49 protein-coding genes (2 of these 49 running past the window's edge) are annotated in these 56,911 nt (G+C 68.4%); 25 read left to right on the top strand and 24 right to left on the bottom strand.

All coding sequences use genetic code 11. The annotated features are described in order from the left end of the window. Both IQ292_RS03015 and IQ292_RS03010 read right to left on the bottom strand, forming a co-directional pair. On the bottom strand, nt 1–87 hold the start of the coding sequence (locus tag IQ292_RS03015; protein WP_338057573.1) for a Rossmann-fold NAD(P)-binding domain-containing protein. 747 nt of this gene lie to the left of the window's left edge; only the first 87 of its 834 coding nucleotides appear in the window; the start codon lies at nt 85–87; its stop codon lies off the left edge, out of view. A 1-nt stretch (nt 88) separates the two neighbouring features. Then, nucleotides 89–1,795, bottom strand: coding sequence for a M28 family metallopeptidase (locus tag IQ292_RS03010; RefSeq protein WP_203308799.1), 1,707 nt, complete (start codon nt 1,793–1,795; stop codon nt 89–91). Between the two features lie 154 nt (nt 1,796–1,949). Between IQ292_RS03010 and pepN the strand changes: the two genes are divergently transcribed. Continuing rightward, a complete protein-coding gene (pepN, locus tag IQ292_RS03005; protein ID WP_203308798.1) occupies nt 1,950–4,547 on the top strand; it encodes an aminopeptidase N in 2,598 nt (865 codons plus the stop codon). A 121-nt stretch (nt 4,548–4,668) separates the two neighbouring features. On the opposite strand, the gene IQ292_RS03000 is transcribed toward pepN, so the two are convergent. Continuing rightward, nucleotides 4,669–6,519, bottom strand: a complete 1,851-nt coding sequence (locus tag IQ292_RS03000; protein WP_203308797.1) for an AcrB/AcrD/AcrF family protein — start codon at nt 6,517–6,519, stop codon at nt 4,669–4,671. Between the two features lie 60 nt (nt 6,520–6,579). On the opposite strand from IQ292_RS03000, the gene IQ292_RS02995 reads away from it, so the two are divergent. Next, the gene (locus tag IQ292_RS02995) at nt 6,580–7,011 is read left to right on the top strand and encodes a GtrA family protein (RefSeq protein WP_203308796.1); all 432 of its coding nucleotides are present in this window, start codon (nt 6,580–6,582) and stop codon (nt 7,009–7,011) included. Then, nucleotides 7,011–7,739, top strand: coding sequence for a class I SAM-dependent methyltransferase (locus IQ292_RS02990; RefSeq protein WP_203308795.1), 729 nt, complete (start codon nt 7,011–7,013; stop codon nt 7,737–7,739). Before IQ292_RS02995 ends, IQ292_RS02990 begins: the two co-directional genes overlap by 1 nt. Before the next feature lie 19 nt (nt 7,740–7,758). Here IQ292_RS02990 and IQ292_RS02985 read toward each other — a convergent pair whose 3' ends face one another. Beyond that, nucleotides 7,759–8,778 carry a glycosyltransferase family 2 protein gene (locus IQ292_RS02985; protein WP_203308794.1) on the bottom strand — a complete coding sequence of 340 codons (1,020 nt, stop codon included), beginning with the start codon at nt 8,776–8,778 and terminating at the stop codon, nt 7,759–7,761. 237 nt (nt 8,779–9,015) lie between these two features. Here IQ292_RS02985 and IQ292_RS02980 point away from each other — a divergent pair, with 237 nt between their 5' ends. Continuing rightward, on the top strand, nt 9,016–9,993 hold the full coding sequence (locus IQ292_RS02980; RefSeq protein WP_203308883.1) for a phosphatase PAP2 family protein: 978 nt from the start codon (nt 9,016–9,018) through the stop codon (nt 9,991–9,993). Between the two features lie 22 nt (nt 9,994–10,015). Here IQ292_RS02980 and IQ292_RS02975 read toward each other — a convergent pair whose 3' ends face one another. Further along, nucleotides 10,016–12,118 (bottom strand): RelA/SpoT family protein, encoded by a 2,103-nt coding sequence (locus IQ292_RS02975; RefSeq protein WP_203308793.1) that lies wholly within the window; start codon nt 12,116–12,118, stop codon nt 10,016–10,018. Between the two features lie 123 nt (nt 12,119–12,241). Here IQ292_RS02975 and IQ292_RS02970 point away from each other — a divergent pair, with 123 nt between their 5' ends. Beyond that, nucleotides 12,242–12,694, top strand: coding sequence for a winged helix-turn-helix transcriptional regulator (locus tag IQ292_RS02970; protein ID WP_203308792.1), 453 nt, complete (start codon nt 12,242–12,244; stop codon nt 12,692–12,694). A 4-nt stretch (nt 12,695–12,698) separates the two neighbouring features. On the opposite strand, the gene IQ292_RS02965 is transcribed toward IQ292_RS02970, so the two are convergent. The 3 genes from IQ292_RS02965 to IQ292_RS02955 form a co-directional block, all read right to left on the bottom strand. Continuing rightward, nucleotides 12,699–13,475, bottom strand: a complete 777-nt coding sequence (locus IQ292_RS02965; RefSeq protein WP_203308791.1) for a sulfite exporter TauE/SafE family protein — start codon at nt 13,473–13,475, stop codon at nt 12,699–12,701. Between the two features lie 103 nt (nt 13,476–13,578). Further along, nucleotides 13,579–14,787 carry an LL-diaminopimelate aminotransferase gene (locus tag IQ292_RS02960; protein ID WP_203308790.1) on the bottom strand — a complete coding sequence of 403 codons (1,209 nt, stop codon included), beginning with the start codon at nt 14,785–14,787 and terminating at the stop codon, nt 13,579–13,581. Nucleotides 14,788–14,970: 183 nt separating this feature from the next. Then, entirely contained in the window at nt 14,971–16,782 is a 1,812-nt protein-coding gene (locus IQ292_RS02955) for a DUF885 domain-containing protein (protein ID WP_420853640.1), read from the bottom strand. 139 nt (nt 16,783–16,921) lie between these two features. On the opposite strand from IQ292_RS02955, the gene IQ292_RS02950 reads away from it, so the two are divergent. The 3 genes from IQ292_RS02950 (at nt 16,922) to clpS (ending at nt 19,938) form a co-directional block, all read left to right on the top strand. After that, complete coding sequence (locus tag IQ292_RS02950; protein ID WP_203308789.1) at nt 16,922–18,661, top strand: PHA/PHB synthase family protein; 1,740 nt, start codon at nt 16,922–16,924, stop codon at nt 18,659–18,661. Nucleotides 18,662–18,766: 105 nt separating this feature from the next. After that, nucleotides 18,767–19,435 carry a phasin family protein gene (locus IQ292_RS02945; protein WP_238940727.1) on the top strand — a complete coding sequence of 223 codons (669 nt, stop codon included), beginning with the start codon at nt 18,767–18,769 and terminating at the stop codon, nt 19,433–19,435. 173 nt (nt 19,436–19,608) lie between these two features. Beyond that, nucleotides 19,609–19,938, top strand: coding sequence for an ATP-dependent Clp protease adapter ClpS (gene clpS / locus IQ292_RS02940; RefSeq protein WP_203308881.1), 330 nt, complete (start codon nt 19,609–19,611; stop codon nt 19,936–19,938). Nucleotides 19,939–20,058: 120 nt separating this feature from the next. Here the strand turns inward: clpS and IQ292_RS02935 are convergent, their stop codons facing one another. Continuing rightward, nucleotides 20,059–20,790 (bottom strand): Crp/Fnr family transcriptional regulator, encoded by a 732-nt coding sequence (locus tag IQ292_RS02935; RefSeq protein WP_203308787.1) that lies wholly within the window; start codon nt 20,788–20,790, stop codon nt 20,059–20,061. 132 nt (nt 20,791–20,922) lie between these two features. On the opposite strand from IQ292_RS02935, the gene murA reads away from it, so the two are divergent. Continuing rightward, nucleotides 20,923–22,206: a UDP-N-acetylglucosamine 1-carboxyvinyltransferase gene (murA, locus tag IQ292_RS02930; RefSeq protein WP_203308880.1), complete on the top strand. Its 1,284-nt coding sequence runs from the start codon at nt 20,923–20,925 to the stop codon at nt 22,204–22,206. 33 nt (nt 22,207–22,239) lie between these two features. Here the strand turns inward: murA and IQ292_RS02925 are convergent, their stop codons facing one another. The 6 genes from IQ292_RS02925 to lgt all read right to left on the bottom strand — a co-directional run bounded on the left by IQ292_RS02925 (nt 22,240) and on the right by lgt (nt 27,550). Further along, the gene (locus IQ292_RS02925; RefSeq protein ID WP_203308786.1) at nt 22,240–22,758 is read right to left on the bottom strand and encodes a phosphoribosyltransferase; all 519 of its coding nucleotides are present in this window, start codon (nt 22,756–22,758) and stop codon (nt 22,240–22,242) included. A gap of 7 nt (nt 22,759–22,765) precedes the next feature. Next, a complete protein-coding gene (locus IQ292_RS02920; RefSeq protein ID WP_203308785.1) occupies nt 22,766–24,079 on the bottom strand; it encodes a cystathionine gamma-synthase family protein in 1,314 nt (437 codons plus the stop codon). Nucleotides 24,080–24,184: 105 nt separating this feature from the next. Then, on the bottom strand, nt 24,185–24,961 hold the full coding sequence (gene pgeF, locus IQ292_RS02915) for a peptidoglycan editing factor PgeF (RefSeq protein ID WP_203308784.1): 777 nt from the start codon (nt 24,959–24,961) through the stop codon (nt 24,185–24,187). Then, a complete protein-coding gene (locus tag IQ292_RS02910; RefSeq protein ID WP_203308783.1) occupies nt 24,958–25,467 on the bottom strand; it encodes a GNAT family N-acetyltransferase in 510 nt (169 codons plus the stop codon). The genes pgeF and IQ292_RS02910 overlap by 4 nt, the downstream gene beginning before the upstream one ends. Then, on the bottom strand, nt 25,464–26,450 hold the full coding sequence (locus tag IQ292_RS02905) for a class I SAM-dependent methyltransferase (RefSeq protein ID WP_238940775.1): 987 nt from the start codon (nt 26,448–26,450) through the stop codon (nt 25,464–25,466). The genes IQ292_RS02910 and IQ292_RS02905 overlap by 4 nt, the downstream gene beginning before the upstream one ends. Before the next feature lie 206 nt (nt 26,451–26,656). Next, entirely contained in the window at nt 26,657–27,550 is an 894-nt protein-coding gene (gene lgt / locus IQ292_RS02900; RefSeq protein ID WP_338057572.1) for a prolipoprotein diacylglyceryl transferase, read from the bottom strand. Nucleotides 27,551–27,616: 66 nt separating this feature from the next. Here lgt and IQ292_RS02895 point away from each other — a divergent pair, with 66 nt between their 5' ends. Continuing rightward, nucleotides 27,617–29,314 (top strand): class I adenylate-forming enzyme family protein, encoded by a 1,698-nt coding sequence (locus IQ292_RS02895; RefSeq protein WP_203308780.1) that lies wholly within the window; start codon nt 27,617–27,619, stop codon nt 29,312–29,314. A 17-nt stretch (nt 29,315–29,331) separates the two neighbouring features. Here the strand turns inward: IQ292_RS02895 and IQ292_RS02890 are convergent, their stop codons facing one another. Then, complete coding sequence (locus tag IQ292_RS02890; RefSeq protein WP_203308779.1) at nt 29,332–29,523, bottom strand: hypothetical protein; 192 nt, start codon at nt 29,521–29,523, stop codon at nt 29,332–29,334. Between the two features lie 260 nt (nt 29,524–29,783). On the opposite strand from IQ292_RS02890, the gene IQ292_RS02885 reads away from it, so the two are divergent. The 3 genes from IQ292_RS02885 to phbB all read left to right on the top strand — a co-directional run bounded on the left by IQ292_RS02885 (nt 29,784) and on the right by phbB (nt 33,864). Further along, the gene (locus IQ292_RS02885) at nt 29,784–31,988 is read left to right on the top strand and encodes a molybdopterin cofactor-binding domain-containing protein (protein WP_203308778.1); all 2,205 of its coding nucleotides are present in this window, start codon (nt 29,784–29,786) and stop codon (nt 31,986–31,988) included. A 42-nt stretch (nt 31,989–32,030) separates the two neighbouring features. Continuing rightward, nucleotides 32,031–33,029, top strand: a complete 999-nt coding sequence (gene hemH, locus IQ292_RS02880) for a ferrochelatase (RefSeq protein WP_203308777.1) — start codon at nt 32,031–32,033, stop codon at nt 33,027–33,029. 112 nt (nt 33,030–33,141) lie between these two features. After that, nucleotides 33,142–33,864: an acetoacetyl-CoA reductase gene (gene phbB / locus IQ292_RS02875; protein WP_203308879.1), complete on the top strand. Its 723-nt coding sequence runs from the start codon at nt 33,142–33,144 to the stop codon at nt 33,862–33,864. Between the two features lie 164 nt (nt 33,865–34,028). Here the strand turns inward: phbB and IQ292_RS02870 are convergent, their stop codons facing one another. Next, nucleotides 34,029–34,391: a glycine zipper 2TM domain-containing protein gene (locus IQ292_RS02870; RefSeq protein WP_203308776.1), complete on the bottom strand. Its 363-nt coding sequence runs from the start codon at nt 34,389–34,391 to the stop codon at nt 34,029–34,031. Nucleotides 34,392–34,558: 167 nt separating this feature from the next. On the opposite strand from IQ292_RS02870, the gene IQ292_RS02865 reads away from it, so the two are divergent. Then, a complete protein-coding gene (locus IQ292_RS02865; protein WP_238940726.1) occupies nt 34,559–35,584 on the top strand; it encodes an esterase-like activity of phytase family protein in 1,026 nt (341 codons plus the stop codon). 126 nt (nt 35,585–35,710) lie between these two features. Here IQ292_RS02865 and rpmB read toward each other — a convergent pair whose 3' ends face one another. Next, the gene (rpmB, locus tag IQ292_RS02860) at nt 35,711–36,010 is read right to left on the bottom strand and encodes a 50S ribosomal protein L28 (RefSeq protein ID WP_203308775.1); all 300 of its coding nucleotides are present in this window, start codon (nt 36,008–36,010) and stop codon (nt 35,711–35,713) included. A 170-nt stretch (nt 36,011–36,180) separates the two neighbouring features. Here rpmB and IQ292_RS02855 point away from each other — a divergent pair, with 170 nt between their 5' ends. Together IQ292_RS02855 and IQ292_RS02850 are read left to right on the top strand one after the other, a co-directional pair. Then, nucleotides 36,181–36,390 carry a hypothetical protein gene (locus IQ292_RS02855; protein WP_203308774.1) on the top strand — a complete coding sequence of 70 codons (210 nt, stop codon included), beginning with the start codon at nt 36,181–36,183 and terminating at the stop codon, nt 36,388–36,390. Nucleotides 36,391–36,466: 76 nt separating this feature from the next. Next, on the top strand, nt 36,467–36,895 hold the full coding sequence (locus IQ292_RS02850; protein ID WP_203308877.1) for a nucleoside deaminase: 429 nt from the start codon (nt 36,467–36,469) through the stop codon (nt 36,893–36,895). Between the two features lie 47 nt (nt 36,896–36,942). Here IQ292_RS02850 and IQ292_RS02845 read toward each other — a convergent pair whose 3' ends face one another. Then, nucleotides 36,943–37,617 carry a YiaD family glycine zipper/OmpA-like lipoprotein gene (locus IQ292_RS02845; protein WP_203308773.1) on the bottom strand — a complete coding sequence of 225 codons (675 nt, stop codon included), beginning with the start codon at nt 37,615–37,617 and terminating at the stop codon, nt 36,943–36,945. Nucleotides 37,618–37,773: 156 nt separating this feature from the next. Between IQ292_RS02845 and IQ292_RS02840 the strand changes: the two genes are divergently transcribed. Further along, nucleotides 37,774–39,075, top strand: a complete 1,302-nt coding sequence (locus IQ292_RS02840; RefSeq protein ID WP_203308772.1) for a hemolysin family protein — start codon at nt 37,774–37,776, stop codon at nt 39,073–39,075. 24 nt (nt 39,076–39,099) lie between these two features. Here IQ292_RS02840 and map read toward each other — a convergent pair whose 3' ends face one another. Genes map through purD form a run of 3 tightly spaced genes read right to left on the bottom strand, consistent with a single transcriptional unit; the run spans nt 39,100 to nt 41,929 of the window. Further along, entirely contained in the window at nt 39,100–39,870 is a 771-nt protein-coding gene (gene map, locus IQ292_RS02835; protein WP_203308771.1) for a type I methionyl aminopeptidase, read from the bottom strand. A gap of 20 nt (nt 39,871–39,890) precedes the next feature. Next, on the bottom strand, nt 39,891–40,610 hold the full coding sequence (locus IQ292_RS02830; protein WP_203308770.1) for a hypothetical protein: 720 nt from the start codon (nt 40,608–40,610) through the stop codon (nt 39,891–39,893). A gap of 59 nt (nt 40,611–40,669) precedes the next feature. After that, nucleotides 40,670–41,929 carry a phosphoribosylamine--glycine ligase gene (gene purD, locus IQ292_RS02825; RefSeq protein ID WP_203308769.1) on the bottom strand — a complete coding sequence of 420 codons (1,260 nt, stop codon included), beginning with the start codon at nt 41,927–41,929 and terminating at the stop codon, nt 40,670–40,672. On the opposite strand from purD, the gene xseA reads away from it, so the two are divergent. From xseA to IQ292_RS02805, 4 genes are all read left to right on the top strand, one after another. Continuing rightward, nucleotides 41,928–43,349: an exodeoxyribonuclease VII large subunit gene (xseA, locus tag IQ292_RS02820; protein WP_203308768.1), complete on the top strand. Its 1,422-nt coding sequence runs from the start codon at nt 41,928–41,930 to the stop codon at nt 43,347–43,349. The two genes, purD and xseA, sit on opposite strands and share 2 nt — an antisense overlap. Before the next feature lie 13 nt (nt 43,350–43,362). Continuing rightward, nucleotides 43,363–43,563 carry a DUF2093 domain-containing protein gene (locus tag IQ292_RS02815; RefSeq protein ID WP_203308767.1) on the top strand — a complete coding sequence of 67 codons (201 nt, stop codon included), beginning with the start codon at nt 43,363–43,365 and terminating at the stop codon, nt 43,561–43,563. A 20-nt stretch (nt 43,564–43,583) separates the two neighbouring features. Further along, nucleotides 43,584–44,426 (top strand): M23 family metallopeptidase, encoded by an 843-nt coding sequence (locus IQ292_RS02810; protein ID WP_238940725.1) that lies wholly within the window; start codon nt 43,584–43,586, stop codon nt 44,424–44,426. Nucleotides 44,427–44,707: 281 nt separating this feature from the next. Beyond that, a complete protein-coding gene (locus IQ292_RS02805; protein ID WP_203308765.1) occupies nt 44,708–47,767 on the top strand; it encodes a TonB-dependent receptor in 3,060 nt (1,019 codons plus the stop codon). 52 nt (nt 47,768–47,819) lie between these two features. Here the strand turns inward: IQ292_RS02805 and clpB are convergent, their stop codons facing one another. Beyond that, entirely contained in the window at nt 47,820–50,399 is a 2,580-nt protein-coding gene (clpB, locus tag IQ292_RS02800; RefSeq protein ID WP_203308764.1) for an ATP-dependent chaperone ClpB, read from the bottom strand. 165 nt (nt 50,400–50,564) lie between these two features. On the opposite strand from clpB, the gene IQ292_RS02795 reads away from it, so the two are divergent. The 4 genes from IQ292_RS02795 to IQ292_RS02780 all read left to right on the top strand — a co-directional run bounded on the left by IQ292_RS02795 (nt 50,565) and on the right by IQ292_RS02780 (nt 56,564). Beyond that, nucleotides 50,565–53,411: a M16 family metallopeptidase gene (locus IQ292_RS02795; protein ID WP_203308763.1), complete on the top strand. Its 2,847-nt coding sequence runs from the start codon at nt 50,565–50,567 to the stop codon at nt 53,409–53,411. An 11-nt stretch (nt 53,412–53,422) separates the two neighbouring features. Beyond that, on the top strand, nt 53,423–53,722 hold the full coding sequence (locus IQ292_RS02790; RefSeq protein WP_203308762.1) for a hypothetical protein: 300 nt from the start codon (nt 53,423–53,425) through the stop codon (nt 53,720–53,722). Nucleotides 53,723–53,824: 102 nt separating this feature from the next. After that, complete coding sequence (locus IQ292_RS02785) at nt 53,825–55,762, top strand: CocE/NonD family hydrolase (RefSeq protein WP_203308761.1); 1,938 nt, start codon at nt 53,825–53,827, stop codon at nt 55,760–55,762. Nucleotides 55,763–55,829: 67 nt separating this feature from the next. Continuing rightward, nucleotides 55,830–56,564: an energy transducer TonB gene (locus tag IQ292_RS02780; protein ID WP_203308760.1), complete on the top strand. Its 735-nt coding sequence runs from the start codon at nt 55,830–55,832 to the stop codon at nt 56,562–56,564. 117 nt (nt 56,565–56,681) lie between these two features. Here the strand turns inward: IQ292_RS02780 and IQ292_RS02775 are convergent, their stop codons facing one another. After that, nucleotides 56,682–56,911, bottom strand: the 3' portion of a protein-coding gene (locus IQ292_RS02775) for a 5-(carboxyamino)imidazole ribonucleotide synthase (protein ID WP_203308759.1). Its footprint extends 826 nt past the window's final position; the window shows 230 of its 1,056 coding nt (coding positions 827–1,056); its start codon lies off the right edge, out of view; its stop codon occupies nt 56,682–56,684.

The following is a 56,911-nucleotide window of genomic DNA, read 5'->3' as shown; positions in this document are numbered from 1 at the left end:
ACCGACGACGGACCCCGGCCCCCGCTCTGCCCGCCACGCCGCCGCGAGGCGCGCGGCGGTATAGCCGAGGCCGAAGATCAGCAGCACGTCACTTGGCCATCGCGCCCTTGTAGGTGGTGCCGAAATAGTCGCCCTTGTTCCACATCGGCCGCGCCGGCGCGTCCGCGATCTGGCGCGCGATCGCGTAATTGGTCGCGACGAAGCGCACGCCCTGGTCCCACAGGATCGGCTGCGTCAGGTCGTCGCCCGGCCGGTGATAGCGGTGCGACAGGAAATCCTCGAACTTCGCGCGTCCCTCGCCCTTCATGCCGGGCCATAGGAAGACGCTGGGGATGCCCTTCTTGACGAAGTTGAAATGGTCGGAGCGGACGAAGAATCCCTGTTCGGGCATCGGGTCGGGCGACAGGTCGACGCCCTGCGCGTTGACCGCCGCCTTCACGATCGGCCCGAGCGTCGAGCGGTCGGCACCGAACACGATCATGTCCTCGAACTTGTAGAGCAGGACCGGCATGTCGAGGTTCACGTCCGCGACGATGTCCTTCAGCGGCACGGTCGGATGGTTGGCGAAGAAGTCGGATCCGACCAGCCCCTTCTCCTCGCCGGTCACCGCGAGGAACATCACGGTGCGCTTCGGCGGCGTGCCGCTTGCGGTGAATTTTTTCGCTTCCTCGATCAGGCTGGCGATGCCGATCGCATTGTCGAGGGCGCCGTTGTTGATCCGGTCCGCCCCCGCCGGCTGTCCGGGCCGCTCCGGGCTGACGCCGATATGGTCGAGGTGCGCGGACAGGATCACCACCTCCTTGCCCAGAACCGGATCGGCGCCGGGGATCACGCCGATGACGTTGCTGCTCGCGCCGGGGGTGAAGGCGGTGCGCGTGCTCGCCGTCAGCGTGCCGTCGAGCGCGACCGGGCGGTAGGTCGGATTGTCGCCGGCCGCCTGCGCCGCGATCGTCGTCCAGGGCGTTTTCGCGCCGGCGAACAGCTTTTCCGCCCCCGCCTGGCTGATCGTGCCGAGATACGGCGCGGAGGGCGCGGGGCTGGTACCGGTGCCGTCGGGGTTGGCCCAGGTCATACGGGGCGAATCATAATATTGCGCCAGCGCGGAGAAGGGCCGCGCCCGTGGGCCGGCACGCGGCGTGTCGAGGGTGACGATGCCGATCGCGCCATGCTGCGCCGCGATCCAGGCCTTGGTCGCGGGGCTGCTGAAGTAGGCGCGCTCCTCTCCGCCGAACGTTTCGGGCGCGCCGGCGAAGATCGCGACGATCTTGCCGCGTACGTCCACGCCCTTGTAATCGTCGATCGCATATTGCGGCGCGACGATACCGCGGCCGACGAAGACGACGGGCGCGGAGACGTTGGTCGTTGCCGCCGCCGGATTGGCGCTCGGCACGAAATCCTCGCCGAAGACGAGCGGCTGCGGGCTGCCGCGCCGGGCGGTCCACACCATGTCGCCCTTGGCGGCGGCCTTGTAGGTGACGAGCGGGACGGTCTGGAGATAGCCGCCCTTGTCCCCCGCGGGGCGCAGGCCCGCGGCGTAGAATTGCGCGGCGACATATTGGGCGGCGATGTCGAATTCGGGGCTGCCCGCCTCGCGTCCCTTCATCGCGTCAGACGCCAGGAACAGCACATGCGCCTTCATCGCGGCCTGGTCCGCGGGAAGGGGCGCGTTGATCGCCGCCGTGTCGAGCATCGGGGTCGGTGCGGGCGTGGCGGCGGCGGCCGGCGGAGCATCGGTCTGGGCCAACGCGGACGTGGAAAGCGCGAGCAGCGCGAGCGCGCTCAAGGTACGGACCATCGGCAGAGTCTCCCCGGAAGCCCTATCACGGGCCTTAAGTGTGCCGTTCGGGTAGCACAGCATGGCGGGCGCGCAAGCCCGGCCGATTGCCGCGTCGGTGCGAAGCGACGGGGAACATGATGGAACTCCCGCGCCCGCCGCGTATACGTACCGCATGCTCGACGTCCAGACCGCGCCCGCCCAGCCCGCCGTGATCCGCCGCGGCGACTATCGTCGTCCCGACTGGCTGGTGCCGGAGACGCACCTGGATTTCGCGCTCGATCCCGCCGCGACCCGCGTGCGGGCGCGACTGTCGGTGACGCGCAACGGCGCGCACGACCGGCCGCTGCGGCTCGACGGGGCGGGCCAGAGCCTCGTCTCCGTCGCCGTCGACGGCCGCGCGGTCAACGACTGGCGGATCGAGGGCGAGGAGCTCGTCGTCCCGCTCGCCGGCGATGCGCATGTCGTCGAGACGGAGGTGGAGATCGCCCCCGAAAGCAACACGCAGCTGATGGGGCTATATGCCTCCGGCGGCATTTTGTGCACGCAATGCGAGGCGGAGGGCTTTCGCCGCATCACCTATTTCCCCGATCGCCCCGACGTGCTCAGCCGCTACAGCGTGCGCATGACCGCCGACAAGGCGCGCTATCCCGTGCTGCTCGCCAACGGCGATCCCGTCGCGGAAGGGGATTGCGGCGACGGCCGGCACTGGGCGGAATGGAACGACCCCTTCCCCAAGCCGTCCTATCTGTTCGCCCTGGTGGCGGGCGACCTGGCCGTGAACGCCGGCACCTTCACCACGCGATCGGGGCGGGAGGTGCGGCTGGGCATCTGGGTTCGCGCCGCCGATATCGCGAAGACGGAGCATGCGCTCCACGCGCTCAAGACGTCGATGGCGTGGGACGAGCGCGTCTATGGCCGCGAATACGATCTCGACGTGTTCAACATCGTCGCGGTCGACGACTTCAACTTCGGCGCGATGGAGAACAAGGGGCTGAACATCTTCAACAGCCGCTATATCCTCGCCGATCCCGACACCGCGACCGACTATGATTACGACGCGATCGCGGCAGTGGTCGCGCACGAATATTTCCACAACTGGTCGGGCAACCGGATCACCTGCCGCGACTGGTTCCAGCTCAGCCTCAAGGAAGGCTTCACCGTCTATCGCGACCAGGGGTTTTCGGCGGACCAGGGATCGGCGGCGGTCAAGCGTATCGAGGACGTGCGCGGCCTGCGCGCGGCGCAGTTTCCGGAGGATTCGGGGCCGCTCGCGCATCCGGTGCGGCCCGAAAGCTATCTGGAGATCAGCAACTTCTACACGGCCACCATCTACAACAAGGGCGCCGAGCTGATCCGGATGATGGCGACCATCCTCGGCCCGGTGACGTTCCGCGCCGCGACCGACCTCTATTTCCAGCGCTTCGACGGCACCGCCGCGACGTGCGAGGATTTCGTCCTGTGCATGGAGGAGGCGGGGGGCATCGACCTGTCGCAATTCCGCCTCTGGTACAGCCAGGCCGGCACGCCGCGCGTGTCCGCCAGCCTGTCGCATGCGCCGGGCAGCGGCCGCGCCACGCTGCGCCTCGCGCAACAGGTTCCCGCGACGCCCGGCCAGCCCGACAAGGCGCCGATGCTGCTGCCGCTCCGCCTGCGCCTGTTCGGCGGCGAGACCGGCCGCCCGCTCGGCGACGAGCAGCTCGTGCTGCTCAGGGATCCGGCGGAGACGATCGTGTTCGAGGGGATCGGCGAGCGGCCCGTGCTGTCGATCAACCGCGGCTTCTCCGCCCCCGTCGTGATCGAGAGCGACCGCAGCCCGGCCGAGCTCGCCTTCCTCTCCGCGCATGACGACGATCCCTTCGCCCGGTACGAGGCGATGCAGCAGCTGATGCTCGACACGCTGGTCGCGGGCGCGGTCGAAGGTGCGCGCACGGATCACGAGGCGGTGGTGCGGGCGGTGGCGAACACGCTCGACAATCCCGACCTCGATCCCGCCTTCGTCGCCGAGGCTGTCCTGCTTCCGTCGGAAAGCTTCATCGGCGACCAGCTGGCCATCGTTGACCCGGAGGCGGTCTTCCGCGCCCGCGAGGCGCTGCGCCGCGACCTCGGCCGGCGCCTCGCCGAGCGGTGGCGCCTCGCCTATGCGCAGGCGCCGGACGGGCCCTATGTCTACACGCCCGATGCGAAGGGGCGCCGCCGCCTTGCCAACGTCGCGCTCGGCTATATTGCGGCGGGCGGCGCCGCGGATGCGGACACGCTCGCCTTCCGCCAGTTCGAATCGGCCGACAACATGACCGACCGGCAGGGCGCGCTGACCGTGCTCGCCGCCAGCGGCTCCGATGCGCGCGAGGCGGCGCTCGACATCTTCTACAACCGTTATGCCGACAACCCGCTGGTCATCGACAAATGGTTCCAGACGCAGGCGCTGTCGCCACGCGACGATACGGGCGAACAGGTCGCGGCGCTGGCGCGCCATCCCGATTTCACGCTCGCAAACCCCAATCGCGCGCGTGCGCTGCTCGGGGCTTTCGGCGTCAACCAGCGGGCATTCAACACGCCCGACGGTGCGGGCTATCGCTTCCTCGCCGATCAGCTGATCGCGCTCGACAAGCTCAATCCGCAGACCGCAGCGAAGCTGCTGCCACCACTCGGCCGCTGGCGGCGCTTCGACGCCGAGCGCGCGAGCCGGATGCGTGCGGAGCTGGAGCGTATCGTCGCGACGCCGGGCCTGTCGAAGGACCTGTTCGAACAGGCGTCGAAGAGCCTGGGATAAGCTAGCCCCGTCAAGCCGCTCCCGTTCGGCCGTGGGGTTGGGGGAGGGGCGCCGCCACGAAGGCCTCGCCCGCGGGGCGGCTTCCGCACGCGCGCCCTCATGCCGCGTCCGGACGCCGCCGTCAGGCCCCGCGCGCCGGCACCGCCTGCCTGGGCGCATCGATCGCGAACAGGCGCAGCGGCGAACCCTTGGGCAGCGGCAGCGGCGTCAGCCAGTCCGGTACCCATCCTTGCGCCATATGGTCGTAGAAGCCGCCCGGGTTGCGTACGCGGTAATTGGTCGATTCCGCCATGTTCGGGCAGAGCAGCAGCAGCGTCGCGCCGTGCCGTCGCATGATCGCATGCGCCTGAGCTTCGGTGCCGCCGAACGCATGCTGCACGTCGAGGATCGCATCGCCGTTGCGATGATAGGGGCCGGCGATGGCGCTATGGTGCGTCAGCGTGATCAGCCGCGGCCCGAGGTCGACGAAGGTGAAGATCGTCTGCGCGGGATAATGGTCGAGCGGGCGCAGCACGGTATAGCGGATGCAATTTCCCGTCGCGCCGTTGACCCGCCGCTGATAGGCGTTCGGCCGGTCGGGCGGCGTATAGGCAACCTTCTTGCCGAACAGCTTCATGTCGAACGGCTTGAAGATCAGCGGCGCCGCGACGCCGGAGATGACGAGGAAGGCGAGCGCGCTGCCGGCGACGCGCACCGCCATGCTGCGGTGGTTGAGCAGCCGCGGCAGCACGATCCAGCCGAGCAGCGTCGCTCCCGGTACCGCCATCAGCTGCGCCGCCGGGCCCGCGCGGACCTGCCAGAGCAGCATCAGCCCAGCGAAGGTGACGAACAGCGCGACCGCGACCCAGCCGACCAGCATCGGGCTGCGCCGCGCGCGCCACGCGCCGACGATCACGCCGATGACGCCGATCACCGGCAGCGCGGCGATCGGCACGCCCAAGCGCAGCGGATGCTTGTAGATCGGCTTGGCCTCGCGGACGTTGTCGAGCCAGTTCTTCTGCAGTTCGGGTGACACGCCCTCGGGCCGGCCGAGGCATTGCGGGAAGAAATGGACGAAGCCCGCGGCGATCACCACGCCGGCCAGTATCGCCAGGCCGAGGCGGATGTTGCGGCTTTCCGGGTTCAGGCGGGCCATCGCGAACAGCAGCGCGCCCGCGACGACCATCACCGACAGCCATACCGGGGTCAGCGCGTCGCAGCGCATCGCGGCGTTGGCGTAGGAGGCGAAGGCCGCATAGCCGATCGCGCTGCCGCCGCCCAGGCTGAGCGCATAGGGTATCAGCCGCGCCGCCTCGCGCCGGTCCCATACCCAGGCGAGCGCCAGGATCGCGCCCGCCATCGCGCAATAGGGCAGCATCTCCAGACCGATCGACAGGCTGACCGCGCTGGCGAGCCCGACCATGATGCCGCCGCGCGCGGGCTGCCGGTCGCAGAGCCCCGCGACGGTCAGGCTCAGCATCGCCAGCTGCCAGCCGTGATGGTCGATGCGTTCCGGCAGGAACATCAGCATCGTCGCCGAGGTCATCAGCAGGAAGACGATGGCGAGCGGCCAGCTGAGCGGATGGACCAGGCGGCGTACCGTCGCGCCCAGCCCCAGCATGGTGATCGACAGCGGGATCAGCGGTGCGATCCCGCACGCCAGCCGTTCCGCCCAGGCGTTGCTGGTGAACAGGCGGAAGAACAGGATCAGCCCCGCGATCGGCAGATCGACCATGCGGCTCCAGTGGATGTCGAAGCCCTGCGGCGGGTTCAGCCGATATTGGCGCAGGTCGTACCAGCCCTGGCCGTTCAGCCAGGCGCGGACCTGCATCAGGCGCATGTTGTCGTCGGTGTCGCCCAGCGACAGCCAGCGCACCATGTTCCAGTCGTGCCAGACATACCAGGCGGTCACGGCGAGCCACGCGACGAGCGTCAGCGCGATCCAGTTGCGGTCCAGCTCGGCGTCCAGCCGGCCGCGCGGGGGAGTGTTCAAGCGATGAGGCCCTTCGAATTGCCGTTCCGTTCCCGGTCCATGTCCTTTAGGGCGCGTCCCATGGCGAGGGAAGCGTTCGCGAGACTGGAAGAGATGCGGCGCAGCGGGCTGCTGGCGCAGATCGTGCGCTTCGGCATCGCGGGCGGCATCTCCACGATCATCTATTCGGCGGTCTACCTGCCGCTGACCGCATGGGTGCTGCCGCGCGAGCATGCGGTCTACGCGGTCCCGCCCAGTTTCCTCGTCGCGGTGACCTGCGGCTTCTTCCTGCACAGCCGCTGGAGCTTCAAGGGCCACGGCACGCGCTCGCCGGGCATGACGCAGCAGCTCAAGTTCGTCGGGGTGCAGGCGAGCGGCATGGCGCTCAACGCGGCCGTCACCTGGATCGGCACCGCCGGCTTCGGCCTCGCGCCCTGGGTGCCGCTGGTCCCCGCCATTCTCCTCGCGACGATGGTCACCTTCGTCCTCAACCGATATCTGGTTTTCGCATAATGGATCGCATCGTCTACGACCGCATGGCCGCGCATGATTCCACCCATTGGTGGTATCGCGCCCGCCGCGACATCCTCAGCGACTATCTGTCGCGCTACGGCGGTCTGCCCAAGGACGCCCGCATCCTGGAGATCGGCTGCGGCACCGGGCACAATCTGCCGATGCTCGCGCGCTTCGGCGCGGTCGACGCGATCGAGATCGACCCCGCCGCGCGCGCGATCGCCAGCGAGCGGCTCGGCAAGCCGGTCGGCGACGCGCCGTTGCCCGCGCTGCCTGGCGTGGACCGCGGCGCCTACGACCTGGTCGCGGTGCTCGACGTCGTCGAGCATATCGAGGACGATGTCGCCGCGCTCGCCGCGATGAAGTCGCTCCTCAGGCCGGGCGGCAAGATCCTCGTCGCCGTGCCTGCGCACCAGTGGATGTGGAGCGCGCACGACGTCGTGAACCATCACCATCGCCGCTATTCCAAGGCGACCCTGGTCAGGGCGATCGAGGCGGCCGGCCTTGCGCCGCGCAAGCTCACCTATTTCAATTCGCTGCTCTTTCCGCTCGCCGCGGCGGCACGCATCGCCGGCCGGCTGACGGGTCGCGACGACAGCGACGATTCACCGCCCGCCAAGCCGCTCAACACCGTGTTCGAGACCATCTTCCGGCTGGAGCGCCATGCGGTCGGCCGTGTGCCGCTGACCCCTGGCGTGTCGATCGTGACGCTGGCGGAGCCCCGCTGATCGCTTGCGCGCGCGGCGGCTATTCCGCCGCGCGCTGTGTCTCCGGCATATCGAATTCCGGGGAGGGTTCTGCGGCGTTGAAGCCGAGGCTCGAATGGCCCTTCACCGGCCCGGCGATGTCGGCGACGAGGTAGAGCGGCCGCCGCTTGGACTCGATGTAGAGCCGGCCGAGATATTCGCCGATCATGCCGAGCACGAACATCTGCACCGCGGAGAGGACGGTGACGACGAGCATGGTCGAGGTCCAGCCCTGAACCGGCGAGCCTTCGAAGAAGCCCCACAGGATGTAGAAGAGCAGCAGCAGCGACGCGCCCGCCAGGATCACCGACGCATGGCTGGCGAAGCGCAGCGGTGCGGTCGAGAAGCCGGTGACCGCGTCGAACGCGAGCCGCACCATCTTGCCGAGCGGATAGTTGGTCTCGCCGGCATGCCGCTCCGCCCGATCATAGGGAAAGGGCACCTGGCGGAAACCGACCCACGCCACCATGCCGCGGATGAAGCGCGCCTGTTCGGGCAGCGACAGCAGGGCGTCGAGCGCACGCCGGCTCATCAGGCGGAAATCGCCGGTGTCCAGGGGGATGGGCGTATCGGTGACGCGGTCGAGAACGCGATAGAAGGCGGCGGCGGTGGCCTTCTTGAAGATCGTCTCGCCTTCGCGCTTGCGGCGCACGGCATAGACGACGTCGGCCTGCTCCTCGGCCATCGTCCGGCGCATGTCGGCGAGCAGTTCCGGCGGGTCCTGCAAATCGGCGTCGATGATCAGGATCTGCGCGCCGCTGCACAGGTCGAGCCCGGCGGTCAGCGCCAGCTGGTGCCCGTGGTTGCGCGACAGATTGATCGCCACCAGCCGCGGATCGGCCGCGGACAGGCGCTGCATGACGGGCCAGCTATCGTCACGGGACCCGTCGTTGATCAGGACGATCTCGTAATTGTCGCCCACTGCCGTGCGCGCCGCGGCCGAGACGCGCGCGTGCAGCAGCTCCAGGCATGCCGCTTCGTTGAAGCAGGGGATGACGACGGAAAGGGCGGGGCGATGCATGATGCCGCGCCTTGTAGCGGGTCGAAACGTCGGCGTCATGCCCCGGTTCGACCGGTATGGTCCCGGGGAGGCTCGCGCGTCCCCACCGGCCCTCCGCCAGCGACGCGTCATGCTCTCGCCATTGCGCTCCGTGGCCGGCGCGGCCGTCCACCGCATCCGTCCACCGCCCGGCAGGTTCGTTCATCCCGCCGCAAGGTCCCATCGCGAAGTCAGGTGTTTTGTGACATTCCCGTGACCATGCTCCCGTCCCATTCCTCCTTTCTCGCCGCCGACCCCGGGCTGATCACCCCGGATGCCAGCGCGCACCGCGATGCGCGCGTGCGGCCGGGCGCTGCCGATGGCTCGACCCGACCGCTCTGGCTGGGGGTCGCGCTGGGGCTGTTCGCGACCGGTCTGCTCATGCGGATGGCGGGATTGGCGATCGAACCCGCGAGTGGCGGCAACCTGCCGTATCTGGTCTGCGGCGCGGCGGCCTTGCTCACGAGGGTCTATGCCGGCCGCATGCCGGGTCGGCTGGGACGAGCCCTCGCCGATGGCGCCGAATATTATGCGTTGTTCACGCTGATCGCGCTCGCCGGCGCGGTGACGAGCTATCCGATCGCCGGATTGACCCGCGGTTTCCACGATTCGGGCCTGCAGCGGATCGATCATGCGCTCGGGTTCGACTGGCTCGCCTGGTACCGGACCGTCGCGGCGCATCCCTGGCTACAGACATGGGGACTGGCGGCCTATCGGAGCATCTATCTGTCGCCGGCGATCCTGCTCGGCCATGCCGCCTGGACAGGGGACCGAACGGCCGCGCGGCGCTTTCTCGCCGTCTTCGGCATGACCGCGGCCGCGACGCTCGCGCTCTATGCCTTCATGCCCGCGGTGGGGCCGTTTTCCTATCTGTGGCACGGGCCGATCCCCTATATGCCCGAAAGCGAGCAATGGCAGCAGGGCCTGATCCCCGCGCTGCGCGACCACGAGGTGCGGATGATCGACCTCGCGCACCTGCGCGGCCTGGTGTCCGCCCCCAGCTTCCATACCGCGGCCGCGCTGCTCTACATCCGTGCCGCCTGGCCGATCCCGCGCCTGCGCTGGCCGCTGCTCGCGCTCAATGTCGCCATGCTGCTGTCGACGCCCGTCGAGGGCACGCACTATCTTGCCGACATGCTGATCGGCGCGGCGGTGACGGGTATCGTCGTCGGGATCATGGGGCGGCGGCGCGCCTGAGCCGGCGCCCCCGGATCGCCCGCTAGACCCGCTCGACCGCGTTCACCGCCTCCGCCGCGCGCAGCGCGGCGATCACGCGCATCAGCTGGTGGAGGTCGTGCACCTCGACGTCGATGACGTTGGTGTGGAACACGGTATCGCGCGTATCGAGGCGCAGCGCGATGATGTTCGCCTTGTGCGCGCCGATGATCGTCGAGACGATGCCGAGCGCGCCCGGCTCGTTCTTCACCTGCACGCTGATCCGCGCGACCGCGCCGTCGGACTTGTCGCCCCAGTCGACGTCGACCCAGTCCGTCTCGTCCGCGCCGCGTTCGGCGAGCTCGGCGAGCACCGGGCAGTCGATCGCATGCACCTCGATCCCCGCGTCCGGCCGGCGCAGGCCGACGATCCGGTCGCCGGGCACCGGGTGGCAGCATTCGGCCAGGTCGAAGGCGACGCCCGGCGTCAGTCCCTTGATCGAGATGGCGGTGGATTGCGGCGCCAGCCGCGCGGCGTCGGTGCCCGCGGACCCTGGCATCAGCGCCTCCATCACCTGCACGTCCGAGACGTGGCGGCGCGCGATCGCCATCATCAGCGCGGGCTCGTCCGGCAGTTTCAGCCGCTGCACCGCATGGTCGAGCGCACCAGGAGCGAGTGTCGCGGGGAGGCGGCGGACGATGTCGTCGTAGAGCGTGCGTCCCAACGCGATCTGCTCGGCCCGTTCGGTATGGCGCAGGTGGCGGCGGATCGCGGCGGAGGCCTTGCCGGTGATGGCGAAATTGAGCCAGCCGGGCTGCGGCACCTGTCCCTTGGACCGGAGCACCTGCACCTGGTCGCCGTTCTCGATGACGGTCGACAGCGGCACGACGCGGCCGTTGATCTTCGCGCCGACCGCCTGGTCCCCCAGGTCGGTGTGGACGGCATAGGCGAAGTCGATCGGCGTCGCGCCCTTCGGCAGCTGGATCAGCTCGCCCTTGGGCGTGAAGGCGAAGATGCGATCCTGGTACATCGCCATGCGGGTATGTTCGAGCAGCTCCTCGGGACTGCCCGCGGTATCGAGGATCTCGACCAGATCCGCGATCCAGCTGTGCTGGCTGTCCGCGCGGACCTGCTTTTCCTTATAGGCCCAGTGCGCCGCCAGGCCGAACTCGGCCTCGGCGTGCATCTCGGGCGTGCGGATCTGGATCTCGATGCGCGCATTGTCGGCGTGGATGACGCTGGTATGCAGCGAACGGTACCCGTTGCGCTTGGGCGTCGAGATATAATCCTTGAACCGCCCCGGCACCATCGGCCAGCGGCGATGGATGATGCCGAGCGTGCGGTAGCAATCCTCCACCGTCGGGACGATCGCGCGAAACGCCATGATGTCGGAAAGCTGCTCGAAGCTGATGTGACGCTCGCTCATCTTGCGCCAGATCGAATAGGGGTGCTTTTCCCGGCCCGTCACCTCCGCCTCGACGCCGGCGCGGGCAAGCAGCAGCTTGAGGCCCGAACCGATCTTCGCGATCCGGTCGCCGCCGCCGGCCTTGAGCTGGTCCAGCCGCTTGCTGATCGACTGATAGGCCTCCGGCTCGAGCTGTTCGAAGGCGAGCGTCTGCATCTCCTTCATGAACTCGTACATACCCACCCGCTCGGCGAGGGGGGCATAGATGTCCATCGTCTCCTTCGCGATCCGCCGCCGCTTCTCGGGCTTCGGAATGTGATGGAGCGTGCGCATGTTGTGGAGGCGGTCGGCAAGCTTGACCAGCAGCACGCGGATGTCGTCGGACATGGCGAGCAGGAACTTGCGCAGATTCTCCGCCGCCCGCTCGTTCTCGGTTTGTGCCTCGATCTTCGACAGCTTGGTGACGCCGTCCACCAGACGCGCGACGTTGGTGCCGAAGACGCGCTCGATTTCCTCCGACGTCGCGACCGTATCCTCGACGGTGTCGTGAAGGATGGCGGTCGCGATCGTCTCGTCGTCGAGCCTCAGGTCGGTGAGGATGCCCGCCACCTCGATCGGATGGCTGAAATACGGGTCGCCGCTCGCCCGCTTCTGGCTGCCATGGGCATGCATCGAGAAGACGTAGGCGCGGTTTAGCAGCGCCTCATCCGCATCGGGGTCATATTCGAGCACCCGGTCGACCAGTTCATATTGCCGCAGCACAGCATCAACATGGGGCGGGCCGCCACGCTTTGGCAATGGCTTGTTGCCGATGAGCGTGATCGTTTTTGCCGCATCGGCGTATTTGCGCTAGCTTGGCCGGCTAGCCGCGGCCACGAGGTGACGATGGAACAACTGCGCGAGACCCTGAAGGAATGCAGCCTGCCCGCTGCCCTGGAGGCGATGGGGGAGCGATGGGCGTTTCTCATCCTGCGCGCGGCGTTCAACGGTCTCCATCATTTCGAAGAGTTCCAGTCCGAGCTGGGGATCGCGCGCAATATCCTCGCGAACCGCCTGGGGCGACTGGTCGAGCACGGCATCCTGAAGCGCGAGGCGATGGCCGATGACCGGCGCAAGGTGCGCTATTCGCTGACCGAGAAGGGCTTCGCGTTGATGCCGACCATGGTCGCGCTGCGTCAGTGGGGCGAACGGTGGGAAACCTGCCAGCCCGCCTTTCCCGTGCTGGTCGACGCGCGCGATCGACGGCCGATCGCGCCCATGGCGGTACGGGCGCATGACGGGCGCGTGCTGGGGAAGGGCGAGATGATCTGGGCCCGACCCGAGGAATTGGGCAAATAAGCCGCTACATCAAGAGCTTGATGCCGACGATCGCGAGGACTGCGGCGAGGATCGGCCGCAGCGCGCCCTCGCGCATCATGCCCGCGAGCAGGCTGCCGACGACGATCCCGGGGACGGAGCCGACCAGCAACGAGCCGAGGAGCGCGAGGTCGACCGAGCCGAGCAGCCAGTGGCCGGCGCCGGCGAGCAGGGTCAGCGGCACCGCATGCGCGATGTCGGCGCCGACGAGGCTCTTCAGCGGCCGCCGGGGGTAGAGGACGAGCAATGCCGTCATGCCGAGCGCGCCTGCCCCCACCGAGGTCAGCGAGACGAGCGTGCCCAGGATGGCGCCCAGCCCGACGGTCAGGAACACTGGCTCGCGCCCAGGGGCTTCGCCCAGCCGCGGCGTCAGCGCCGCGACGATGCGGTGCCGCAGCAGGGTCGCCACCGCGGACGCGACGAGCACGACGCCGAGCAGGCTGGCGAGCAGATGCTCCGTCGCCGGCGAATGTTCGCTCGCCTGGCCGAGCAGCAGCAACGTGACGATGGTCGCGGGAACGCTGCCCGTCGCGAGGCGCCCCACGATCCGCCAGTCGAGCGTACCGCGCCAGCCGTGGACGGTGGTGCCGACGGTCTTGGTCGCAGCCGCATAGAGCAGGTCGGTGCCGACCGCCGTCGCCGGGTGGAAGCCGAAGGCGAGGACCAGGATCGGCGTCATCAGCGACCCGCCGCCGACGCCGGTCAGGCCGACGAGCAGACCGACCAGCACGCCGGCGAGCGAATAGAGCGGCTCGATCGTCATCGCGGCCGCGGTCCGCGATCGCGCAACGGTGCTGGCGCGTGAGCGGGAACACGACCCAAGACCCCGGCCTCGCCGAACCCCGCCGTCACGCTGATACGATCGCTCAACCCGCGTTCCGGCTCGGCGTGTTGACGCCCATGCTGGAAAGGTAGCGCTTCACGTTGCGCGCGGCCTGACGCAGCCGTTGTTCGTTTTCCACCATCGCGATGCGCACGTAGCCTTCCCCGTTCTCGCCGTAGCCGACTCCTGGCGCAACCGCGACATGGGCGTGAGTCAGCAATTGTTTGCTGAACTCAAGGCTGCCTAGGTGGCGCAAGGCCGGCGGCAGCGGTGCCCAGGCGAACATCGAGGCAGGCGGCGCGGGGATGTCCCAGCCGGCGCGGCCGAAGCTTTCGACCAGCACGTCGCGGCGCTTGTGATAGAGCTGGCGGTTCGCCTCGACGATGTCCTGCGGGCCGTTGAGCGCGGCGCAGGCCGCCGCCTGGATCGGCGTGAAGGCGCCATAGTCGAGATAGCTCTTCACCCGCGTCATCGCTGCGATCAGCTTATTGTTGCCGACCGCGAAGCCGATCCGCCACCCCGCCATCGAATAGGTTTTCGACAGGCTGGTGAACTCGATCGCGACGTCCTTGGCGCCCGGCACCTGCAGGATCGAGACGGTCGGCTTTCCGTCGTAATAGAGTTCCGAATAGGCGAGGTCGGAGATGATCCAGACCTGGTTCTCCTTCGCCCAGGCCACCAGCCGCTCGTAGAAGGCGAGGTCGACCGTCTCCGCCGTCGGGTTGGACGGATAGTTGACGACGAGCACGCTGGGGCGCGGGATGGTGAATTCCATCGCGCGCTGCAGGCTGGCGAAATAGGCCTCGTCGGGCGTCGTCGGCACGGCGCGGATCGTCGCGCCGGCGATGATGAAGCCGAAGGTGTGGATCGGATAGGACGGGTTGGGCGCGAGGATGACGTCGCCCGGTGCGGTGATCGCGGTGGCGAGACTGGCGAGCCCCTCCTTCGACCCCATGGTCACGACGACCTCCGTCTCGGGATCGACATCGACGCCGAAGCGGCGGCCGTAATAATTGGCCTGGGCGCGGCGCAGGCCGGGGATCCCCTTCGACTGCGAGTAGCCGTGTGCCGACGGCTTCTGCGCGACCTCGACCAGCTTTTCGATGACGTGCGGTGGTGGCGGCAGATCGGGGTTGCCCATGCCCAGATCGATGATGTCCTCGCCCCCGCTGCGCGCCGCCGCCCGCATCGCGTTGACTTCGGCGATGATGTAGGGCGGCAGGCGTTTGATGCGGTAGAAGTCGTCGGACATGGGGCACCATATGGTTGCAGGTGCCGTCTACCTACGCCGCGCGAGGGGGAGTGGCCACCCCGCGGCGATGGAATGTGTTCGTGCGGAGATGCAGGGACGCAAAGATGTTGCGGCGCGTGCCGCCCTCACCCGTCCAACCGCGTGCGACAGCGCCGGCCGGGTGAGGGGAGAGCGCGTCGGCTCCTACCGCACTCCCGCCACCCAGGCGTCGACCTGTTCCTCCAGCACGCCCAGCGGCAAGGCGCCGTTGGCGAGCACCACCTCGTGGAAGTCGGGCAGCTGGAACTTCGCGCCGAGCGCGCCCTCCGCCTTCCTCCGCAGGCCGGCGATGCGGAGCTGGCCGACCATGTAGCTCGTCGCCTGGCCCGGATTGTTGATGTAGCGGTCGACTTCCTTGACCACGTCGCGTTGCGACAGCGGCGCGTTGTCGGTGAAATAGGCGATGGCCTTGTCGCGGCTCCAGCGCTTGGCATGCATGCCGGTATCGAGGACCAGGCGGCAGGCACGCCACACCTGCAGCGACAGCATGCCGAGTTCGGCATAGGGGTCGGTATACGCCCCCATCTCCTTGGCGAGCCGTTCGGAATAGAGGCCCCAGCCCTCCGTATAGGCGCCGTAATAGCCGAAGCGGCGGAACTTGGGCAGCGTCCCGAGTTCCTGCGCGCGCGCGATCTGGAAATGATGGCCCGGTGCGCCCTCGTGATGGGCAATGCCCTCCACCTGCGGCTTCTGGACCTGGTTCATATCCGCGAGATTGACGTAGAAGATGCCCGGCCGCGATCCGTCCGGCGCGGGCGGGTTGTAGAAGGCCACCGACGCGGTTTCCTGCCGCCACGGTTCGACCGCTCGCACCTCGAGCGCCGCCTTGGGCAGGCGGCGGAAGAAGCGTGGCGCGGCCGCCATCGTCTGGGCGATCGCGGCGCGGGCATCCGCCAGATACTGCTGCCGGCCGGCCTGCGTATTGGAATATTTGAACTTCGGGTCGGTGCGCAGCGCGGCGAACAGCTGCTGCAGCGTGCCGGCATAGCCGATCCGCGTCATCACCCCCTGCATCTCCGCATGGATCGCCGCCACCTGGTCGAGTCCGAGCTGGTGGATCTGGTCCGCGGTCAGGTCGGTCGTCGTGTAATAGGCCAGGCGCGCCTGGTAATAGGCGTCGCCGCCCGGCAGGCTCCACGCGCCGTCATTGCCCTTTGACAGGGGCTCGATCGTGTCGAGCGCGGCGAACAGAATGTCGAACCCCTGGCGGAACGGACCCTTCAGCGCCGCGGTCGCGTCGGCGATCAGCTGCGCCTTGGTAGCGGCAGGGGCGGAAAGCTTGCCGACCTTCGTCTTGAAGTCGGCAAGCAGGGTGCTGTCCGCGCCGGTGTCGAACGGCGCACCCGTGATCACCTGCTTCGCATCGCCGCGGGCGGGGGCGAAGACCATCTTGGGCGGGACGATGCCCTTCGCCGCGGCGGCGCGCATGCGGTCGGCGACCTCCTGCATCACGCGGCGGCTGTCGACGATCCGGGCGATATAGGCGCGTGCGTCGGCGACGGTGTCGACGCGGTGCTGGTTGATCAGGAAGACGGGAATGTCGCCCGCGGGGCTGCCGTTGGTCGACACGGGGAAGGCATAGTCGCGATATTGCGCCTGGCGCGCGTCGGTCGCCACCTGTTCCTCGAACAGGCGATAGCTCAGCCGCGCCTGCGGCCCCAGCCGGTCGGGACTGAACCGGCGCTTCATCTCGGCAAGCTGGCTTTGGGACAGCGCGAGGCTGCGGCGCGTGGCGGCGTCCGTATAGTCGTCGAGCCGGTCGTAGTTCGTCTTGAGGCCAAGCCCGGTCTGCGTCTCCGGGCTCAGCGCCACCTGCGCATCGAACGCTGCGTCAAGGAACGCGAGCAGCGCGGCATCGTCGCGCCCGGCCTGCGCGTGCAGCGCAGCCGGCATCATCGCCGACGCGGCGGCGCCCGCCATCATCGCCACGTACGTGCGCCTGTCGATCCGCATCATTCCTGCTCTCCCCGAGATTTCGCGAGAGCTATGCCGGTTCGCGGCGCGCGGGCAAAGCCATTTCCGATCCCGCGTCGGGGGCGTTAAGCGGTTCCCCCGTCTGTGCTTACCCGCTATGCCGATCCGCGGAGAGGAAGCCATGGCCGACCCGAACCCGACATCCCCCAAGACGCCTGATCTCAGCGAACTCCAGCACTGGACCTGGGTGATGGGGCGTGCGCAGCAGATGATGATGGAGCAGGGGCTCGACTGGTTCGACGCCGCCCGGCTTCCGGGCATCACCGACACGCCGGCGGCCGCGCAGGCCCGCGATTTCTGGTCGGACAGCCTCAGCCTGTGGCAGCGGTTCCTCGATCCCGCCGCCGCGCCGCCGCCGCCGCCCGCGTCGGAGGGCGATGCGCGCGACAAGCGGTTCAAGGATCCGGCCTGGCGCGACGATCCCTATTTCGACTGGGTCCGGCGCAGCTACAATCTGATCGCCGACCATATGTTGCGCGGCGTCGACCAGCTGGACGGACTGGACGAAAAGCAGAAGCAGCAGGTGCGCTTTGCCGCCAAGGGCTTCGTCGATGCGATGAGCCCGTCGAACTTTCCGGCCACCAATCCCGAGGTGGTGCAGCGGACGATCGAGACCAAGGGGCAGAACCTGCTCGACGGGCTGCAGCACATGCTCGCCGACATCGGCAAGGGGCAGATGACGCACAGCCCCGCCGACGCCTTCGAGATCGGGCGCGATCTGGCAACGACGCCGGGCAAGGTGGTGAAGCGCACGCCGCTCTACGAGCTGATCCAGTACGCGCCGACGACGGAGTCGGTGCTGGCGACGCCGCTGGTCATCTTCCCGCCCTGGATCAACCGCTTTTACATCCTCGACCTGACGCCGGAAAAGAGCTTCATCCGCTGGGCGGTGGAGCGCGGCATCACGGTGTTCATGGTGTCGTGGAAGTCGGCGGACGCGTCGATGAAGGACGTGATCTGGGACGATTACGTCGGCGCGCAGATCGATGCGATCGACACGGTGCGCGACCTGCTCGACGTGCCGTCGGTCCACACGATCGGCTATTGCGTCGCGGGGACGACGCTGGCGGCGACGCTGGCGCTGCTCGCCGCGTGCGGCGCGGCGGACAAGGTCGCGTCCGCCACCTTCCTGACCGCGCAGGTCGATTTCGCCGCGGCGGGCGACCTGACCCATTTCGTCGACGACGAGCAACTGGCGCTGATCGGCGCCCTGTCGCCGCAGGGGTTCCTCGACGGGCGCTACCTGGCGGCGACCTTCAACCTGCTGCGCGGGCGCGACCTGATCTGGAATTACGTCACCAGCAACTATCTGCTGGGCAAGGATCACATGCCGTTCGACCTGCTCCACTGGAACGGCGACGTCACCAACCTGCCAGCCAAATGGCATCTTTCGTACCTGACGGACCTGTATCGCGACAATCTGCTGGTACGGCCGGGCGCCCTGTCCGTCGCGGGCGTGCCGCTCGACCTGACCAGGGTCGCGACGCCGGCCTATGTCCAGGCGGGGCGGGAGGATCATATCGCCCCGCCCGAAAGCGTGTGGAAGATCACGCGTCTCTTCACCGGGCCCCTCCGCTTCGTGCTCGCCGGCTCGGGCCATATCGCGGGCGTCGTCAATCCACCGGCGGCGGGCAAGTATCAATATTGGACCAACGACGCCCCGCCCGGCGCGTCACCCGAATCGCTCGCCGACTTCCTCGCCGGCGCGACCGAGACGCGGGGCAGCTGGTGGCCCGACTGGGAAACATGGCTGCGCGACCGGGGCGGCGACATGGTGGCCGCGATTGGCGCGCGCGTCCCGGGCGAGGGGACGCTGCCCGCGCTCTGCGACGCGCCGGGGGACTATGTCCGGGCGCGGTGACGCTACGGAAAGGGTGCCTCGAGCGTTGGTGCAGTGCACAAAACCTCTTGATAATGCCCGAATCATTCATTATTGTGCGCTGCAGCAAAACACTGGAGCAGGATGATGGTGGACAAGACCTCCAAGCCCGTCCGCAAGGCCGCGAAACCGTCGGTCGCGACGACCGCCGTTCCGTTCGCCGACGCCGTACCCGTGTCTGCGTCAGCCAAACCGACCGGCGTGAAGCCGGCTCCGCGCGTGCCGGAACCGCCCGCGCTCCCGCAACCCGATGCCGCAGCGCCCGTCGCGACTCCGGCTCCCGCAGTGAAGGAAGTGACCATGGACACGATCGATACCGCGAAGACCGCCGCAGAGACCGCCACCGCCAAGGCGCAGGGTTTCATGAACGAGGCGGGCGACCGCGCCAAGGGCGCGATGGAAAAGGGACAGAAGATCATGGAAGAGGCCGCGGACTTCGGTCGCGGCAACGTCGAGGCGCTGGTCGAATCGTCGCGCATCGCGGCGCGCGGCTTCGAATCGCTCAGCCATGACGGCCTCGCTTATGCCAAGAAGGCGTTCGAGGAAGCGACCGCCGCCGCCAAGCAGATGGCCGGCGTCAAGTCGCCGACCGAGCTGATGAAGCTGCAGGCCGATTATGCCCGCAACGCGTTCGACGCGCTGGTCGCGGAGAGCTCGGCACGTGCCGAGACGATGCTGAAGCTCGCCGGCGAGGTCGCCCAGCCGATCTCGAACCGCGTCGCGCTTGCTGCCGAAAAGATGAAGGTCAGCGCGTAAGCGTCCCGGTGAAAGCACGCTTCCCGCGTGTTTTGCCAACAGACATGCCCGGGAACGGGACGAACGGGGCGGGCGCAGCGATGCGGCCGCCCTTTTTGCTGCCGCAAGCCCTTGCCCCCACGCCCTCCGATGCCATATTTCGGCGCTTCACCATGACAATCGCACCGATCCACATGGCCGAGCGCCGCGACGATGGGCAGGATGACGGGACCGGAACCGGCCTCGCCACCAAGACCCGCGCGCGCACGAAGCAGCCGACGCCCTATCGCGTATTGATGCTCAACGACGACTATACGCCGATGGAGTTCGTCGTCCTGTGCCTGCAGCGCTTCTTCCGGATGAACATGGAGGAGGCGACGCGGGTCATGCTGCACGTCCATCAAAAGGGGGTCGGCGTCTGCGGCGTCTTCTCCTACGAGGTGGCGGAAACGAAGGTCGGGCAGGTCATCGACTTCGCCCGCCAGAACCAGCATCCGCTGCAGTGTACGCTGGAAAAGGCGTAAGCGGCCCGGCCTGACGGGGGCGATCGCCACCCTCGTCGCTGCCCCCTAGGCGTCCTTGCCGAGATCGGAGCGGTGAGCGCTTCCCGGCGCCGCCACGATCGAGCCTCGCTGAACCGCGAACTAGCGCCCTTGCGGCAGCCAGGCGAGGTCGATGCCGCCGCCGCGCTCGACATGGTTGGCGGCGCGCATCAGCCCCTGCTCGTCCAGGAAGGTAAAGCGCCCGCCTTCGCGCGCGATCAGCCCCTCGTCCTCGAGCTGGCGCAGCATGCGGTTGACGTGCACGGCGGTCAGCCCGGTGGCATCGCCAATCTCTTCCTGGGTCAGGCCGAGCACGAAGGAGCGTTCGGTGGGTGCGCGCCGCTCGCGCAGCCGGTCCCGGATCTCGATCAGCAGCGCCGCGACGCGCGCCTTCGCCGACGTGCGGCCCAGCCCCGCCAGGCGGTCGGTCAGCGCGACGCGCTCCATCTGATCGAGCGCGAGCAGCATCGCGGCCAGCCGGGGATGAGCGACGATCGTCGCGGCGAACAGGCTGCGCTCGACGGGCGCGACCGCGCATTCGGTCAGCGCCATCACCGTTTCGGTGGCCCCCCGATAGATCAACCCGGACATCGCGGCCATGTCGCCGGGGAAGAGAAATCGAAGGATCTGGCGGCTGCCGTCGGGCAGGATGACGTAGCTCATCATCGTCCCGCGTTTGATCACGAACAGCTCGCCCAGCCGGTCGTTCTCGCGCAGCAGCACCGCGCCCCGCCGCAGCTGCCGCTCGCGCTGCTCCAGCGCGTCCAGCGCCGCCGTCTCGCTTTGCGACAAGTCGATGAGTTCGCCGACGCGCGCGGCGAGACAGCTGGCCACCCTGTAAAGACCCCCGGAAAGCTTGAAGCGGGCACAAAGCAAAGCATCAGGATTGCTGCATTAAAATCGATCAAGGGTCGTTACGGATGCAGCCATTGCCGATCACCGGATATGATCCTAGACGCTCGCGTCATGGACCGTATCCTGATCCGCGGCGGCCACCGCCTGTCCGGCCGCCTGCCCATTTCCGGCGCCAAGAACGCCGCGCTGACCCTCATGCCCTGCGCGTTGCTGACCGACGAGCCGGTGACGTTGCGCAACCTGCCGCGATTGGCGGACGTCGACGGCTTCGGCCATCTGCTCAACCAGCTCGGCGCGTCCACCGCGATCCAGGGGACGCGGCCCGAGGATTTCGGCCGCGTCATGACGATTCGTGCCGGCATGCTGACCAGCACGGAGGCGCCCTACGACATCGTGCGCAAGATGCGCGCGTCGATCCTCGTGCTCGGGCCGGTGCTGGCGCGGGCGGGCCAGGCGCGCGTGTCGCTGCCCGGCGGCTGCGCGATCGGCAACCGTCCGATCGATCTGCACCTGAAGGCGCTGGAGGCGATCGGCGCGGAGCTGGAGATGGCGGCGGGCTATGTCACCGCGACCGCCCCCGGCGGCCGGCTGTCGGGTGGTCGTTATCGATTCCCCGTCGTCTCGGTCGGCGCGACCGAGAACGTGCTGATGGCGGCGGCCACGGCGCGCGGCACCAGCGTGATCGAGAATGCGGCGCGCGAGCCCGAGATCGTCGACCTGTGCAACCTGCTCGTCGCCATGGGGGCGCGGATCGACGGGATCGGTACGGAGACGCTGGAGATCGAGGGCGTCGATCGCCTGCACGGCGCCACCTATGCGGTCATGCCCGACCGGATCGAGGCGGGCAGCTATGCCTGCGCAGCGGCGATCACCGGCGGCGAACTGGAACTGGTCGGCGCGCGCGCGGCGGACATGCAGGCGACGATCGACGCGCTGCGCGAGGCGGGCGTGACGGTGACGGAGACGCGCGACGGGCTCAAGGTCGCCGCCGACGCGCCGCTTGGCCCCGTGACGCTGTCGACCGCGCCCTTCCCGGGCTTCGCGACGGACATGCAGGCGCAGTTCATGGCGATGCTGACGCAGGCCGAAGGCGCCAGCGTGCTGACCGAGACGATCTTCGAGAACCGCTACATGCACGTGCCCGAGCTCGCGCGGATGGGGGCCGACATCCAAGTCCATGGCCGTACCGCGGTGGTGAAGGGCAGGACGCGCCTGGCCGGCGCGCCGGTGATGGCGACCGACCTGCGCGCGTCGATGAGCCTGATCCTGGCCGGCCTCGTCGCGGAAGGCGAGACGGCCGTCGCCCGCGTCTATCACCTCGATCGCGGCTACGAGCGGCTGGAAGAGAAACTGTCGGCCGTCGGTGCCGACATCGAGCGCGTCAGCGACGGCTGAGGGAGCGACCGCCGCCTGCCGCGTCGACCCCGATCAGGCGATCCGGTCCGGCACCTCGGCGGCATCCTCCTCGATCGCGGCCTGCGGTGCGACGGCTTCCCACGGGAAGACGAACCAGTCCTTCGTCACCCGCCGGTCGATCGTCCGCGCGCGATAGTCGACGTGCTCCGCCGATCTCTCGTTGTCGATCAGCGTGGCGAAGCGGAACAGGTCGTCCGGCGCGCCCGCGTCCGAGAGCGCGCCGCGCAGCTGTGCGATCGTCCGTCCGGAATCGTTGATGTCGTCGACGAACAGCAGGCGTTTGCCCGCCGCCGCCCATTGCGCGAGCCGGGCCAGCGTCGCGCCTACAAGGTCGATCGCGCCGCTCGACTGGTCGCACGATACCATCGGCACCCCGGTGGCGTGGCTCAGATAGACCGCCGGCACCAGGCCGCCGCGGCCGATGCCGACCAGATAGTCGGGCCGCCACCCCGCATCCGCCGCGATCGCGCCGGCCAGCGCGTGGACATCGGCGACGAAGGCGTCGTGCGGGATGGCGGTGAAGATCGGCATCGGCGGATCAGATCGCCGCGAGCGCCTGGTCGAAATCGGCGATCAGATCGTCCGCGTCCTCGACGCCGATCGAGATGCGCACCAGATTGTCGGTGATGCCGAGCGCCTTCTTGCGTGCCTCGGGCACCGACAGGTGCGTCATCGCCGCCGGATGGCTCGCCAGCGTCTCTGTGCCGCCCAGGCTGACCGCCAGCTTGGCGATCTTCAGCGCGTCGAGGAAGCGGAACGCTTCCGCCTCGCCGCCCTTGACCAGCAGTGAGAAGGTCGACCCCGCGCCCGTGCAGTGGCGATCGTAGATGTCCTTCTGCCGCGCATCGTCGATGAAGCCCAGATAGCCCATGCTCTCCACCTTGGGATGTTCGCGCAGGAAGGCGCAAACCTTGGCGGCATTCTCGCCTGCCCGGCTCATCCGCAGCTCCAGTGTCTCGAGGCTGCGCAGCAGCATCCAGGCGGTGTTGGGGTCGCAGATCGTGCCGATCGTGTTGCGCATCGCGCGGATCGTGTTGATGTGCTCCTTCGTGCCCAGGACGCCGCCCGCGACGAGGTCGGAATGTCCACCGGCATATTTGGTCAGGCTGTAGACGACGATGTCCGCGCCATGCTGCAGCGGCTTCGACCAGAGCGGGCCGAGGAAGGTGTTGTCGATCGCGATCGGCGGCTTGGACGGGCTGTTCGCGAAGATCGCGTCGCGGCTCGCGCGTACCGCCTCGACGTCGACCAGGGCGTTCGTCGGGTTGGCCGGGCTTTCCAGATAGATGAGCGCGACGTTGCCGCTCGCCGCCTTGGACAGCACCGCGTCGATCTCCGCGCGGGTCGCACCGGCGGGGAAATCGAGCCAGTGGACGCCGAAGCGGCCGAGAATGCGCGCGATCAGCGTCTCGGTCGCAGCGTAGAGCGGACCCGAATGGACGATCGTATCGCCGGGCTTGACCATCGACAGGAACAGCGTCGCGATCGCCGACATGCCGCTGGAGAAGGCGAGCGCGTCCTCCGCCTCCTCCCACACCGACAGGCGATCCTCGAGGATCTCCTGGTTGGGGCCGTTGAAGCGCGAGTAGACGAGGCCCTCCGCGCCGCCCGGCCGCTTGCCCGTCACGCCCTCGAAATGGCGCTTGCCCGCAGCGGCGTTGGGGAAGACGAAGGTCGAGGTAAGGAAGATCGGCGGCTTCAGCGATCCCTCCGACAGGGCCGGGTCGAAGCCATGACCCATCATCAGCGTCGACGGCTTCAGCTTGCGCCCGGCGATCGTCTTGGGCGTGCTCGTGCCGGTGTCGGGTGCGGGAACGCCGGTCAGTTCGGCTTCGGTCTCGCGGTCGGGCATCGTGGTCTCCTGGTTATGCGCTGGGCATAGCGCCGGATCGTAACCGGGGATACCAGTTTGCGGCTGACGCGCGGATGGGCGCGACCGCCGGCATGCCGCGGCGTCTTAGCGTGCCAAGCCTATCAGGCTGATCTGCCGCCCGTAATCCGCCTCGCGCCGATGGGTCGCCCGGCGATAGCTGAAGAATTGGTCCGCGTCGGCATAGGTGTCGAGTCCCAGCGCCGTGACGCGCGCGATGCCCGCTTCGGCGAGCCGATGCGCGACATAGGCTTCGAGATCGAACTGGTAATGGCCCGCGCGGCCGTCGGCGAAGAAGCGCTCGTTTGCCGGATCGGCGGCCGCGAACCGTGCCACGAAGCCGCCGTCGACCTCGTAGCTCACGCGCGCGATACACGGTCCGATCGCTGCGACGATGCGCGACCGGGCCGCACCCAGCGCCTCCATCGCCGCCAGCGTCGCGTCGGTGACCCCCGCCAGCGCGCCCTTCCATCCGGCATGCGCCGCGCCGACGACGCCGGCCTCTGCATCCGCGAACAGCACGGGCGCGCAATCGGCGGTGAGGATGCCGAGCAGCAGGCCCGGCCGGTCGGTGACGAGCGCGTCGGCGTGCGGCCGTGCCTCATCGGTCCAGGGCGTCGTGACCGTCACGACATCGGCCGAGTGGATCTGATACGGGGTGACGAGCGCGGCGTCGGACAGGACCGCCGCGGCCGCGCGCCGCCGGTTCTCCGCGACCGCCGCGGGATCGTCCGCCGAACCGAGGCCGACGTTCAGCCCCGCCACGAGCCCGTGCGACACGCCACCGCGCCGACCGAGGAAGCCGTGCGGCAGACTGCCGAACGTGCCCGCGCGGATCACCTCTGGGCGTGCGTCGAGGTTCATAGGGCCAGTCGCATCAGATCGTCCTCGTCGCGGTGATTGCCGACCATGAAGTCGTAGCGGCCGATCCGCTCGAAGCCGTGGCGTTCATAGAAGCGGCGCGCGCGATGGTTGTCGACATAGACGGACAGGAACAGTTCGGCCGCGCCCCGCTGGCGCGCGGTGGCGATCACCCAGTCCATCATCGCCTGCGCCAGACCGCTGCCATGCTGGTCGGCGGCGAGATACAGCTGCCGCAGTTCGATCATCGGCCCGGCCGGGTCGACCGGCAGCGATCGGGGGCCGAGCTTGGCGAAGCCGACCAGCCTGTCGCCTTCACAGGCGAGCAGGAACGCGAAATCGGGGTCGGCGATCTCGGCGCGCCAGCGATCCAGCGTCAGCCCGTCGAGGAAGGTCGCCAGATCCTCCGGCGCATAGAGATGACCGAACGTTGCCGTGAAGCTCTCGCGCATCAGCGTCGCGATCGCCAGCGCGTCGCGCTCGGTCGCGGGGCGGAGCGTCGCGGTCATGCGCCGAACCCCGCGGGGGCAGGCCAGTCGCGATGCGTCAGCGCCAGCGCGCGGAATAGTTCGCCCATGTCCGCCATCAAACGGTTGCGATCGGCCAGCAGCTGCGTCTCGCGATCCGGCGCGGCGCGGATCAGCGCCGTGGTCCGCGCGTCGATCCCGAGCTGGCCGAGCAGGTCGCGCTGGCTGATCGGTCCCCAGGCGACCGCACCCGCGCCCTGCGCCGCCGCGGCGAGCGTGGCGAAGTCGACATGCGCGGACAGGTCCACTTCGCCCGGCGTCTCGAACGGGTTGGCGAAGCCATGGCCGCGCACCGCCTGCAGCGTGCCGCCGAGCGCGGGGCCCTCATAGCCATAGTCGACCGCAAGCAGGCCTCCGCCCTGGCGCGCGATCCGCGACGCGAGCGCGCGCATCACCGCGACGCCGGCCGGCGACGTTTCCAGGATCGATCCCGCCGGCGCGTCGCGCAGCGGGTCCGGCAGGACGTCCGCGGGCACCGGCTTGCCTGCGATGGGCAGGAACAATGTGTCCTGGCATGCGACCAGCCGCTCGTGCCAGCCGTCGGACCGGCGGATCAGCTGGCGGATCGGCAGCGCGTCGAAGAATTCGTTGGCGACGACGATCAGCGCGACGTCCGCCGGCAGCGTGTCGACGCCGTCGTGCCATGTCGCATCGGGCACCCGCTCCGCCTGGGCGGCCCGCAGCCTCGGGCTGGTCTCGATGAAATGCACGGGCGGGGAAAGGCCCGCCTTCGCCATCGCCCGGCGCGCATCGGCCGCCAGCGTACCGCGCCCGGGCCCGAGTTCGACCCAGGCGACGTCGGGGCGTCCCGCGCGGTCCCACAGGTCGGCGCACCACAGGCCGATCAGCTCGCCGAACATCTGGCTGATCTCGGGCGCGGTGACGAAGTCGCCGCCCGCGCCGAGCGGATCGCGCGTCGCATAATAATGCGCATTGGCGGCGGCCATGAACTGCGACACCGGCATCGGGCCGGCAAGGGTGATCGCACGGGCGAGTCGGTCGGGCAGGGGCCCGTCGCCGGGGGCAGGGTCGGGGGATTGCGTCACGACGGCGGAGATGCAGGCGCGGGCAGGCGTGTGCAAGCCCGATGTGGCATTGCGGATGCCGTCCATTCGACTGCCGTCCTCCCCGCAAGGCGGGGAAGACGGGCGTCAGCTGCGGGGGCGCGCCGTTACGCCACGCTCTCCGTGCCCCAGGTCGGCTCCACGCGCACGCGGCGCTTGGGCGCGGTGAGGATGAGGTAGAGGCCGCCCGCGATCATCGGCACGCACAGCCACTGGCCCATGTGGATGCCCGTCGCCTCGATGAACGTGCCGCGGAACTGCGCATCGGGTTCGCGGAAGAATTCGACGATGAATCGCGCGATGCCGTAGCCCAGCACGAACAGGCCGACGAGCCGGCCCGGCTGGTAGCGCGCCTTGGTCTTCCAGAAGGCGAACCAGAGGATGGCGAACAGCAATATGCCCTCCAGCCCCGCCTCGTAGAGCTGGCTGGGGTGGCGCGCCGGTTCGGGCACGCCATAGGGAACGGTGCGGTCGAAGACGATCGCCCAGGGGACGTTGGCGGGCTTGCCCCACAATTCCCCGTTCACGAAATTGGCGAGCCGGCCGAAGAAGAGGCCGAAGGGCACGCAGCAGGCGATATAGTCGTGGACGCGCAGCCAGTTCAGCCCATGCTTGCGGGCGAACAGGATCAGTCCGATCGACGTGCCGATCACCCCGCCGTGGAAGCTCATGCCGCCGTCCCACAGCCTGAGGATGCGGATCGGGTGCAGGATCATCTCCGGCGCGTAGAACAGTACATAGCCGATACGTCCGCCCAGGATGATGCCCAGCGTCGCGTAGAAGACCAGATCGTCGGCGTGGCGCCGCGCCATCGGCGCGCCCGGCGCGGCGATCAGTCGCAGCAGATACCACCAGCCGACGAGGATGCCGGTGATATAGGCCAGGCTGTACCAGCGCAGCGTGAAGAAGCCGATCGAGAAGATGTCGGGGTGCAACCCCAGGTCGTCGAAGCGGATATGACCGGTCGCGGGTGCGGCGGCGGCGAGGATAGGCAGGATCACGGGCTTCCCCCAGGGATGAGCCGCCTGCATAGTGGGGCAAAGGCACAAGACCAAGCGGAGAGGTGTATGCGTACCGAACTCGACCAGCGCATGGACGCGACGATGGCGGCGTTGACGGCACCGGGCGGGATGCTCGCCCTCGACCATGTCCGCAAATTCGGGCGCGAGTTACCCGTCATCGCCGCCGCCCCGCCGACGCTGCCGCTCTATTTCGCGCATTATTGTGCCGAACATGCCGACAAGCCCCTGATCGTCGCGGGCACGGAGCGGCTGAGCTTCGCAGAGACCCATGCCGCCGCGACCCGCGTCGCCCGTGCGCTCGTCGCCGGCTATGGCATCGCCAAGGGCGACCGGGTCGGGATCGCGATGCGCAACTCGCCGTCGTGGATCGTGCTCTACATGGGCATCCTCATGGCGGGCGGCGTGGCGACGCTGCTCAACGGCTGGTGGCAGACGGAGGAGCTCGCGGCGGCGATCGCCGACGTCGATTGCGCCCTCGTCTTTGCCGACGGGCCCCGCGCGCAGCGACTGCTCGCTGCCAGGGGCGTCAGGCCGCCCGTCGTGACGATCGAGGACACGCTGCCGCTCGCCGAAGCGCTCGCCCCGGTGATCGCGCGCGACGCGGCCGAGGCGACGCTTCCCGCGATCGGCGCGCAGGACGATGCGACGATCCTGTTCACGTCCGGGTCGACCGGCAAGTCGAAGGGCGCGGTGTCGGATCACCGCGCGGTGGTCCAGGGCACCTTCAGTTTCCTCGCACAGGCGCTGATGATGCTGAGCCTCGCCACGGCCGACGGCAATCCGCCCACGCTGCCGCACGCGACGCTGCTGACGTTGCCGCTGTTCCACGTCACCGCGCAGGTCGCGGTGCTGCTGCAGAGCTTCGCGATCGGGCGCAAGCTGGTGCTGATGCCCAAATGGGACGCACGCGAGGCGATGCGGCTGATCGAGGCGGAACGGGTGACCTATTTCGTCGGCGTGCCGTTGATGAGCTTCGAGATGCTGACGCATCCCGATCGTGCGCAGTTCGACCTCAGCAGCGTCACCGATTTCGCCGCCGGCGGCGCACCGCGTCCCGAAGAGCATGTCCGGCGGATCCAGGCGGAAATGGGCGGCGGCGCGCCGCTGATCGGCTATGGCCTGACGGAGACGAACGCGGTCGGCGCGGGCAATTGGCGCAGTAACTATCTCGCCAAGCCCGCGAGCACCGGTCGCGCGTCGGCGCCGCTGGTCGAGATCGCGATTCTCGACGAGGCCGGCGCGCCGATGGAGCAGGGGGCGCGCGGCGAGATCGCGATCCGCTCGATCTGCAACTTCCGCGGCTATTGGAACAATGCGGAGGCGACCGCCGCGTGCATTACCGCCGACGGTTTCTTCCGCACGGGAGACATCGGCTACCTCGACGCCGACGGCTATCTGTTCATCGTGGACCGCGCCAAGGACATCGTCATCCGCGGTGGCGAGAACATATCCTGCCAGGAGGTGGAGGCCGCGCTCTACGCGCATCCGGCGGTCGCGGAGGCCGCGGTCTTCGGCCTCGCGGACGAACGCTATGGCGAAGTGCCCGGCGCGGTCGTTCATCTGCGTGATGGGGGAGGGGTGGACGAAGCGGCGCTGAGGGCCTTCCTCGCGGAGCATATCGCCGCCTTCAAGATCCCCGCGCGGCTCTGGTTCAGTGCCGTCGCCCTGCCGCGGCTGGGGACGGAAAAGATCGACAAGGTCAGCCTGCGCAACACGTACCGCGCGCTTGCGGCGGCGGGGTGAGCCTGGGCGCTCGGGCTTCAGTATCTCGCGGCAGGCAGGTCGATCTTCACCGCGTGAGTCTGGACTGGCGTGGTAAGGAAGACGATTGCGCTGAGCAGGCCGACGATGCCCCAGCCGTATCGTTGCGCGCGCATGTCCGCGATCGCTTTGACGATACAATAGATGCCAGCGATCAGCGCGGCGATGCTCCACAGGGCGTATGTCGGCATGCCATAATACTATCTTCCGATGTTCATTGAGCAATCGAGCTCTGCGACCCTCTGGAGCCCGAGGAGATGTGATCCTGGCAGGCTGAGGCTGGGATAAAACATTCCGGAAATGTCGGCGCCCTTCGTCCGGTGCAATGCATGCATCGTGCTACGTCTGGGTGTTGCCGGAGACAGCGGTTTGCCATTGTGCGGAGACGCAACTGAAAGACGTGAGGCAGGGCGCCTTCCCCTGCCCCGATCGTGCCGATAAAGCCGCCGTCATGGCACGGATCAGCAGGCGCGGGGTGATCGTCGGGGGCGGGGCCGGGGTCGGCCTCGTCGTCGCCTGGGCCCTGTGGCCGCGCCACTATCGGCCGAACCTCGCCGCCGCGCCGGGCGAGACAGGGTTCGGCGCGTGGCTCAAGATCGGCGAGGACGGCCACGTTACCGTCGCGGTGCCGCAGCTGGAGCACGGCCAAGGCAGCTGGACCGCCCTGGCGCAGGTGGTCGCCGACGAATTGGGGGCGGATTGGCGCACGGTCGGCATCGAGCCGGCCCCGCTCAATCCCCTCTATGCCAATCCGGTCGCGCTCGATTCGCTCTTCGAGGGCCAGTTCGATCTCGTGCCCGAGGTCATGCGCCGGGCGCTCGCCGCGCGGGCGACGCTGATGCTGACCGCGGCGTCTTCCTCGATCCGGATGTTCGAGGACGGATGCCGCCAGGCCGGGGCGGCAGCTCGCGCGCTTCTCTGCATGGCGGCGGCAAGGAAGTGGGACGTGCCGTGGAGCGCCTGCACCGTCGCCGGCGGCTTCGTCGTCCATGGCGACAAGAGGCTGCGGTTCGCGGAACTGGCGGCGACGGCGGCTGCGTTCACCCCACCCGATCCGCTGCCGCTCGGCATGCAGGGCGCCGGCAAACTCACCGGACGGGCGGTGCCGCGGCTCGATGCCCCGGCGAAGGTCGACGGCTCCGCGACCTTCGCCGGCGATATCCGTCTGCCAGACATGGTCCATGCCGCGATCCGCCAAGGGCCGATCGGCAACAGCCGCCTGATGACGGTCGATCGCGCCGCGGCGGACCGCATCCGCGGGGTGCTGTCGATCGTCGAGACCCCGCACTGGGTCGCGGCGGTCGCGACGACCTGGTGGGCCGCAGAGCGCGCGCTCGACGCGATGCAACCACGTTTCGCGACCCCGGAGCCGGTCGTCGACGATACCGCCATCGCCGCGGCGCTCGACGGCGCGCTTGCCGCCAAGGGACACCGGTTGGGTGCGATCGGCACCATCGGGCAGCTGCTCGACGGCGGCGGTGTCATCGAGGCCGACTATGCGGTCGATCTGGGGCTTCACGCCGCGCTCGAGACGCCGAGCGCCACCGCCGCCTATCGCGACGGTCGGCTCGAGATATGGATGCCGACGGGCGCGCCCGCGGTGACGCGCGCCGCCGCGGCGAAGGCGGCTGGCCTCGCGGAGGGGGAGGTCGTCGTCCATCCGGTCCTGGGCGGTGGCCCGTCGGCCATGACGCTGGGGGCGCTGGTGGCGGAGCAGGCGGCCATTCTCGCCGTGCGGCTGAAGCGCCCCGTATGCCTCGCCTGGTCGCGGGGCGAAGACATCGCGCACGATCGCTATCGCCCGCCGGCCCGGGGACATATGCGGGCGCGGCTCGCCGGCAACGGCGGGATCGCGGCCTGGCAGGCGAAGGTCGCCGCGCCCGCCACCGGCCGCGCGCTGGCCGCGCGCCTGCTGCCCGCGGGGTTCGTCGCCACCGCCGGCGGCCTCGGCACGGCGGACCGCTATGCGGTGGCGGGAGCGCTGCCGCCGTATCGCATCGCCGCCGTGGCGATCGACCATCATCCGGCGGATGTCGCCGTGCCGACCGGCCATGTCCGCGGCGGCGCGCATGGCGCGAACTGCTTCTTCACCGAAAGCTTCGTCGACGAGCTCGCGCGCGCGGCCAACAGTGAACCGCTGTCCTACCGGATCGGCATGCTGGGGGGTGATGCCCGCCTCGCGCGCTGCCTTTCGACCGTCGCCTCGCTGGGCGGCTGGGACGGCGGCGGGCCAGGCAGCGGGCAGGGGATCGCCGCCCACGCCTTTCGCGGCAGCTTCGTCGCGGTCCTGGCCGAGGCCGAGCTGGAGGACGGGCGTGTCAGGGTCGGCCGGCTGGTCGCGGCGGTCGATTGCGGGCGGATGGTCAACCCCGATCTGGTGCTGCAGGCAATCGAAGGCGGCCTGATCTATGGCTTGGCGCAGGCGCTCGGCGCGTCGACGGGGATCGTCGCGGGGCGCGCGACCGCGCGGCGGATCGGTCACCTGTCGCTGCCCCGCCTCGCGGACGCGCCCGACATCAACGTCGAGCTGATCCGTTCCGACGAGGATCCCGGCGGCGTCGCGGAACTTGCGGTGCCGCCCGTCGCGCCCGCGGTCGCCAATGCGCTCTTCTCCGCGACCGGCAGGCGCTGGCGCCGCCTGCCGCTGCGGCCATGACGCTGGATCAACGCCGCGCGCGGTGCGTATAACCGGCGCATCATGACCCCGCCCGTCGACCATCCCGCCATTCCGCCGCGCAAGGTCGGCGTATTGCTCGTCAATCTCGGTACGCCGGATGCGCCGGATCCCGCGTCGGTAAGACGGTATCTGGCGGAGTTCCTGTCGGACCGGCGGGTCGTCGAGATCCCGCAACTCGTCTGGCAGCCGATCCTGCGCGGCGCGGTGCTGACGACGCGGCCGAAGAAGAGTGCGCATGCCTATGGCCTCGTCTGGCGCGAGGACGGCTCGCCGCTCGCCGCGATCACGCGCGCGCAGGCGGCGAGGCTCGCCGACGCGTTCGGGCCGAACGTGATCGTCGATTGGGCCATGCGCTACGGCAATCCCGCGATCGCGGACCGTCTCGCCGCGCTGAAGGCCCAGGGCTGCGAGCGTATCCTGATCGCGCCGCTCTATCCCCAATATTGTGCCGCGACGACCGCGACCGCGAACGACAAGGCGTTCGCCGCGCTCGCCGCCATGCGGTGGCAACCCGCGATACGGACCCTGCCGCCCTATTTCGACGATCCCGCCTATATCGACGCGCTCAAGGCGTCGGTGGAAACGCAGCTGGAGGGGCTCGACTTCGCGCCCGACGCCCTGCTCGTCAGTTTCCACGGCATGCCGCAGCGGACGCTGGAACTGGGCGACCCCTATCACTGTCACTGCCAGAAGACCGCGCGGTTGCTCGGCGAGGCTTTGGGGCGCGAGGTGATCGTCGCCTTCCAGTCGCGATTCGGCCGCGCCAAGTGGCTGGGGCCCGCGACCGACACGGTGCTCGAAGGGCTGCCGGCCAAGGGCGTCCGCAAGGTCGCGGTCGTCGCGCCGGGCTTTTCCGCGGATTGCATCGAAACGCTGGAAGAGCTGGCGATCCGCGGCCGCGAAAGCTTCGAGGGCGGCGGCGGCACGCATTTCGCCTATCTGTCGTGTCTTAACGACAGTGCGGTCGGGCTCGCGATGCTGCAGGCGCTGATCGCGCGCGAATTGCTGGGTTGGGCCTGAGGCAGGACGTCAAGTATCTGCTCGCGCGCGCAAAGTGGTGCGTGCTCCATTGCCAGTTTTCCGCGGGAGCCGTAGCGTCCGATCCGGAGTTTCCATCAGGAGAGGCATGCATATGGCACGGGTGGCGATCGTCACGGGCGGAACGCGCGGGATCGGCGAGGCGATCAGCCTTGCGCTGAAGGAGGCCGGCGTCACGGTCGTCGCCAATTATGCCGGCAACGACGAACGGGCGAACGCGTTCAGCGAACGCACCGGGATCAGGGCGTACAAGTGGGATGTCGCCGACTACGATGCCTGCCAGGACGGCTGTGCCCGTGTGGCGGCCGAGGTCGGGCCGGTCGACATCGTCGTCAACAATGCGGGCATCACCCGCGACGGCACGATCCTGAAGATGGACTATCAGGCGTGGAAAGAGGTGATTGACACCAACCTGGGCGGTTGCTTCAACATGGCCAAGGCGGTGTTCCCCGGCATGCGCGACCGTAAATGGGGGCGGATCGTCAACATCGGTTCGATCAACGGCCAGGCCGGCCAATATGGCCAGGTCAATTACGCCGCCGCCAAGTCGGGCATCCACGGTTTCACCAAGGCGCTGGCACAGGAGGGCGCGCGCTTCGGCGTCACGGTCAATGCGATCGCACCGGGCTATATCGATACGGACATGGTCGCGGCGGTGCCGGGCGACGTGCTGGAAAAGATCGTCGCGCGCATTCCCGTCGGTCGCCTGGGCCAGGCGAGCGAGATCGCGCGCGGCGTCTCCTTCCTGTGTTCCGACGAGGCGGGGTTCGTGACCGGATCGACGCTCAGCATCAACGGCGGACAGCATATGTACTGACGATCGGCGGGACCGCCCCTGCCGGCTTCATGCCGAGGGTGCGTCCCGGGACCGCGCGGCGGGCTAGATGCGCCGCAGGGCCGGACGCCGGCATGCGAAAGGGCCGGCTTCCCGTCGGAAGCCGGCCCATCCCGATACGCTACGCGGGACCTCTTGGCGGCGCCTCAGCGGCAGTAGCCGGGCCGATCCGAGCGCTCGACCGCGCGACCGGCGAGGGCGCCCGCACCGGCACCGAGCACCGTGCCGAGCGTGCGGTCGCCGCGCGTGTCGATCGTGCGGCCGAGCAGGCCACCCGCGATCGCGCCGACGATCGTGCCCGTCGTGCCGCTGTTGCAGCGGCGATAGGCGCGGTCGCGATAATAGCCGCGGTCGCCGCGATAGACGCGGTCGCCCCGGCCATAATCGTAGCCGCCGCGATCGTAATAACCGTTGCCGTAATAGCGCTGCGCGGCGGCGGGCGCGGTGGGGACGACGGCACCGGCGGTCATGGTCAGCGCGGCGGCGGCGAGGCTCAGGGTCTTCAGCATGGGTCTTCTCCCGTTGTTCCGTGGCGACGGTGGGGAGCCGGTCCGGCAGCCACGATCCGTCGTCGATGGTGCGCTTTTGCCCGAGTCGCATTGAGCCGAGCCTGAATGCGGCTGTTATTGCGCGTTCAGGCTTCCGCCTCGCCGCCCGGCCCCTATGAGGACAGGCCATGAGGCTGGTTCTGCGTGTTGTGTTCGTCGTCGCCGCGGTGCTGGCGGTGGTTCCGGGATGGACCGGCGAGGCGCGGCTGGCGCTCCTTGGCGACCATCCCCAGCTCGTGGCGACGCGAGTCGCGCTCGATCCGCGCGATCCGAACCGGGTCCGCCTGGGCAGCCTGACCTATTTGGGTGGCGTGGAATTGCGCAGCCTCGATCCGGCGTTCGGCGGCTATTCCTCACTTGCCGTCGTCGGCGATCGGTTCACCTTGCTTAGTGACGGCGGCAACGTCGTCATGTTCCGCATGGGCGCGGACTTGCGCCCGCACGCCATCGCGTTTCGCAATCTACCGGCGGGGCCGGGGACCGGCTGGGACAAGCGGGATCGCGATACCGAATCGATGGTGCTCGATCCCGCAACGGGGCGCAGCTGGGTCGGGTATGAGAATTACAATGCGATCTGGCGCTACGCCCCCGGATTCTCTCGCGCTGAGGCGCATGTCGAACCCCTGCGTATGGCCAATTGGCCGGTCAACGGGGGCCCCGAATCACTCGTCCGCCTGCCCGATGGTCGCTTCCTGACGATCAGCGAGACCGGGCACGTGCCCTTCCGGCGTTGGTGGGGCACGCCCAGGGAGCGGCTGGCGACGCGCGATACGCAGCTGTTCGCCGGCGATCCGACGGCGCACGCGCCGGCTGCGACGCTCGCCTATGTGCCGGAAGGACGGTTCGACCCATCGGATGCGACGGCGCTGCCCAATGGCGACCTTATCGTCCTGGAGCGGGATTTCCGCCTGCCCTATCATTTCTACAACCGGATCGCACGGGTCCCGGCGGCGGACATCCGCAAGCGCGCGGTCGCGCGGGGGCGGACGCTCGCGCATCTCGACGCACCGTTGATCCATGACAATTTCGAAGGCGTGGCGGCGACGCGGGAAGGCGACGCGACAATCCTGTGGCTCGTGTCGGACGACAATCAGTCCGTGCTGCAGCGAACGTTGCTGCTCAAGTTCCGGCTCGATTCGCCCCCGCACGGCTAAGCATATCGCTTATGCGGCTGCCGGTGCTTCGGAACGGACCGGCATGGCCGTGGTGACGCACACGCCAACGGCCCGCCGCCCATGGATAGGGCGGCGGGCCGGAGATGCCATCATCGATGGACCGGTTTAGGCCGCCTGGGCGGCGGTCGACAGCTTCTTGACGATGTCGCGCTTCAGGCGGCGGCAACGCAGCGACAGCTTGTCGTCGCTGGTCTTCACCAGCCAGTTGTCCAGGCCGCCATTGTGCTCGACCGAGCGCAGGCCGTGCGTCGACACGCGCAGGCGCACGCTCTTCTCGAGCGCGTCCGAGATCAGCGTGACGTTCTGCAGGTTGGGCAGGAAAGTCCGCTTGGTCTTGTTGTTGGCGTGGGAAACGTTGTGACCCACCTGCCGGCCCTTGCCGGTCAGCTCGCAAATGCGCGACATCGCTTTGATCCTGAATTTCGCCTTGGGTTCCGGTTGCCCGGAAAGTCGGCGCTGGTAACCGGTGACGGACGATCCGTCAACCTCGGACCGGCAACTTGGAGCGCGATGCAACCGCGTCCCGGTGGGCTCGTTGTTACGCCGGTGAATCATTTCAGGGAAGGGGTGCCATCATGCGAACGTTGCTCGTCCTCATCGGAATCGTCGCGCTGATCGCGATCGCGCTGATGTATTTCGGCTTCATCAACATCGACCAGACGCGCCCCGGCGTCGTGCAGGCGCCCGCCTTCAAGGCGGACGTCGCGCGGGTCAGCGTCGGTACCGAGAACAAGACGGTCGCCGTCCCGACGGTCAACGTGGAAAAGCCCGCCAACACCCAGTGAGGGCGCGCGCAGGCCGGGGCTTTACCCCGGCCGCGCGGGGCGGCAGACAATGGCGATGTTCCCGCTGCCGCCCCCGATGCGTCGCGCGCTCGATGTCGCGCGGGAGGCCGCCCTGGCGGACGAGGTGCCGGTCGGCGCGACGCTCGTGTGGCGCGGCGAGATCATCGCTGTCGCTGCCAATGCGCCGCGCGCGCTGCACGACCCCACGGCGCATGCGGAGATACGGGTGATCCGGGCGGCCGCCGCGCTGCTCGAGCGGGAGCGGCTGGAGGATGCCGAGCTCTGGGTGACGCTGGAGCCTTGCGCGATGTGTGCCGGCGCGATCGCGCATGCGCGGATCGGTCGCGTCTATTATGCGGCCGCGGACCCCAAGGGGGGCGCCGTGGAACATGGCCCCCGCCTGTTCACGCAGCCGACCTGCCACCATCGGCCCGACATCTATGCGGGCATCGGCGAGAGTGAGGCCGCGGCAATGCTGAGGGATTTCTTCGCGGCACGGCGCTGATCTCCCTCTCCCCCGGGGGGGGGGAGGGAGGGAGCCCATGCCCCGCGTCAGCGACGCAGGTCGTTCTCGTTGATCGGCACGATCTTGATCTCGACGCGACGGTTGGCGGCACGGCCGGCTTCGGTCTCGTTCGACGCGACCGGGTTGCTCTCGCCGAACCCGCGCGTACCGATGCGCGCCGGCTGGACGCCGCGGCTGGCGAGATAGTCGGCGACGGCGGTCGCGCGCCGCTCGGACAGCTGCTGATTATAGGCGTCGGAGCCGGTCGAATCGGTGAAGCCGTACACGTCGATATAGGTCTGATTGTATTGCGCCAGCGTCTGCGCGACCTGGTCGAGCGTGCGCTGGAACTGCGGCTGTACCGTCGCACTGTTATAGGCGAAGGTGATTCCCGACGGGATGTTGAGCAGCAGGTTGTCGCCCTCGCGCACTACCTGTACGTCGGTGCCCTGCGTGCGGGCGCGCAGCTCGCGCTCCTGCCGATCCATGTATGCGCCGATGCCCGCGCCGGCGAGACCACCGATGCCCGCGCCGAGGATCTTGGCGGTGCGATCGTTGCGCCCGCCGACAAGGTCACCGAGTACATAGCCGCCCAGTGCGCCGCCGATGCCGCCGATCGCGGTCGGCGACAGGCGTCGCTGGCCCGTTTCCGGATCGGTGGTGCAGGCCGTGGTGGTGACCAGCGCGGTCAGCGCGGCGGCGGCGAAAAACTTGTGCTTCATCGTTTCCCTTTCCGAATGCGATGGGGTGGAAACCAAGGTCCGAAGCGGCTTGTTCCGCAGGCGATCTGAACAGGTGCTGATCGACGACCCACTTATGTCGTGTTCATCGAACCGGTTGTCGCGCCCGCGATTGTCGGGCAAAGAGGCACAACGCCGATGGCTCCTCTCCCGCCCTTTCCCTGGATCGACGTCCTCATCATCCTCGCGCTCGTCGCGTTGAACGGGGTGTTCGCGATGAGCGAACTCGCGATCGTCTCGTCGCGCCGCGCGCGGCTGGAGGCGATGGCCCGCACAGGCCGCAAGGGGGCAGGCACCGCGATGGCGCTGGCCGCCGATCCCGGCAAGTTCCTCTCGACCGTGCAGATCGGCATCACGCTGATCGGCATCCTCGCCGGCGCCTACTCCGGATCCAGCCTGGGCGGCCCCACCGCGGCGCGGCTGCAGGCGATGGGCCTGTCGCAGCACAGCGCGGAGACGCTGGGCTTCGCGCTCGTCATCGGCCTGACCACCTATGCCTCGCTGATCATCGGCGAACTGGTCCCCAAGCAATTCGCGCTCCGTAAGCCGGAAGTCGTCGCGGCGCTGGTCGCGGTGCCGATGCGCTGGATCGCGGTGATCTGCGCGCCGCTCGTCTGGCTGCTTGATTCGTCGAGCGCGCTCGTCTTCCGCCTGATCGGGCTCAATCGCGAATCGGAAGACCAGGTGACTGCGGAGGAGTTGCACCTGATCGTCGCGGAAGCGTCGAAGTCGGGTGTCATCGAGGAGCATGAGCGGACCATCATTTCCGGCGTCGTCCGCCTCGCCGACCGGCCGGTGCGCGAGGTGATGACGCCCCGCACCGAAGTCGACTGGCTCGATGTCCGCGCCAGCGCGGACGAGGTTCGCGACGCGCTGCTCGTCTCGCCGCACAGCCGCATTCCCGTCGCAGAAGGATCGATCGACGCGGTCGTCGGCGTGGTCCAGGCGCGCGACATCGCCGGCGCGCTGCTCCGCGGCGCGCCGCTCGACCTGACGCAGCTGATGCGCAAGGCGCCGGTGGTCATCGACCGTATCGACGCGATGGACGCGCTGATCGAGCTGCGCCGCGCGGAGGTGCCGATGGCGCTGATCCACGACGAATATGGCCATTTCGAAGGGATCGTCACGCCGTCCGACCTGCTGGCCGCGATCGCCGGCGAGTTCGCGTCGGATGCCGATCCGGACGAGGCGCCGTCCGTCGTCGTCCGCGACGACGGTTCGCTGCTGGTCGCGGGCACGATGGCGGCGGATGCATTGGCAGAGCGGCTCGGTATCGATCTGCCAGAGGATCGCGATTATGCCACGGTCGCGGGCCTCGCGCTCGCCGCCTTCCGTCACCTGCCGGGCGAGGGCGAGAGCTTTGAGGAGCAGGGCTGGCGGTTCGAGGTGGTCGATCTCGACGGTCGCCGTATCGACAAGCTGCTGGTCAGCGAGGCGTAGCGCGGGCGCGCTTGCCACGCGTCGTCAGCGCGGCGCCAGCACCTCGTCGCGCCTCAGGGTGAGCACCTCGACCCCCGTCGCGGTCACCGCCACGGTATGCTCGAACTGCGCGGAGAGCTTGCCGTCGCCCGTCACCACGGTCCATCCGTCGTCCTCGGTGGATACGCGGCGCGTGCCCTGGTTGAGCATCGGCTCGATCGTGAAAGTCATGCCCTCGCGCAGCGTCGCGCCGGACCCTGCCCGCCCGAAGTGCAATGCCGTCGGTTCCTCGTGCATCTCGCGGCCGATCCCGTGGCCGCAATAGTCGCGCACGACCGAATAGCCGTTGGCCTTGGCATGCTTCTCGATCGCAAAGCCGATGTCGCCCAGCCGGGCGCCGGGACGTACCGCATGGATGCCTTTCCACATCGCCGCCTGCGTCACGCTCAACAGCCGACGCGCCGCCGGCGGGACCGTGCCGATCGCATAGGTCTTGCTCGAGTCGGCGATATAGCCGTTCTTCTCGAGCGTAATGTCCAGATTGACGATATCGCCGTCGCGCAGCACGTCGGTGGCCGCAGGCACGCCGTGGCAGACGACGTTGTTGATCGAGCTGTTGAGCACATAGGCGAAGCCATATTGCCCCTTGCTTGCCGGCCGAGCGGCGAGGTCGACGGTGATGAACCGTTCGACCATGTCGTTGATCGCCAGCGTCGAAAGGCCGGCGAGCGGCTGTGCGTCGAGCATCTCGAACACCGACGCCAGCAGGCGGCCGGAAATGCGCATCAGCGCCAGTTCGTCGGCGGTCTTGATCATCGGCGTGTCCGTTCGGCCGCTCACAGGCGGCCGAACATCGCCTCGAACCCCTTGACGTCGCCCGCCGCCAGGAAGCGGGCCTGCTCGATCCAGCGGTCGCGCGCCATCCGGCCGCTGAACGCGCCCAGATCGGCGTCGAGCCGCGCCGCGGCCGCGTCGTCGAGCACGGCAAGCTGGCCAACGCGGGTGATGCCGAGTTCGCTCAGTCGCGCGGCGACCTTCGGTCCGAGCCCTTTCAGCAGGGTAACCGGCCGGTCCGCCGGATCGTCGGACGCGGGACCGGCGTCGGGCGCCGAGGCGGCCTCGGCCTGAGGCGCGGCGTCGAGCGGCGCGGCGGCCGCGATCGGTTCGTCCGCGATCGGGGCCGCGGCAACGGGCGCGGCGTCGGTGGCAGGCTGGTCGAGCGGCGGCGGGGGAGGCGCGGTGGGGACGGGCGCGGTGGGGACCGGCGCCGGGGATGGAGCAGGCTCGGCGCTCGCCCTGGGGGCGGCGCGCCTCTCCCGGCCCTCCTCCGGCACCGACGCCGGCGGGGACAAGGGCATCTGCGCCGTTTCCGCATTGCTCGCCTCGATCGTGCGCTCGGCTTGCTTGCGGCGGTGCTTCAGCCGCGCACCCCAGATCAGGCCGATGATGACGAGGATCGCGAAGATCGCGATCACCGTCAGATGCGCGGTGGTGAAGAGCGTGGTCGTGTCGGGCAACAGGCTTTCGCCCGGGGCCGAGGAGGCGCTGTCGTTCATCCTGTCATCCTAGTCGCGGTCGCGCCGCCTGCCTATGGGCTCGCGAGCAAGACGTGCCGTCAGCGCGCCAGTTCCCGCCAGCCGATGTCGCGGCGGCAGAAGCCGTCGGGGAAACGGATGGCGTCGACGCCGCGATAGGCGGCATCGCGCGCCGCGCGTATGTCCCTGCCGGCCGCGGTCACCGCCAGCACGCGGCCGCCGGCGGCGACCAACTGCCCGTCCGCGAGGCGCGTGCCCGCCTGGAAGACGACCGCGCCGGTCGCTTCGGCGGAATCGATCCCGGCGATCGCTCCGCCCGCTGCCGGCGTGCCGGGATAGCCCCTGGCAGCCAGCACCACCGTCATCGCGCTGTCCTCGACGAAAGCCGGCGGCGGTGCCTGGTCGAGGCGCCGCTCCGCGACCGCGAGCAGCAGCTGCGCCAGGTCGCCGCGAAAGCGCAGCATCAGCACCTGGCATTCGGGGTCGCCGAACCGCGCGTTATACTCGATGAGCTTCGGCCCGGTCGACGTCAGCATCAGCCCCGCGTAGAGAACGCCGCTGAACGGCGTGCCGTCCGCCGCCATCGCCTCGACCGTCGGCGCGACGATCTCGTCGATCGCTCGCCGTTCGAGTTCGGGGGTCAAGACGGGAGCGGGACTATAGGCCCCCATGCCGCCGGTGTTGGGGCCGGTGTCGCCCTCGCCGACGCGCTTGTGGTCCTGCGCGCTGCCGAACGGCATCAGCGTCGTGCCGTCGGTCAGGACGAACAGGCTCGCTTCCTCGCCGTCGAGGAACTCCTCCAGCACCACGGGTGCGTCGCCGTGCGCGAACATTGCGTCGAAAGCCTCCGTCGCGTCCGCCTCGCTGGCGGCGATCACCACGCCCTTGCCCGCCGCAAGGCCGTCCGCCTTGATGACGACGGGATAGCCGAAGGTCGTCGCCAGCGCAGCCTCCGCCTCGGCGCGGCTGTTGACGCGGACATAGCCGGCGGTCGGGATGTTCGCGCGGCGGCACAGGTCCTTGGTGAAGCCCTTCGATCCTTCCAGCTGGGCGGCGGCCCTGTCCGGCCCGAACACCGCGACGCCCGCGCCGCGCAGGGAATCGCCGAGGCCATCGACCAAAGGCGCCTCGGGCCCGATCACGACAAGGTCGACGGCATGGTCGCGGGCAAAGGCGATCACGGCCGCGTGATCCGTCGTATCGAGCGCGATGCAGGTCGCATGCTCGGCGATCCCGGGGTTGCCAGGCGTCGCATAGAGCGTATCGAGGGTCGGCGACTGCGCCAGCCTCCACGCCAATGCGTGTTCGCGTCCGCCGGAGCCGACCAACAGGACGTTCATGCCCGATCCCTTTCTCGATGATGATCCGCGGCTGCTAGCCGAGCAGCGCCCCGGCGACAACGCGCTGGCTTTGTCCGTCGGAGAGCTGAGCTTCAAGCTCAAGCGCATGGTGGAGGGCGAGTTCGGTCATGTCCGCCTCCGCGGCGAGATTTCCGGTTACAAGCGCGCCGCTTCCGGCCACGCCTATCTGTGCCTGAAGGACGAATCCGCCGTGATCGACGGCGTGATGTGGAAGGGGCAGATGGCCGGCCTCGCCTTTGCGCCGCAGGACGGCGTCGAGGTCATCGCGACGGGGAAGCTCACCACCTATCCCGGCCGATCCAAATATCAGATCGTCATCGAGCGGATGGAGCTCGCCGGCGCCGGCGCGCTGATGGCGCTGTTCGAAAAGCTGAAGGCGCAGCTCGCGGCGGACGGGCTGTTCGACCCGGCACGCAAGCAGCGGCTGCCTTATCTGCCCCGCACGATCGGTGTCGTCACCTCGCCGACCGGCGCGGTCATCCGCGACATCCTGTATCGGCTTGAGGACCGCTGTCCCAGCCATGTCGTCGTCTGGCCGGTGAAGGTGCAGGGGCAGGGGGCGGCGGAGGAGGTCGCGGCGGCGATCCGCGGCTTCGACGCGCTGCCGGCGTCGCCGGCTGGCTCCGGGCTGCCGCCCCGCCCCGACCTCGTTATCGTCGCGCGCGGCGGCGGCTCGATCGAGGATTTGTGGGCCTTCAACGAGGAAGTCGTCGTCCGCGCCGTTGCCGCCTGCTCGATCCCGATCATCTCCGCCGTCGGGCACGAGACGGATACGACGCTGTGCGACTATGCCGCCGATCTGCGCGCCCCGACCCCGACCGCGGCGGCCGAACTCGCGGTGCCGGTGCTCGCCGACCTGCGTCTCACGGTGCAGAGCCACGCCGCGCGCACCTTGCGTTGCGCAAGCCGCTACGTCGAGCGCGGACGCGAGCGGCTCGGCGCGACGGCGCGGCTGCTGCCGAAGCGCGATGCCCTGCTCGGTCCGCAGCGGCAGCGCGCCGACGACGCAGGGCAGCGGCTCGACCGCGCGCTGGAGCGGCGGATCGCGGCGGCGCGCGGCCAGCTTGATCGCAACGGGGGGGCGCTGCGTCCTGCGGTCCTGCAGCGGCAGTGGGAGGGGGCGCGCCACCGGCTGGAGGCGACGTGGCGGCTCGCACAGTCGCTCAATCCGGACGCTGTGCTCGATCGGGGCTATGCACGCGTTACCACGCGGGAAGGCGCGACGCTGGTGAGCGCCGATGCGGCGCGTGCCGCAGGCGCGTTGACCGTGCGCTTCCGCGATGGAACCGTGGACACGGTCGTCGCGTCGGACGAGTCGCCCGTCGATCGGCCCAAGGCCGAACGCGCCCGCTCCAGATCCGCGGCCCCTTCCAGGGGCGACCAGCCGACCTTGCTTTGACAGGATATCCGCGATGCTCGTATCCAATTCTGATCGCCCGGCCCGTTTGCACTATATGGCCAACGGCTTCCGCGTGCTCAGTCCCGGCGACCATGTCACCTGCGCGGTGACGGGCGCGCGCATTCCGCTCGACGTGCTGCGCTATTGGAGCGTCTCCCGTCAGGAGGCCTATGCCAATGCGGACCAGGCCGCCGAGGCGCTGCGCCCGCAATGAAACGGGCGGCGGCGATCGGAATGGCGGCCCTCCTCGCGGTGGCGGGGGCCGCCATCTCCATCGCCGCGCCGCCGCGCGACGGGGCCGGCAGTGCGCGTGAGTCCGGCTCCCTCCGCTGGACGGGCAGCCTCACGCAGGGCGGGCTGATCCGCGGTACCGCGCCCGCCGGCACGGTGTCGCTGACGCTGGACGGCCATCCCGTTTCGCTTGCCGGCGACGGCTTCGTCATCGGTTTCGATCGCGATGCCGGGCCGGTCGCCACCCTGGTGGCGACGCGCGCGGACGGCAGCGTCGAGACGCAGCGGCTGGACGTCGCGCCGCGTGCGTGGCGGATCGAGCGGCTCGACACGTTGCCGCGCTTTCCCGAGCCGGACCCCGTGTTCGCGAAGCTGCGGCCGCCGGAGCTGGCACAGATCGCCGCGGCGCGCGCGATGGTCACCGACGCGCAAGGGTGGCGCCAGGCGTTCGCCTGGCCGGCGGAAGGGCGCATCTCTGGTCTTTTCGGCGCGCAGCGCATCTACCGTGGCGAGGCCGCTGCCTATCACGGCGGCGTCGACGTCGCGCTGCCCGCCGGCACCCCCGTGCGCGCGCCGGCCGACGGTGTCGTCATCCTTGCCGCCGATCACCCCTTCACACTGGAGGGCAATCTGCTGATGATCGACCACGGCCTCGGTCTCAACAGCGCGTTCCTGCACCTTTCCCGCATCGATGTCCGACCGGGCGACCACGTCCGGCAGGGGCAGGTGATCGGCGCCGTCGGCATGACCGGCCGCGCGACCGGCCCACACCTCCACTGGGGCCTGCGCTGGAACGACGCGCGCCTCGATCCCCTGCTGATCGCAGGCCCGATGCCGCTTCGGTGACGCTGTTCGCATTTGCAGCATCTTTGCTGCGCGTGCTCGGGTAATAAGCACATTATGCATTGCGTTTGACGGTCGCGGCGCATGATGTGTGACTTTTGTGGCACAACCTTCATCAAAGCTTCATGATGACAAATGTGACACCTTTACAGTCCTACCCTCCATTGCTTTGATCCGCGCACGTCTCGTGGAGGTCGTTCAGGCGGCTTTTGGGGGCTTGGTACAGCCCGGCTATCGGCACTGCAAAAAGCGGGTCGAACGGTCGGGCCAAGCGAGGGAAACACATGATCAGCACATTGAACTTCGCGCGCCGCGCGTTGCGCGGCGGCACGGCGTTGCAGGCACTTGCGTTGATGGGCGCCGGCGTCGGCATGGTCGCGATGGCAGCGCCGGCCGCCGCACAAGACTATACCAACGTGACCGCGGCGGGCCGCGTGCAAGGCACGGACGGCAAGCCGATCGCGGGCGCGACGGTCGAAATTCGGTCCAAACAGGGTTACAACCGTACGCTGACGACGGACTCGTCGGGCAGTTTCCGTGCAGCGCAGGTGCCGCCGGGGACGTACACCTTCACCATCTCCGCCGACGGCTACGACACGTTCAGCGATAATTCTGTCGTCCTGTCACAGGCAGGTGCCGCCAACCAATTCACGCTGACGCCGGCCGGCGCGGCTGGCGGGGACATCGTCGTGACCGCGGGCCGTGTGCAGGTCGCGGATTTCGAGAAGACAACCACGGGTGCCGTCATCAACGTGGGCGAATTGGCCACCCGCGTGCCCGTCTCACGCTCGCTGCGCGACGTGGTTCTGTTGGCGCCCGGCACCATCCAGGGCGGATCGGCGCAAAACAGCGCCTTCGCGGGCCAAGCAACGATCGGCGGCGCATCGTTCGCCGAGAACGCTTACTATCTTAATGGTCTCAACATTACGGAATTCCGGCAAGGCTTTTCGCCCGTCGCCATCCCGTTCGACTTCTATCAGACGGTCGACGTCAAGAGCGGCGGCTTCCAGGCGGAATTCGGCCGCGCCACCGGCGGTGTCGTCGTTGCCACCACCAAGTCGGGCTCCAACGACTTCCATGGCAGTGTGCTGTTCAACTGGGAGCCGAACGATCTGACCGGTAAGTCGCCGAACACGTACGCCGCGGACAACGACGGCGACTATCACGAGCGCAAGGAAGCGATTTTCCAGCTGTCGGGTCCGATCGTGAAGGACCACCTGTTCTTCTACGGCTTGTACAACACCCGCCAAGTCACCGACATCAACGGCAGCGCGCAGGTGCCGGCGACGGCGCTGATCCAAAGCACCAACAGCCCGTTCTATGGCGGCAAGCTCGACGGTTTCCTGTGGGGCCAACACCTCGAGTTCACGTATTTCAACACCACGTCGACAACGTACAACCGTAGCTTCAACTACAATCCGGCGACCGACCAGCTGAGCACCTTCTCGGGCGGCAGCTCGTCGCGCGCAGGTGGGGAGAACTACGTTGGTCGCTACACCGGCACGATCACCAACTGGCTGACGGTCTCGGCAGCCTACGGCGTCAACAAGAATCGCGCCGGCAGCATCCCACTCGACACCACCACGCCGTTCGTCACCAACAACATCGACACGAACAACGTCTTCCGCGTGCCGGCATCGAACACCAGCAGTTCAATCACGACCAATGACGACCGTCGGGAATTCTATCGCGGCGACGTCGACGTCAGTGTCAACTTCCTGGGTTCGCACCACTTCCGGGCGGGCTATGATCGCGAGAAGCTGACGGCGACGCAGCTCACCAACCCGATCGGCGGCGGTGCCATCGACATCTACCGTTCCGCAGGTGCGGGTGATCTCACCAACACGCCCGTCGGTACGATCTACACCAAGCAGCGCTTCTTCCAGAACGGCGGCGCGTTCAACACGATCAACCAGGCGTATTACCTGCAGGACAGCTGGTCGCTGTTCCGTGATCGCGTGACCCTGCAGCTCGGCATCCGCAACGACCGGTTCGACAACCGCGACGCGGCGGACAAGTCGTTCTATAAGTCGGGCAACCAGTGGGGCCCGCGTCTGGGCTTCACGATCGACCCGGTCGGCGACGGCCGCACCAAGATCTACGGGTCGTTCGGGCGCTACTTCCTGCCGATCGCGGCGAACACCAACATTCGCAGCGCTGGCGCGGAAACCGACTATTCCCGTTACAATTTCGCGACCATTGGTGCGAACGGCCTGCCAATAATTGGCGCTCCGATCACCACGATCACCGGCGGCGCCAACTGCCCCGATACGGGTATTGCCAATTGTACGGTGGTTCGTGTCGGCGAGGTAGCCGATCCTTCGTCGCTTCAGGCGAAGGAACTGAAGCCGCAGTCGCAGGACGAATACATCATCGGCGGCGAGCAGCGGATCGGTGCGCGCATGAAGGTCGGCGCGTACTTTACCTACCGCAAGCTCAACAACGTGCTGGAAGATGCCGCGATCGACATCGCGGCTCGTAACTACTGCTATGCGCAGCCCAATCCTGCAACGCCTGGTCGTAATTTCACCACCGCGCAGTGTAACCGCCTGTACACCGGCTTCTCGCAATACGTGCTGATCAACCCTGGTAACGCCGCGACGATCACATTGTCTGGTCGTGGTGGCTTGGGTCTGCCTGACGGCACCAACCCAACGGTGAACTTCACCGCGGCGCAGCTCGGCTATCCGAAGGCGGTTCGCGACTATAAGTCGATGACCTTCACCTTCGATCGCGAGTTTGACGGCAAGTGGAGCTTCTCCGGCTCGTACGTGCTGGCAGCAGATGTCGGCAATTACGAAGGTGGTGTGAAGTCGGACATCGGTCAGGCTGACTCGGGCGCGACCGAAGACTTCGACCAGCCCGGCTTTGAGGTCGGTGCATACGGTTACCTGCCGAACCACCGCCGCCATACGTTCAAGGCTTATGGCAGCTACCAGGTCGGCGACTTCTTGACGCTCGGCCTCAACGGCGTGCTGCAGTCGCCCAAGAAGTTTGGTTGTATCGGCGTCGTCCCGACCACCGTCGATCCGTTTGCCAACCAATATGCGGGTGGTGGCTTCTTCTGTCTCGACCAGAACAACGTGTCGCAGCCGACGCCGCGTGGCCGGTCGTTCCAGAGCGACTGGCGTAAGTCCGTCGATCTCAGCCTGACCTTCCGCGTGCCGTTCGACTACGACGCCAGCGTCCGGTTTGACGTGTTCAACGTCTTCAACGACAAGTCGAAGCTCGATTTCGACGAAATCGGCGATCTGGACATCGGCGTCCGCAACGGCACCTATGGTCAGGTTCTGACTTACCAGGCGCCGCGTTCGGCGCGCATCCAGCTGCGCGTCGGCTTCTAAGCCGGCAAATCGAGCGTCCTGGGGGCCGGCAGCGATGCCGGCCCCTTTCTCTTTAAGCCACGTCGAGCACCAACCGCCCGTCGCCCTCGTCGACGTGCACCGTCGAGCCGTCCTTCACCTCGCCGCGCAGGATCGCCTCCGCCAGCGGGTCCTGGAGGTAGCGCTGCACCGCCCGTTTGAGCGGCCGTGCGCCATAGACGGGATCGTAGCCGACCCGGCCCAGCCACGCCCGCGCCGCGTCCGTCAGGTCCAGCGTCACCTTGCGGTCCGCCAAAAGCTTGCCGACGCGCGCGACCTGGATGTCGACGATCGGCCCCATGTGCGCCTGGCCGAGGCGATGGAACAGGATCACTTCGTCGAGCCGGTTGAGGAATTCCGGCCGGAAATGCGCGCGGACGACCTCCATGACCTGCGGTTCGACCGTCTCGACCGCCTGTCCCTCCTCGAGGTTCGCCAGATACTGGCTGCCGAGGTTGCTGGTCAGGATGATCAGCGTGTTCGAGAAGTCGACCGTGCGCCCCTGGCCATCGGTCAGGCGGCCGTCGTCGAGCACCTGGAGCAGCACGTTGAACACGTCGCCATGCGCCTTCTCCACCTCGTCGAACAGCACGACCTGATAGGGCCGGCGCCGCACCGCCTCGGTCAGCACGCCGCCTTCCTCATAGCCGACATAGCCGGGAGGGGCGCCGATCAGCCTGGCGACGGCATGCTTCTCCATGAATTCGCTCATGTCGATGCGCACCATCGCGCTCGCATCGTCGAACAGGAATTCGGCGAGCGCCTTGGTCAGCTCCGTCTTGCCGACGCCCGTCGGCCCGAGGAACAGGAAGCTGCCGAGCGGGCGGTTCGGATCCTGCAGCCCCGCGCGCGCGCGCCGTACCGCGGTGGAGACGGCGCGGACGGCATCGCTCTGCCCGATGACGCGCGCGCCGAGCACCTCCTCCATCCGGAGCAGCTTCTCGCGCTCGCCCTCCAGCATCCGGTCGACGGGCACGCCGGTCCAGCGGCTGACCACGCCCGCGATGTCGTCGGCGGTCACCTCCTCGCGCAGCATGGCGCCCTTGGTGGCGCCCTGCGCCTCCGCCAGCTGCTTCTCCAGCGCGGGAATGCGGCCGTAGGAAAGCTCGCCCGCCTTGGCGAGGTCGCCGGACCGCTGCGCCTGCTCCAGCTCGAGCCGCGCGGCGTCGAGCTGTTCCTTGAGCTTGGCCTCCCCGGCGATCTTGTCCTTTTCCGCCTGCCAGCGCGTCGTCAGTTCCGCCGACTGCTGCTCCAGGTTGGCGAGTTCGCCCTCGATCTTCTCCAGCCGGTCCTGCGACGCCTCGTCGGTCTCGCGGCGCAACCCCTCGCGCTCGATCTTGAGGCGCAGGATGCGACGGTCGAGGCTCTCGATCTCCTCGGGCTTCGATTCGACCTCCATGCGGATGCGGCTGGCCGCCTCATCCATCAGGTCGATCGCCTTGTCGGGCAGGAAGCGGTCGGTGATGTACCGGTTCGAGAGCGTCGCTGCGGCGACGAGCGCGCCGTCGGTGATCCGCACGCCATGGTGCATCTCGTACTTGTCCTTGAGCCCGCGCAGGATGCTGATCGTATCCTCGACGGTCGGCTCGCCGACGAACACCGGCTGGAACCGCCGCTGGAGCGCCGGATCCTTCTCGACATGCTTGCGATATTCGTCGAGCGTGGTCGCGCCGACGCAATGCAGTTCGCCGCGCGCGAGCGCCGGCTTCAGCAGATTGCCCGCATCCATCGCGCCCTCGGACTTGCCCGCGCCGATCAGCGTGTGCATCTCGTCGATGAACAGCACGATCTCACCCTCGGCGGCCTTCACCTCGTCGATGACGCCCTTCAGCCGCTCCTCAAATTCGCCGCGATATTTCGCGCCGGCGATCAGCGCGCCCATGTCGAGCGCCATCAGCGTCTTGTCCTTCAGCCCGTCGGGCACGTCGCCGTTGGCGATGCGCAGCGCCAGCCCCTCGACGATCGCGGTCTTGCCGACGCCGGGTTCGCCGATCAGCACGGGATTGTTCTTGGTACGGCGGGCGAGCACCTGGATCGTGCGGCGGATTTCCTCGTCGCGTCCGATCACGGGGTCGAGCTTGCCGTCCCGCGCCGCCTCGGTCAGGTCGCGTGCGAACTTCTTGAGCGCGTCGTAGCGGTCCTCCGCCCCCGCGGTGTCGGCGGTGCGGCCCTGACGCAGCTGGTTGATCGCGGCGTTGAGGCCCTCCGGCGTCGCGCCGGACGCCTGCAGCGCCTTGCCCGCCGCGGTGTTGAGCGACAGCGCGATCGCGACGAGCAGTCGCTCGACCGTGACGAAGCTGTCGCCGGCCCGCTGCGCGATCTGCTCGGCCTGGTCGAGGACTCGCACGGCGTCGTTCGACAGGCCAGGCGCGGTCTGCGCGCCCGATCCGGACACGGCCGGGATCTTCGCCAGCGCGGCATCGATGTCGGCGGTAGTGCGACGAGGATCGCCGCCCGCTGCACGGATCAGCCCTGCGGCCATGCCCTGCTCGTCTTCCAGCAGCGCCTTCAGCAGATGCTCGGGGGTGATCTGCTGATGGCTCATGCGGATGGCGACGGTCTGCGCGGCTTGCAGGAAACCCTTCGCGCGGTCGGTAAATTTCTCGAGGTTCATCGGGATCCTATCCTGTTGAGCAGCGATATGGTGTTGCCGATGTGCAACACAAGTGTGACATCGGGCCGTTGTCGACTTTATTGCCGACGCCGCTTGTCAGTCCTCCGGCGACCGTTATGCTTGAGCGACACAGTCGTTCCAAGTCTTCGGGGGAAGGTTCGCTTCATGAACAAATGTATCGCGCTGACCGGCGTCGCCACGATGGCGCTCGCCTCGCCTGTTCTTGCCCGGGCAGAGACCACGGCATCGATCAAGGCGGCGCCCGTCTCGGCGCTCGTGAAGGATGTCAGCATCCCCTATCAGGAGTTCAGGCTGGCGAACGGACTTCGCGTCATCGTCCATACTGACCGCAAGGCGCCGGTCGTCGCCGTCAGCGTGTGGTATGACGTGGGTTCCAAGCAGGAGCCAAAGGGTTCGACCGGTTTCGCGCATCTGTTCGAACATCTGATGTTCAACGGATCGGAGAATGCACCGGGCGACTTCTTCGCACCGCTCAAGGAAGTCGGGGCAACCGATTATAACGGAACGACCTATTACGATCGCACGAATTATTTCGAGACGGTGCCGACCGCGGCGTTGCCGCGCGCGCTGTTCCTCGAGTCCGACCGCATGGGCCACCTGCTGGGTGCGATCACGCAAGGCGTGCTCGACGAGCAGCGGGGCGTTGTCCAGAACGAGAAGCGACAGGGCGACAACCGCCCCTACGGCCTGCTCGACTATGCGGTGACCGAGGGGCTGTACCCGGCGACGCACCCCTATGGCCACGACACGATCGGATCCATGGCCGATCTCGACGCGGCGACGCTCGATACCGTTAAGAACTGGTTCCGCAGCCACTATGGTCCCAACAATGCGGTGCTGGTGCTGGCGGGCGACGTCGACGTCGCGACGGCGCGGACCTTGGCCGAAAAGTACTTCGGCGACATTCCGGCGGGACCGAAGAGCGAGCTTCCCGTCGCCCCCGTCGTCACGCTGCCCGAGGCGCGAACCGTGACGCTGAAGGACCGCGTGGCGGCGACGATGATCACCCGCAACTGGTCGGTGCCGGGCCTGAACGACAAGGCCACACCCGGCCTGGAGGTCGCCGCCGGGGTGCTGGGTGGCATGGCCTCGTCGCGGTTCACGAACCAGCTGGTGCGACAGGAGAAGCTGTTCACTTCGCTGGCCGCGGAGGACAATGCGTTCGCGCAGGTCGGCACGTTCACCATCCAGGGCCTCGTGCGCCCCGGCGTCGACCCGGCCCTAGCCTCGAAGCGGCTGGACGAAGTGCTCGCTGAGTTCCTACGTACCGGCCCGACGCAGGATGAGGTTTCGCGCTTCGTGACGAGCACTGTTGCGCGCACCGTGCGCGGCCTCGAGGCGGTCGGCGGCTTCGGCGGCAAGGCTGTGGCGCTCGCGGAAGGTGCGCTCTATTCGAACGACCCGGGCTTCTACAAGAAACGGCTGGCTGCGCTCGCGGCGGCGACGCCCGCGAGCGTCAAGGCGGCGGCGGACACGTGGCTGTCGCGTCCGGCGCTGACGGTGAACGTCGTCCCCGGCGCGCGGGACGCCTATGCGGAGGCGCAGGTGCCCCCCAAGAAGGACGTGGTCGCCGCGCCGGACCAGCCAGCCAAGGGCAACCGGGGGGCGATGCCGGCGGTCGGCCAGCTGACGGCGCTGACCTTCCCGAAGGTCGAGCGCACGCGGCTCGCGAATGGCATCGAGGTCGTCTACGCGCAGCGCACCGCCGTGCCGGTGACGCAGGCGGTGCTGAGCTTCGATGCGGGCTTTGCCGCCGACGTGCCGGAGAAGCTCGGCACGCAGCAGCTCGCGGTGGGGATGCTCGACGAAGGTACCGAGCATTACGACGTCAACACGCTTGCCGAGTTGCGCGAACGGCTCGGCATGGGTCTGGGCACCGGCAGCAGCAACGATCGCAGCACGGTGGTGATGAGCGTGCCGAGCGTGAACCTTGCGCCGGCGCTCGACCTGTTCGCGGAGGTCGCGCGGCGACCGGCCTATGCCCCGGCCGAGGTGGCGCGCGTCAAGGCGCAGCAGATCGCGGGGATCCAGCAGGAGCTGACCAACCCCGGCGCGCTGGCGCAGCGGATGACGACGCGCATCCTCGCGGCGGGCACGCCCTATGCCAAGGCGCAGGGCAGCGGCGATCCGGCCGCAGTCGCCACGCTGACCCCGGCCGACCTGCGCGCCTTCCAGCAGGCATGGCTGCGGCCCGACAAGGCCAAATTGTTCGTCGTGTCCGACCGGCCGCTGGCTGAGGTGAAGGCGGCATTGGATGCGCGCTTCGGCGACTGGAAGCCGACGGGCACCCCGGGCACCAAGACCTTCGGCGGCGCGCAGCCGCCGGTCACGCCGAAGATCGTCCTGATCGACCGGCCCGACAGCCCGCAGTCGATGATCGTCGGCGGGCAGCGCACCGGATTGAAGGGCACGGACGACATGCTCGTCCTCAACACCGTCAACGACGCGCTCGGCGGCAGCTTCCTGAGCCGCATCAACATGGACCTGCGCGAAAGCAAGCATTGGTCCTATGGCGCAAGCGGCCGGTTCCAGACCGTCGAATATGCGGCGCCCTACGTCGTTTCCGCCGGCGTCCAGGCGGACAAGACCGGGCCGTCGATCGCCTCTGCGGCGGACGACATCAAGCAATTCGTGACGACCAAGCCGATGACGGATGACGAATTCCGTCTGGCGATCACCGGTGCGATCCTGCAATTGCCCGGCCAGTTCGAAACCTCGCCCGCGGTGTTGGGCGCGATGCAGGCCAACGACCTGTTCAAGCGTCCCGACGACTATTACGCGACGCTCGCCACGCGCTACCGCGCCATGACGCTTCCCGAGCTGCGCACGGCCGCCCAGCGCACGATCGATCCCGCGAAGATCACATGGATCGTGGTGGGCGATGCCACGAAGGTGAAGCCACAGCTTGACAGCCTGGGCCTGCCGGTCGAGGTCGTCCCGGCAAGCGCGGTGGCCGGCGCGTCCGCCGGTGCCACCTCCGCGGCGCATTGAGGAGAGTGACGATGGCCGACATCGACGGCACCTGGGATTGCACCGTCAAGTCGCCGCTGGGCGACCAGAACATGACGCTGACCATCACCACCGACGGCGGCAGCTTCAGCGGCTCCGCCTCTGGCGCGATGGGATCGAGCGACATTTCCGGTGACGCGGCGGGCAACACGATTACGTGGAAGCAGCAGATGACGTCGCCGATGCCGATGACGCTCGACATCGAAGCGACCGCCGATGGCGATACGTTGACCGGGTCGGTCGGCGCGGGCGCGTTCGGCAGCTTCCCGCTGTCGGGGACGCGCACCGCGTGATCGCATCGTTCCGATGACCTTCCGGCCCGCCCCTCGCCATCACTCAGATGGCCGGGGGGCGGGCCTTTTTTCGTTCTACCCGTCGTCTTGAGGAGGATGTCGATGACCCGCCAGCTGCTGCTCGCCAGCGCCACTGCCCTGATACTGTCTGCCGGCACGATACCCGCCACCGTCGGGGCGCAGCAGCGGATCAAGCCGACGACCTGGACGGAACGGCCGGCCACACCGCCGGCGAAGGAAGATGCCTATGGCTATACCCGCCGCGTCGTCGACATACCTATGCGCGACGGCATCAAGCTGCATACGGTTATCGCGATCCCGAAGGGCGGTCATGACCTCGGCATCCTGATGACCCGCACGCCCTATGACGCCGAGGCTGCTCTGGGCACCAGCCCCAGCGGCTATGCCGCGCCGACGGCGGACGGTACGACGGGCGACGATCCGATCACCGAGGGTGGCTATATCCGCGTCTTCCAGGACGTGCGCGGCATGCATGGATCGCAGGGCGGCTATGTCATGAACCCGGCCCCCGTCGGAACGCCCTTCAACCCGAGCAAGGTAGACGATTCCACCGATACGTACGACACGATCGACTGGCTGGTGAAGAACGTGAAGGAGTCGAACGGACGCGTCGGCATCACCGGCATCAGCTACGACGGCTTCCTGTCACTGATGCCGCTGATCAACCCGCATCCCGCGCTCAAGGTCGCGGTGCCGATGAACCCCATGGTCGACGGCTGGCGTGGCGACGACTGGTTCCACAATGGCGCGTTCCGCGAGACGATGCTGCCCTATATCCTGGGGCAGGAGGCGACCGCCGCGGCCGATACGCCGTTCCGCACCGGCTACGCCGACGACTACGAATATTACCTGAAGATGGGCTCCGCCGGCGCCGTGGCGAAGGCGAAGGGTGTCGATCGGATGGGCTTCTACCAGAAGCTCGTCGAGCATCCCTCCTACGACAGCTATTGGCAGAGCCAGGCGATGGACCAGGTGCTGGCGAAACAGCCGCTCAAGGTGCCCGTGATGCTGGTCGACGGGTTGTGGGACCAGGAGGATATCTACGGCGCCCCGGCCGTCTATCGCGCGCTAAAGCCGAAGGACACGAACAACGACATGGTCTTCCTGTCGGCAGGCCCATGGTATCATGGCCAGGAGGCGGGCGACGGCAATGCGCTGGGCGCGATCAAGTGGGACAGCGACACCGCCAAATGGTGGCGTCGCCACGTGCTGGCGCCGTTCCTGGCGCATTACCTGAAGAGCGACCAGCCGGCGATGGACGTCGCCCCTGTCACCATCTTCCAGACAGGCGTCAACGAATGGCAGCGTCTGCAGTCCTGGCCGACCGCGGCGGACGCCAAGGCTAGACCGCTCTACCTGAAGCCGGGCGGTGCGCTCGACTTCACGCCGGCCGACGGCGCCGGCGCGCAGACCGTCGACTATGTGTCCGACCCTTCCGCGCCCGTCAGCTTCCGCGTCCGTCCGCTCAAGCCGACCTATGCGCCCGGCTCGACCTGGCGCCAGTGGCTGGTCGACGACCAGCGCGCCGTGTCCGGCCGGCCGGACGTCGTCACCTTCGAGACCGAGCCGCTGACCCAGGCGGTGACCGTCGCGGGCGTTCCTGAGGTGCATCTGACCGCCTCCACCAGCGGTACGGACAGCGACTGGGTGGTGAAGCTGATCGACGTCTATCCTGAGGGGCTGAAGGCCGACCAGACGATGGGCGGCTATCAGCTGGCCGTGTCGATGGACATCTTCCGCGGTCGGTACCGTGAAGGCCTGTCGCAGGCGAAGCCGATCGCGGCCAACACGCCGCTGCCCTATCGCTTCGCGCTGCCGATGGTGAATCACGTGTTCCAGCCCGGCCACCGCATCATGGTGCAGGTCCAGTCGAGCTGGTTCCCGCTCTATGATCGCAATCCGCAGACGTTCGTGCCCAACATCTTCAACGCCAAGCCCTCGGACTTCATCAAGGCGACGCAGAGGATCACCGTGGCGGGGCCGGATGCGAGCTACATCGCATTGCCGGTGGTGAAGTGATCCGGCAGTCGCCATCGAGGAGCCGGCGCGGATGAGGCCGCGGCATGCCCCCGATCGACGCGCGCTGGTGCTGACGATCGGGGTGCATGCCGCGCTGTTCGCCATGCTGCTCGCCACGCGTGAGACGGCGCCGGTCCGTCCCGACGTGGCGGCACTGGCGGTGTTCGATGTGCCGCCGCCGCCGCCGCCGCCGCCGCCGCCGCCGCCGCCGCCCCCCAGTGAGGTGCGCAAGCCACCGCCGCCACGGCCGCCGATGAAGACGCCTGCGGGCGGATCGCCCCCGCCGTCACCTGCGCCGCCGCCCGAGCGCGTCGATGCGACGCCGCGACCCGAGGCGCCGCCACCGCCGTCCATGATGTCCGATACCTCGCCATTCGCCACGGATGGCACGGGAACGCAGCTTACCGGGGCAGCGACGGGGAACGGCGGTACCGGCCGGGGATCGGGCACCGGCAAAGGTGACGGGGTCGGCGCCGGCGAGGGCGGTGTGCGCTATGCCAGGGCGGAATGGATCCGCATACCGTCCGCCGACGTGATGGCGGCTGCCTGGCCGCGCGTGGCCATGAAAAACCGCGTGGGCGGACACGTCGAACTGGGCTGTTACGTTCCCCGGCCTGGGACACCGAGGCGTTGCTGGCTGCTGAGCGAGACGCCGAAGGGCTTGGGCTTCGGGAAATCTGCGCTGACCCTTTGGAGGTCGTTTCGTATCCGGCCGGTGCGACGGAATGACGCGCCGTTGGACATGCCGGTGATCGTCCCCGTCGAATTTACCGTGCCTGTCACGCCACCGCTGCGGCATTGAGCAAGGCCCATTGCCGTCCGATCGATAAGGCGATGCGGCCAGATAGCACGACGGCGTCGGCTCGGCCTGTCGCCGCCGCGATACAGCGAGGGGCCAGGTCGGCTTCGGTCGAGGCGATCACCGTGTGACGCGGGTCACGTGCCCCATCTTGCGCCCCGGCCGTGCCTCTCCCTTGCCGTAGAGATGCAGGTGCGCGCCGGGCTCGGTCAGTGCATCCGCCCAGGGATCGTCGCCGATCAGGTTGCGCATCTCGACCCGACCCGTTGGTGTCGTCGCCCCCAGCGGCAGGCCGCAAATCGCGCGAACATGGTTCTCGAACTGAGAGGTTTCGGCCCCCTCGATCGTCC

This window comes from Sphingomonas beigongshangi (assembly GCF_016820445.1).
Classification (GTDB): domain Bacteria; phylum Pseudomonadota; class Alphaproteobacteria; order Sphingomonadales; family Sphingomonadaceae; genus Sphingomonas; species Sphingomonas beigongshangi.
This window is presented reverse-complemented; position numbering and strand designations above follow the sequence as displayed.

Excerpts from the sequence above, each read along its gene's own strand:
- IQ292_RS03010 (WP_203308799.1), bottom strand. The coding sequence starts at position 1,795 with ATGGTCCGTACCTTGAGCGCGCTCGCGCTGCTCGCGCTTTCCACGTCC.
- pepN (WP_203308798.1), top strand. The coding sequence starts at position 1,950 with ATGCTCGACGTCCAGACCGCGCCCGCCCAGCCCGCCGTGATCCGCCGC.
- IQ292_RS02995 (WP_203308796.1), top strand. The coding sequence starts at position 6,580 with ATGGCGAGGGAAGCGTTCGCGAGACTGGAAGAGATGCGGCGCAGCGGG.
- IQ292_RS02990 (WP_203308795.1), top strand. The coding sequence starts at position 7,011 with ATGGATCGCATCGTCTACGACCGCATGGCCGCGCATGATTCCACCCAT.
- IQ292_RS02985 (WP_203308794.1), bottom strand. The coding sequence starts at position 8,778 with ATGCATCGCCCCGCCCTTTCCGTCGTCATCCCCTGCTTCAACGAAGCG.
- IQ292_RS02980 (WP_203308883.1), top strand. The coding sequence starts at position 9,016 with ATGCTCCCGTCCCATTCCTCCTTTCTCGCCGCCGACCCCGGGCTGATC.
- IQ292_RS02970 (WP_203308792.1), top strand. The coding sequence starts at position 12,242 with ATGGAACAACTGCGCGAGACCCTGAAGGAATGCAGCCTGCCCGCTGCC.
- IQ292_RS02965 (WP_203308791.1), bottom strand. The coding sequence starts at position 13,475 with ATGACGATCGAGCCGCTCTATTCGCTCGCCGGCGTGCTGGTCGGTCTG.
- IQ292_RS02960 (WP_203308790.1), bottom strand. The coding sequence starts at position 14,787 with ATGTCCGACGACTTCTACCGCATCAAACGCCTGCCGCCCTACATCATC.
- IQ292_RS02955 (WP_420853640.1), bottom strand. The coding sequence starts at position 16,782 with ATGATGCGGATCGACAGGCGCACGTACGTGGCGATGATGGCGGGCGCC.
- IQ292_RS02950 (WP_203308789.1), top strand. The coding sequence starts at position 16,922 with ATGGCCGACCCGAACCCGACATCCCCCAAGACGCCTGATCTCAGCGAA.
- IQ292_RS02945 (WP_238940727.1), top strand. The coding sequence starts at position 18,767 with ATGGTGGACAAGACCTCCAAGCCCGTCCGCAAGGCCGCGAAACCGTCG.
- clpS (WP_203308881.1), top strand. The coding sequence starts at position 19,609 with ATGGCCGAGCGCCGCGACGATGGGCAGGATGACGGGACCGGAACCGGC.
- murA (WP_203308880.1), top strand. The coding sequence starts at position 20,923 with ATGGACCGTATCCTGATCCGCGGCGGCCACCGCCTGTCCGGCCGCCTG.
- IQ292_RS02925 (WP_203308786.1), bottom strand. The coding sequence starts at position 22,758 with ATGCCGATCTTCACCGCCATCCCGCACGACGCCTTCGTCGCCGATGTC.
- IQ292_RS02920 (WP_203308785.1), bottom strand. The coding sequence starts at position 24,079 with ATGCCCGACCGCGAGACCGAAGCCGAACTGACCGGCGTTCCCGCACCC.
- pgeF (WP_203308784.1), bottom strand. The coding sequence starts at position 24,961 with ATGAACCTCGACGCACGCCCAGAGGTGATCCGCGCGGGCACGTTCGGC.
- IQ292_RS02910 (WP_203308783.1), bottom strand. The coding sequence starts at position 25,467 with ATGACCGCGACGCTCCGCCCCGCGACCGAGCGCGACGCGCTGGCGATC.
- IQ292_RS02905 (WP_238940775.1), bottom strand. The coding sequence starts at position 26,450 with ATGCCGGTGTCGCAGTTCATGGCCGCCGCCAATGCGCATTATTATGCG.
- IQ292_RS02895 (WP_203308780.1), top strand. The coding sequence starts at position 27,617 with ATGCGTACCGAACTCGACCAGCGCATGGACGCGACGATGGCGGCGTTG.
- IQ292_RS02890 (WP_203308779.1), bottom strand. The coding sequence starts at position 29,523 with ATGCCGACATACGCCCTGTGGAGCATCGCCGCGCTGATCGCTGGCATC.
- IQ292_RS02885 (WP_203308778.1), top strand. The coding sequence starts at position 29,784 with ATGGCACGGATCAGCAGGCGCGGGGTGATCGTCGGGGGCGGGGCCGGG.
- hemH (WP_203308777.1), top strand. The coding sequence starts at position 32,031 with ATGACCCCGCCCGTCGACCATCCCGCCATTCCGCCGCGCAAGGTCGGC.
- phbB (WP_203308879.1), top strand. The coding sequence starts at position 33,142 with ATGGCACGGGTGGCGATCGTCACGGGCGGAACGCGCGGGATCGGCGAG.
- IQ292_RS02870 (WP_203308776.1), bottom strand. The coding sequence starts at position 34,391 with ATGCTGAAGACCCTGAGCCTCGCCGCCGCCGCGCTGACCATGACCGCC.
- IQ292_RS02865 (WP_238940726.1), top strand. The coding sequence starts at position 34,559 with ATGAGGCTGGTTCTGCGTGTTGTGTTCGTCGTCGCCGCGGTGCTGGCG.
- rpmB (WP_203308775.1), bottom strand. The coding sequence starts at position 36,010 with ATGTCGCGCATTTGCGAGCTGACCGGCAAGGGCCGGCAGGTGGGTCAC.
- IQ292_RS02855 (WP_203308774.1), top strand. The coding sequence starts at position 36,181 with ATGCGAACGTTGCTCGTCCTCATCGGAATCGTCGCGCTGATCGCGATC.
- IQ292_RS02850 (WP_203308877.1), top strand. The coding sequence starts at position 36,467 with ATGCGTCGCGCGCTCGATGTCGCGCGGGAGGCCGCCCTGGCGGACGAG.
- IQ292_RS02845 (WP_203308773.1), bottom strand. The coding sequence starts at position 37,617 with ATGAAGCACAAGTTTTTCGCCGCCGCCGCGCTGACCGCGCTGGTCACC.
- IQ292_RS02840 (WP_203308772.1), top strand. The coding sequence starts at position 37,774 with ATGGCTCCTCTCCCGCCCTTTCCCTGGATCGACGTCCTCATCATCCTC.
- map (WP_203308771.1), bottom strand. The coding sequence starts at position 39,870 with ATGATCAAGACCGCCGACGAACTGGCGCTGATGCGCATTTCCGGCCGC.
- IQ292_RS02830 (WP_203308770.1), bottom strand. The coding sequence starts at position 40,610 with ATGAACGACAGCGCCTCCTCGGCCCCGGGCGAAAGCCTGTTGCCCGAC.
- xseA (WP_203308768.1), top strand. The coding sequence starts at position 41,928 with ATGCCCGATCCCTTTCTCGATGATGATCCGCGGCTGCTAGCCGAGCAG.
- purD (WP_203308769.1), bottom strand. The coding sequence starts at position 41,929 with ATGAACGTCCTGTTGGTCGGCTCCGGCGGACGCGAACACGCATTGGCG.
- IQ292_RS02815 (WP_203308767.1), top strand. The coding sequence starts at position 43,363 with ATGCTCGTATCCAATTCTGATCGCCCGGCCCGTTTGCACTATATGGCC.
- IQ292_RS02810 (WP_238940725.1), top strand. The coding sequence starts at position 43,584 with ATGGCGGCCCTCCTCGCGGTGGCGGGGGCCGCCATCTCCATCGCCGCG.
- IQ292_RS02805 (WP_203308765.1), top strand. The coding sequence starts at position 44,708 with ATGATCAGCACATTGAACTTCGCGCGCCGCGCGTTGCGCGGCGGCACG.
- clpB (WP_203308764.1), bottom strand. The coding sequence starts at position 50,399 with ATGAACCTCGAGAAATTTACCGACCGCGCGAAGGGTTTCCTGCAAGCC.
- IQ292_RS02795 (WP_203308763.1), top strand. The coding sequence starts at position 50,565 with ATGAACAAATGTATCGCGCTGACCGGCGTCGCCACGATGGCGCTCGCC.
- IQ292_RS02790 (WP_203308762.1), top strand. The coding sequence starts at position 53,423 with ATGGCCGACATCGACGGCACCTGGGATTGCACCGTCAAGTCGCCGCTG.
- IQ292_RS02785 (WP_203308761.1), top strand. The coding sequence starts at position 53,825 with ATGACCCGCCAGCTGCTGCTCGCCAGCGCCACTGCCCTGATACTGTCT.